Origin of the sequence: Enterovibrio norvegicus DSM 15893, from assembly GCF_900115495.1 — a bacterium.
Taxonomy (GTDB): Bacteria; Pseudomonadota; Gammaproteobacteria; order Enterobacterales; family Vibrionaceae; genus Enterovibrio; species Enterovibrio norvegicus.
Window position 1 is genome coordinate 1 of record NZ_FOWR01000030.1, and the last position, 57,671, is coordinate 57,671.

Here is a 57,671-nt window from a genome sequence, read left to right on the forward strand (position 1 = left end):
AAAGCGAGGGCATCTATCAGGAGTTGTGGGGGATCCTGACGTCTTACAATATCGTCCGTTTAGAAATGGCAGCGATGGCGAAAGAGCACAAAGTTGAGCCGCTTAGGATAAGCTTCCTCAATGCGCTATATCTCATCCAAGATGAGTTTATCTGGGCGAGTGGCAGAAGTCCTGGTGCAGTCCCAAATGCACTAAAAATGCTTAGAGAAAATGGCAAACGGCTGATATTACCTAACAAGAGAAAGAGGAAAGCGTACCCTCGGGCAGTGTTGAAAAGACCCGCAAAATATCCAACCAGAACCAGAGAGAAAAAAGCCACTCGCTCTTAAGCGAGCGGCCTTAAGTCGATACTGCCCTTTTTTCGTTCTTATTCTTGTCAGACCAATCAGCTTTGTTGAGGCTTTAAAATCAACACGTTGACTTTAGATTGCTCAAGTACCTTGGTGGCAACAGAGCCGATAAGTAGCTTGTTGGCACGAGAGCGCTTGTGGCTTGGCATGACAATCAAATCACAGCCAAGACGCTCTGCTGACTTCACGATAACTTTATAAGGCTTGCCTTCTGATACAGAGTAATCGTAGGCAATGCCTTCAGGGATCATACGCTTGGCAAATGCTTTAAGGCTGGATTGAACATCTTGCTTCATTTTGAGCGCAGCATCTTCGGGGAAGTATGATGCGACCATGGAGTTATGAATACCGGGTAATGCGGTCAGTAAGTGCAAGGTTGCTCCTGTTTGTCCTGCTAACCAAACGGCATGTTCAACGGCTTTGTCACCAAAGTGTTCATCATTCAAATCAACCGGGACCAGAATGTGCTTATACATGGATTACACTCTCTTCGTTAAAGTAATCCGGCGGGGCGCAAGGCCCCGACCGTTGTTATGCCGTTTGCTTCAGGCGGCGACGTTGATTCCACGCCAAACCAGCCAGTAGCAATAAGGTTGGTACAAATACCCATTCTTTCATCGGACGTTCAGCCGGTGTGCTGACTTGAACCACTTCCCAATCAAAATCGATACCTGCTTTCTCTGCAGGGCTACCGAATTGAATCATATCGATGTACTTGCCGCCGTCCTCGTCACGTAGCTCTAGACCCGTAGACAAGACGCGCGCCAAGCCTTCTGCTTGTGCGGTATCAACAGGTAGGTGCACGTGTTTAGTGACGATGTTGCCGTCGATATTCTCACCCTTCACTTGAATGTTCAGGGTTTGGCCATCAGGCAGTGTTTCCGCCACTTTTATGATTTCTGTGCCCGCGTAATCATTGGTTGGCGCGTACAGTTCATCCCAGAAGAACCCAGGACGGAACAGTGCGAACGTGATCAACAGCATCAACACCGTTTCATACCATTTGTTCTTCGTCAGCCACCAACCTTGTGTGGCGGCAGAGAACACCAACATGGCGACGACCGCCGAGAATATGGTAAGGAACAAGTGCAACGGCCCATCAAGATCCATCAACAACAGCTGTGTATTGAAGATGAACATGAACGGCAAAATCGCGGTTCGAATATCGTAGGTAAAGCCTTGGATACCCGTCTTTATGGGGTCTGATTTCGCGATCGCTGCGGCGGCGAATGCGGCCAAACCAACAGGTGGCGTGTCATCCGCGAGGATACCGAAGTAGAACACAAACAAGTGGACAGCAATCAATGGAATGATCAGGCCTTCTTGTGCGCCTAGCGTTACGATAACGGGTGCCATCAGGGTCGATACGACGATGTAGTTTGCTGTGGTTGGCAAACCCATGCCCAGAATCAGACTGATAACGGCAGTGAACAGCAGCATCAGAATAATGTTACCGCCAGAGATGAACTCAACGAAGTCGGTCATGACCAAGCCGATACCTGTTAGCGTGACTACGCCGACAACGATACCTGCTGCAGCCGTTGCTACACCGATACCGATCATGTTGCGCGCACCTGCGACAAAACCTTCTGCTAAGTCGACAAAGCCTGCTTTTATCGCTGCGGCAAATTCACCTTCTTTGCGGAAGAAAGCCATCAATGGGCGCTGGGTAACAACAATGAACATCATGAACAAGGTTGCCCAGAATGCAGACAGACCTGGTGAGAAGCGCTCTACCATCAAGCACCACACTAACACGACAATCGGTAGCAGATAGTAAAGACCTGAACGAACCGTCGGGCCTGGATCGGGCACTTCTGAAAGGTCTGTGGCGGCAGGATCTTCAACCGCTTCTTTTTTGAATTGTGAAGAGTAGCGTACGAGTGCGACGTAAGCGGCAAATATCAACACGCCAATGATTGGACTTGCTGCTGCACCGAATACATCTTTCGTCCAACCGATACCGTAGTAAACCGCGAAGCTCAGTACGCAGATACCGATAACGATAACCACGATGTTCTGAAGGGTTTGTAGGAATGTCGACGTATGGCGACGTGGCAAACCTGTCATGCCCGCCTTACACGCTTCAAGGTGAACGATATAAATCAGTGCGATGTAAGAAATGATGGCTGGCAAGATCGCCGCTTTAATGACTTCGATATACGGAATACCCACGTATTCCACCATCAAAAACGCCGCTGCACCCATGATAGGTGGCGTAAGCTGACCGTTCGTTGACGCCGCAACCTCGACTGCACCTGCTTTCGTGCCAGGGAAGCCAACACGTTTCATCAACGGAATGGTAAAGGTACCTGTGGTTACAACGTTGGCGATAGAAGAGCCTGAAATCAGGCCTGATAGACCCGATGCAACAACCGCTGCTTTTGCTGGGCCGCCACGCATGTGGCCAAGCAAAGAGAACGCGACTTTGATGAAGTAGCCACCCGCGCCTGCACGATCAAGTAATGCGCCGAACAAAACAAACAGGAATACAAACGAGGTCGACACGCCAAGGGCAACACCAAAGACACCTTCGGTTGTTAGCCACATGTGTGACATGGTTTTGTTGAGGCTTGCACCTTTGTGCGCGATCACATCTGGCATGTGTGGACCCGCAAAGGTGTATACCAAGAAGACAGCAGCAACCACCATCAACGGTGGTCCAAGTGCTCGGCGTGTGGCTTCTAGGAGCAGAACCATACCTGTGACGGCAACAACGATATCCGTCGATGTTGGTGCGCCTGCGCGCGTAGCGAGATCGGAGTAGAAAAGGAAAAGATACGCGGCTGAAAAACTGCCTGCGAGAGCAAAGATCCAATCTTGGAGTGGGATGCGATCTCGTGGCGAACTTCTTAGTGCAGGGTAAGCGGTAAATGCGAGAAAAATAGCAAACGCAAGGTGGATAGAGCGCGCTTCTGTATCGTTTAGCGCAACAGTAAAGGGTGATGCGTACCAGAGCTGGAATATAGACCAGCACAATGGAACGAACCACAGGATACGTCCTGGGATCCCTGAAGGTGATCGGGCACCAGTGTCCGCTTGCGCGACGATGTCCTGTGCGTCGAGCGGTGTCTCGGTCGTCTTCGTCATGCCATTGTCCCTTATCGGCAAATGAAAGTGTAAAATTTACTGACACAAGATGAGGAGAACCCGCCAATTTGGCGGGTCGACTCTACAACGTGTTCACACAAATTTGTTATGGCTTCCCTTGTCACGACTGGTGGCAAGGATTCCGGCTAACACTCAGTTTATTTTGCTCTATTCGAGTTTCATAGTTGGGAATGATAACAAACTTGTATCCAAAATTTAAAACTAGGGAAATATTTTGTCATGGCATTTCACAATGATTTGTGGGCTAACCGTAGATAAATGCATCACATACTCAATAATGAGACACTTAATGATAGTGCAGGGAAGGGGAGGAAGGAGAATTAGGCAGAAAATGTAGGTGTTATTTTCTGCCTAACAGATGTGTTTAAAAAACAAGGGCTGTTTTTTTAGCGAGAGTAATCGAATAAATCACACACTGCTTCAAACAAAGCAACGGTGGTTGTTGCTCTGGTTGGAGTAATGAAGATGGTGTCGTCACCCGCGACCACACCAAGGATGCCTTCCGCTTTCCCCAGTGAATCTAAAAGACGCGCAATTAATTGTGCTGCGCCAGGGCCTGTGTGAATCACAACCAATGCATCGTTGTAATCAATGTCCATCACCAGTTCTTTGAGCGGACTGCTGGTGGTTGGCACGCCGAGTTCTACTGGCAGGCAGTAAACCATTTCCATTTTTGCATTTCGCGTACGGACGGCACCAAACTTAGTCAGCATGCGAGACACTTTAGACTGGTTGATGTTCTCAAAGCCTTGCGCTTTTAACGCATCAACAATTTCGCCCTGGGAGCTGAATTTTTCCTCTTTTAGGATCGCTTTAAACGCTTTCACTAATAAGTCTTGTTTATCTGAATTACGCATTTTTTTTTCTTTCCCAGTGTCAGAATGGCGCATTTTTGCATAGTGATTCAGTCATGGGCAATAAAATCCGCAGTAAAGTGACGCACTAATCACCTTTCAACAGACTCTGGTCATTGCTTTTCGCCTGTAAAAAAGAAAATTGAGAAGCGGGGCTTATCCTCACAGTCGTAGGCTTGTCGCTGAAGGTAATAGGCACGTATGATGCTTGTGAATTCATTTTTTGTGTCATTTCCTGTGAGTATCGTGCCGCTGTCGGCATCGCAATGGAATGCCACCAAAGGTCTGAAATATAAAAATCGTAAATAAGGAGAACGAGATGAAAGTTGCTGTGATTGGCGCCGCTGGCGGCATTGGTCAGGCGTTAGCCCTGCTTCTGAAAAACAACCTGCCTGCGGGTTCAGATCTGGCACTGTATGACATTGCCCCTGTAACACCAGGTGTTGCGGTTGACCTAAGCCACATCCCTACACCCGTTTCAATTAAAGGTTTCTGCGGTGAAGATCCAACACCCGCGCTTGAAGGTGCAGATGTCGTTTTGATTTCTGCAGGTGTTGCTCGTAAACCTGGTATGGATCGTTCTGACCTGTTCAACGTGAACGCTGGCATTGTGCGTTCTCTAAGTGAAAAAATTGCTGACGTATGTCCAAAAGCACTTATCGGTATTATCACTAACCCGGTAAACACCACTGTTGCGATTGCTGCAGAAGTGCTTAAAGCGAAGGGTGTTTACGACAAGAAACGTCTCTTCGGTATCACTACGCTGGATATCATCCGTTCTGAAACGTTTGTTGCTGAACTGAAAGGTAAAAACCCAACAGAAGTGAGTGTGCCGGTTATCGGTGGTCACTCTGGTGTGACGATCCTTCCTTTGCTTTCACAAGTTGAAGGTGTTGAGTTCACTGAAGAAGAAGTGGCAGCATTGACACCTCGTATCCAGAACGCGGGTACTGAAGTGGTTGAAGCCAAAGCAGGCGGTGGCTCTGCAACGCTATCTATGGGCCAAGCAGCTTGCCGTTTTGGTTTGGCATTGGTTCGCGCTGCACAAGGTGAGAAAGACGTTATTGAATGTGCATACGTTGAGGGTGACGGTAAGTACGCTCGCTTCTTCGCACAACCAGTACGTTTGGGTAAAGATGGCGTAGAAGAAATTCTTGACCACGGCCCACTGAGTGCATTTGAGCAAAATGCGCTTGATAGCATGCTAGATACGCTACGTGGTGATATCACCATGGGCGAAGAGTTTGTAAAATAAACTTCGCCATGAACGAAAAAAGCGGCTGACTAGCCGCTTTTTTTATGCCTGTTATATTCGGAAGTGCTTGGCGTTTATCTTGTGTTCAAAGTGACAGATAAATGAAAAAGCCCACAACCTAGCGCGTCTGATCAAACTGACCGACCAAGGTTTGGCCTAAACGATCCACCCACCAGTTAATGGCATCTTTTGCGTCATCCAGAGAATCGATCATCGTTGATAGATCTTTGTTTCCGGTCTCGCGATCAATGGCTGCAAAGAGAGGCTTGTCAGTGTTTGCATCACTGGCAAGCAATTCGATGGTCGCACTGCCAACATTGGTGTGCTGACCTGTGGTGATCTTAGAGATGGTTGAAATTCCTAAGCCTACGGGTAATAGGCTGCTTGTTACTGCGAGGATAGGGTTTGGCGTCTCTACATTACTGATCGCGATGCTAAGACGCAGGCTGTTCGCTGTAGGGGTATCCACGACAGGTTTGTACTGCGTAATTTTTTTCTTTAGACGATCAGCTAAATAAACCGTTAATTCCGTAATCTGTTCGTCACTCAGTGCGTTGTCTTCATTTGTGAGTACATAGATTCGATCAATCACCACTGCGTCGTATTGCGCAATCTTCCGCTTTAGTCTTTTAGCATCTCGTAACCCTATTCGTGTCCAGACGAGATCCACGCCTCCTTCAGGCCCCGCTTTAAAATCTTCATAGCTTGTAAAGCTGGTGGCGGCAGGACGGTAACTCGATGTACAGCCAAACAGAAAAAGGCTCAGTGTCAGAAATAAGGTGGTTCTCGCAATGAGGGACGTCAAAACAGGCTCCTTGTTATGAAGATCGATTTAGGTGGGGATATGAATGAATAAGATAAGATAAGGCAGAAATAAAAACGCACTTCTATGAAGTGCGTTTTTGGTATTACTTTTTGCGGTTCACTGCAAGGTGGGCAAGTGCTTTGAGTGCTTCCTTATAGGGCGACTCAGGAATCGGCGACAGTGCCTGAATGGCTTTCTCCGCTTCTTCTTCTGCGCGTTGCTGCGTGTATTCCAGTGAGCCGTGTTGCTTCATGCAGGCAAGGATCTGTTCGAGCTTCTCAAGGCCATTGGCTTTCTCGATCGCTTCGCGGATCATTGCAATTTGATCTTGATCTCCGTGCGCCATGGCGTGAAGTAATGGCAGGGTTGGTTTACCCTCGGCAAGATCATCGCCCGTATTTTTACCCATCTCGTCGCCTTGAGAGGTGTAATCCATGACATCATCGATCAATTGGAATGCCGTTCCAAGGTAGCGCCCGTAATCTTGCATCGCTTTTTCGATGTCTTCTGGCGCATCAGCCAAAATGGCACCGATTTGCGTCGCGGCTTCAAACAAACGTGCAGTTTTTGAGTAGATAACCTGCATGTAGCTTTCTTCGGTGGTATCAGGATCGTTGCAGTTCATTAGCTGCAAAACTTCACCTTCAGCGATCACATTGGTTGCATGACTCATTAGATCGAGGATCTTCAAGGATCGAAGTTCCGTCATCATTTGGAAAGAGCGCGTATAAATGTAATCACCAACCAACACGCTGGCAGCATTACCAAACATGGCGTTGGCTGTGGCTTTGCCTCGACGAAGGTCTGATTCATCGACAACATCATCGTGAAGCAAAGTGGCGGTGTGAATGAACTCAATGAAAGCGGCTGCCGTGCAGTGACCCTCTCCTTGATAGTCCAGCGCGCGGGCAGAAAGAACAGCCAGCATTGGGCGCAAGCGTTTCCCGCCACCGCTGACGATATAAAAACCAAGTTGGTTAATCAGTGCGACATCAGAATTCAGTTGCGCGAGTATTTTTTTATCCACTTTTGCCATGTCATCGGCAGTAAGTGCTTGGATGGTGTTAAAATCCATTGATGCGTCCGGTCCAAGGTATAATGCAGTACGCTGCTGTCATTTTTGCGATGATATTACACTAAATTTAGCCCCTCGACACAGGGTCTGTTGCGATAAAGAACAAAGGAATAATCACTGAGCAGGTTTTCACCAATTTTCTTTCATTCCCCCCTTGCCAGTTAGCGAATCTTGCCGTAGAATTCGCGCCCTATTGATGAATTAAATGCACCCCTCGCTGCACAATTTTTAAACGCAGTAGGCTGTGCGGAAATGCGGAGAAAACCATGTACGCAGTTTTCCAAAGTGGTGGTAAACAACACCGTGTAAGTGAAGGTCAAACCCTTCGCTTGGAAAAGCTAGACATCGAGACTGGCTCAACTGTTGAATTTGACACTGTTCTGCTGGTAGCTAATGGCGAAGAAATCGCTGTTGGTGCACCATTCGTAGCAGGCGGTAAAGTAACTGCTGAAGTAGTTACTCACGGTCGTGGCGACAAAGTTAAAATCGTTAAGTTCCGTCGTCGTAAGCATTCTCGTAAGCAAATGGGCCACCGTCAGTGGTTCACTGAAGTCAAAATCACTGGCATCAGCGCTTAATTTAGGAGAAGAGATAAATGGCACATAAGAAAGCTGGCGGTTCTACTCGTAACGGCCGTGACTCAGAAAGTAAACGCCTTGGTGTTAAGCGCTTTGGTGGCGAATCTGTACTAGCAGGTAACATCATCGTTCGTCAACGTGGTACTAAGTTCCACGCAGGCACTAACGTTGGTTGCGGTAAAGACCACACTCTTTTTGCTCTGTCTGATGGCAAAGTAAAATTTGAAGTTAAAGGTCCTAAGAACCGTAAATTCGTTAGCATCGAAGCTGAATAATAGCACTCGATTCTAATTTAGAAGCCCTGCCTTTAGGCGGGGCTTTTTGTTGTGTACCCAAGTGACTTTAACCTGCTGAATTTTGAGCTTAAAGTCACTTGGGTATATCGCCCTTAAAGGCGATAGCGCAGCTGTTTTCGTGAAAAACGTAAGCATGTTTACGTGAGGAATAACCGTCACGTATGCGTCAGTAATGGCACGACTGTTTAAGTCTGTGAACTATTCATGGCGTAAAAGATCGCTTAACGGTTTTTGATCCTAAGATCAAAAGGATCATTAACCCAAAGTTGCTCTATCAGGGTTGCTGCTATATCGCCAACGTTAACCCTTGAGGCGTGTTTGACCTGAGCATGTCTGGGTGACGTAGGGTATGGAGAATTAAGATGAAATTTGTAGATGAAGCGGTGATCCGCGTAGAAGCAGGAGACGGTGGTAACGGTACCATCAGTTTCCGTCGCGAAAAGTACGTGCCAAAAGGCGGTCCTGACGGTGGCGATGGTGGTGACGGCGGTGATGTATATTTGCTGGCTGATGAAAACCTGAACACCCTGATTGACTATCGCTTTGAGCGTTTTCATGCCGCTGTTCGTGGCGAAAACGGCCGAGGTGGTAACTGTACAGGTAAGCGTGGTGACGACTTGGTACTAAGCGTGCCTGTTGGTACACGTGCTGTAGACGAAGACACTGGCGAAGTGATTGCCGACCTGACCCAACATGGTATGAAGATCATGGTGGCAAAAGGCGGTTGGCATGGATTGGGTAACACCCGATTCAAGTCTTCTGTAAACCGCGCGCCTCGTCAAAAGTCTATGGGTACAAAAGGCGAATTGCGCCACTTACGTCTTGAGCTTTTGCTTCTTGCTGATGTGGGTATGCTTGGTTTGCCGAATGCCGGTAAATCGACCTTCATTCGTGCGGTATCTGCTGCAAAACCAAAAGTGGCGGATTACCCGTTCACAACATTGGTGCCAAGCCTAGGTGTGGTGCGTGTTGCTGATAACAAAAGCTTTGTTGTTGCTGACATTCCTGGCCTTATTGAAGGTGCTGCGGAAGGTGCGGGTCTCGGTATTCGATTCTTGAAGCACCTTGAGCGTTGTCGTGTGCTGTTGCACATGATCGACCTGATGCCGGTTGACGAATCAGATCCTGTCGACAATGCGTTTACTATTATTGAAGAACTTCAACGCTATAGCGAGAAGCTCGCTGATAAGCCTCGTTGGATTGTCTTTAATAAAATGGACCTGATGTCTGAAGAAGACGCGCAAGCTCAGGTAGAACGTGTGCTGGAAGCATTAGGTTGGGATGAACCTTACTATATGATTTCAGCGATCAATCGTAACAATACACAGCAACTTACCTTTGACTTGATGGAGCTTATCGATTCAATGCCATCTCAGTTGGTTGAAGAAACCCAAGAGGAAGGTAAGGTTGAGTTCAAGTGGGACGATTACCACGAAGAGCAGCTTAAAAAGCAAAATGCTGAGTCTAGTGACGACGATGATGACGATTGGGATGATTGGAACGAAGATGATTACGACGTAGAAATCATCTACCGCCCATAATTATACCCCGATAAGAAACCGCCCTAAGAGGCGGTTTTTTTTCGCCCAAATCAAAGTAAACCGAACAGAATTCACGTAAAACCGAAGTTCATCACATTGTGGTTAATATCGACGAGGGAGTGAACATGTCGCAGGGAGTCTGTGAAATGGATGAAGAGGCGCAGCGGAACGTTTCTCGCTTAGTGAGTCAAGCGGGGCAAATGTTACTTCAACACGGTGCAGAAAGCCGTTTGGTGAGCGACATTTGTTGCCGATTGGGTGAAGCCCTTGGCCTAGACAGCGTAGAGATATCGTTATCGGCGAGTTCAATGGTGATCACCACGATACACGATGATCACTGTATTACGACGGCACGCCGTTGCCCTGATCGTGGGATCAACATGCGGGTGATCACGGAGATCCAGCGTATTTTGATCATGACGGAAAAACACCTTCTTGATAAAGATGGTGTAAAGACGCGCTTAAATCGTATTTCCCCTCAGCGTTATAACCGCTGGCTTGTGGCCGTTGTCATCGGCTTTTCATGTGCGAGTTTCAGCCGCTTATCTGGCGGTGATTGGTCGGTGTTTTCCCTAACATTTGTTGCTTCGTTCATCGGCATGGTTGTGCGTCAGGAAATTGGTCATCGTCAATTCAACCCTTTGCTAAATTTTGGTGTCACGGCGTTTGTGACAACACTCATATCGAGCATTGGCGCCATGATGAGCATCGGTAATCAGCCTTACCTTGCCATGGCATCGTCAGTACTGATGTTGGTGCCCGGCTTCCCACTGATTAACGCGGTGTCTGACATGGTAAAAGGGTACGTCAATATGGGCATAGCCCGTTGGGTGATGGCGAGTTTGTTAACCCTCGCAACAAGCCTTGGCATTGTTGGTGCGATGAATGTGACAGGCATTTGGGGGTGGTTATGACACTGCTACTTGGTCTCCTTCATGACATGTTGTTTGCAGCGGTTCCCGCTGTTGGATTTGCCTTGGTGTTTAATGTGCCTGTGAAGGCCCTGAAATATTGTGCGGTTGGTGGGGCGCTTGGGCACGGTGGTCGATACCTTTTGATGCACTACGGCGTACCGATTGAATGGGCGACATTATGTGCTGCAACCCTAGTGGGTATGGTAGGAGTGTATTGGTCTCAACGCTTTATGGCGCACCCTAAAGTGTTTACGGTTGCTGCCATTATCCCGATGGTACCGGGGGTGTTTGCGTTCAAAGCCATGATTGCATTAGTGGAAATTAATAGCTTGGGGTTCAGTGATGCACTCTGGGCGAGCATGATGAATAATGGTATCAAGGCATTGTTTATTATCGCGGCGTTGGCGATCGGTCTAGCAATGCCAGGACTCTTGTTTTACCGCAGAAAATCCGTGGTGTAGCATAGCGATCTCTGAATAAAATACGACGCTCAATGACAAAGGAAATCCGTTCACGATGAAAATCAGCATGATCGCAGCGATGGCAAAAAATAGAATCATTGGTAAAGACAACACGATGCCATGGCACCTGCCTGCCGACTTTGGGTGGTTTAAACGCAACACCTTGGGAAAGCCTGTGATCATGGGGCGAAAAACGTATGAATCTATCGGTAGACCGCTACCAGGACGTCGGAATATCATCATTAGCCGTAACAGTGAATGGATGGCGGAAGGCGTTGAAAGCGTGACCAGCATCGAGCAAGCACTGACCTTGGTTGAAGGTGTGGAAGAGGCAGTGATCATTGGTGGTGGGACGATTTATGAAGCGTCACTTCCTAAAGCGGATCGTCTGTATTTAACGTTTATCGATGCAGAGATTGACGGAGACACCTGTTTTCCTGCTTGGGGGGAAGGATGGAATACAAGTCACTCTGAGCATTACGCTGCGGATGAGAAGAACAAATACAACATGGAGTTTGTTGTACTCGATCGATAAGTCGAAATGTGTGTATAGACGTTAGTCAGCGTGTATTGGGCAAGGAAGAGAAAATCTTTGCCCATCTTCCCAACGTACCATGGTCAATGCACCGCCCCAAACACACCCTGTATCTAGCCCCAGAACTTGCTCGTGAAAGACGCCATTCAGTGCTGCCCAGTGACCAAACACCAAGGTCTCTTTCATTGGCTTATGACGTTGAACGTCAAACCAAGGCACGAGTGAGTTGTCATGTATTTTGTCGGGAGGGAGCTTGCAGGCCATGTCCAGACCACCTTCTGACGTAAGAAAGCGCATACGGGTAAATGCATTAATGGTGTAGCGAAGACGCTCGATACCTTCTAAGGATTTAGACCATACAGACGGCTCGTTGGCATACATGTTCTGTAAAAGCCATACGTAGCGGTCGCTGCGCAATACGGTTTCAACCTCAAGGGCGTGTTTTTTTGCTTTGGCAAGATCCCAAACGGGCGGCACGCCAGCGTGTGTCATAACAAAGCCTGGTGCAGTGCCATTATCCGACGCTTTGTGGATGAGCAGAGGTTGCTGACGTAGCCATGTAAGCAGTACGTTGCTATCAGGCGCGTCGAGTATGGGCCGAGTTTTGTCTTTCGCTTTGACCTTCATGATCCCTTCTGAAACCGCAAGAAGGTGTAGATCGTGGTTCCCTAGAACGGCATGTCCGTGTTCGCCTAGATCCCGCACAAAGCGAAGTACGGCTAGTGAATCAGGGCCTCGCGCGACAAGATCGCCGGCGATGTAAAGATGATCGATGTTGGGATCAAATTTGGCGATATCAAGCAAGTTGCGAAGATCGGAATAGCAACCTTGAATATCGCCAACAAGATAGGTAGCCAAGAAAACTCCTAGTGAAGGATATTTGGCAGAGCAAGACGGAAAGGAGCAATGTCGATGGTGAACGGTGTCTCATCATCGTCAAACTGCATGGAGTAATGACCTTGCATAACACCAACAGGAGTTTCAATGACAGTGCCGCTGGTATAAGTGTATTGATCACCCGCGACAATCACAGGTTGCTCGCCGACTACACCTTCCCCTTCAATCACCAACTTCTTCTCATTCGCGTCTGTGACTAACCATTTACGACGTAAAAGCTGCGCATCACGGCCACCATTGTTTTCAATCGTGACCGTGTATGAGAACACATAACGTTTATTATCCGGTTCAGATTGCTCTTCAACATAATGCGTGAGTACGCGAACCGTGAAATTGTTATTTACCATCCCTGTAATGTGTCCTTTTTATTATTGTTGGTGGTTTGCGTCCAGCCAGTTTGCCATGGCAACAAACTGAGCCAGAGTGAGGTTCTCTGGGCGCGTTGTTGGGTCAATGCCTAATGCAACGAGCGTATCGACGTCCATCAAAGCCTTGAAGCAGTTACGAACTGTTTTACGGCGTTGGTTGAAGCCTTCACGACATACTCGTTCTAACCATTTTAAATTGGTTGCTGGATGTGGAAGTTCTTTATGCGGCATCAGTCGAACGACGGCTGAATCCACTTTAGGGGCAGGGGTAAATGCCTCTGGTGGAACTTCTAACACCGGAACAACTTTGCAGTAGTATTGCGCCATGACCGTTAAACGACCATATGCTTTACTACCTGGACCCGCCGCCAGACGGTTAACCACTTCTTTTTGCAGCATAAAGTGCATGTCTTTCACAGCGCCTGCGAAAGTGAAAAGGTGGAACATCAATGGCGTTGATACGTTGTATGGCAGGTTGCCGAAAATACGCAGTGGGTTTTCTGGTGAAGATAGCGCTGTGAAGTCGAACTTCATGGCATCACCTTCATAAATCGTCAGTTTCTTTGACAACACAGGGTGGTGGCGCAGACGCTCGGCCAGATCGCGATCAAGCTCAACCACGCTGAGTTTGTCGACTTCATTCGCAACAGGCTCAGTCAGTGCACCGAGGCCGGGACCGATTTCTACCAAGTTTTCACCTGGCTGAGGGTTGATGGCTGATACGATGCCGTCAATGATGTACGGATCGTTTAGGAAGTTCTGGCCGAAGCGCTTACGGGCGCGGTGACCTAAGTGGACGTTATCGCTCATGCTTTCTTATCTACTAATTCAAGGGCGTGGGAGAGCGCTGTCCGCAGGCTTCCAGTATCCGCCGTTCCGGTACCCGCTAAATCCAATGCGGTACCATGATCTACAGAAGTTCGGATAAAAGGCAGTCCAAGCGTAATGTTGACTGACTTACCAAATCCTTTAAATTTTAACACAGGCAGGCCCTGATCGTGATACATCGCTAACACGGCATCTGCTTCTTTCAGGTACTTGTCTTGGAAAAGGGTATCCGCGGGCAATGGACCTACCAGATTCATCCCTTGTTCACGCAACTTTTCAAGTGCAGGTTCAATCACTTCGATCTCTTCTCTGCCCAAACAACCGTCTTCACCAGCGTGTGGATTTAAACCACACACATAGATTTTCGGCTCTGCAATACCGAACTTAGATTTCAAATCATCATGCAATATGTGGATGACTTGAAAAAGGCGCTCTTCGGTAATGGCTTTTGACACATAAGCGAGCGGGATATGCGTTGTTACCAGCGCAACACGCAATCCTTCTGTGGCCAGCATCATAACAACTTGTTGCACATTGGCTTGGTGTTGGAAAAACTCGGTGTGTCCGCTGAAGGAAACGCCAGAGCGGTTAATCACGCCTTTGTGGACAGGGCCAGTCACCACGGCGGCAAACTCGCCTTGCATATTGCCTTCAGCCGCACGGCTTAATGTGTTTAACACATACTTGCCGTTCGCTTCATTGAGTTGGCCTGCAATAACCTCTGCATCCAAAGGTTCGTTGCAAACAACAAGTGTGCCCGGTGTGTGCGCTTTCGGTGCAGCGTCTGGGTTGTAGTCCACCAAGGTGACATCGAGACCCAATAGCTTGGCACGCTGTGCCAGCATTTCTTTGTTTCCGCAAATGACTAACTCATGCGCCCATTTGTCATGTGCAAGTGCCAACACCAAATCAGGGCCAATACCTGAAGGTTCGCCTGGCGTAATGGCAATGCGTTGCGGATTAGCTGTTGTCATTTTCATCACCCACCTGTTCAACATAAGCACCAGCGCGAAGCTCTTGGAGCCATGCTTGTGCTTCTTCATTGAACTTACGATTTAGGAGCATACGGTATGCGCGGTTTTGCATTGCAGCATCTGTTCGATCGGCTTGGCGACGGTCAAGAACTTCAACAATGTGCCAACCATGAACGGTTTTAAACGGTTCGCTGATGACGCCTTCAGAGAGCGTATCAACGGTATCTTTAAACTCAGGGACATAAATCTCAGTGGTTTGCCAACCTAAGTCGCCACCTTTTACTGCTGAGCCTGAATCTGCGCTGTATTGCTCTGCAAGTTCTTCGAACGTTTTGTCACCGTCATTGATCTGCTGGGTGAGCAGTTTCAATTGGCGCTGTGCACCTTCATCACTCAATACAATCGATGGTTTAATCAGAATATGACGCGCTTTTACTTCAGTAACAGCCACTGACTCTAGGCCTTTTACATCCGTAATTTTGAGGATGTGGTAACCCGCACCGCTTCGGAAAGGACCTATGATGGCCCCTTTGCCATTGTTACCTATGTGGTCAGCAAAAATGGTGGGCATTTCTTCCAAGCGCATCCATCCCCAATCACCACCGTCTAGGGCTTTAGGGCCTTTTGAGTTGGCAAGGGCAAGGGCGGCAAAGTCACGGCCTGTTTTTAGCTCTGTCACGATCTCATCAGCGTTGTCAGAGACGCTATCGCGTTCTGCTTTATCTGCGTCCTCATCGAGACGAAGTTGGATATGACTGAGGCGGTACTCGACTTTCTCAAGGTTCTTGGCGTTGAGTTGCGTCGCCAACGATTCCACCTCTTGCGGCAAGATGCTGATGCGACGACGAACCTGTGCATTTCGCGCTTCGCTGATGGTCATCTCACGACGAATTTGGTCGCGATACTGCGCCCAAGAAATGCCGTTGGCTTTTAATTCGCTACGAAGCTGTTTTACCGAGGTGTTTTTGTCTTTTGCAATGCCATCAATGGCTTGCTCTAAACGCGAATCATCAATGCGAATACCAAGGCGTTTTGCTTCTTGGAGCTGTAATTCTTCAAGAATTAGTTGGTCGAGGATCTGTTGTTCGAGCACATCTTCTGGCGGCAAATTTTCCGCCTTAGCGTTCAGTGATACCGTTTTCTTTAGTGCATCAATATCGCTAGAAAGAATTACCCCTTCGTTGACCACGGTAATGACGCGATCAAGTTCTGCCGGAGCTGCCGACACTGATAACGAACTGGCAGAGATAGCAACGGCCAGTAAAGCTTTCGTCCATTTTTTCATTTGCTTTTCCAAAGATGTCGTCATTAATTTTTTAATCCGAATGGGCTGCGATACCCCAATGCATTGCCGCTTGCGGTGCTGTAGCCAAATCCTGCACCATCACCTAAACCAAGGAGACTAAATGACAAAGAAACACTGTTGTCATATCTCGCATCGTTGTTGATATTACTGCGTGACAGCAGGTATTCGTTGTAGCTCAGGCCTATCACCCAACAATCGGAGCGGTAAGTAAAACCAAATTGGTTTTCCAGCATGATATTTTGCGTCAGGTCTTGGAAGTATTGACCTCTAAAGCTCACCCCTTTTCCGAGGGGGAAGCCAGTCACAATGCCGGCTTGAGAAATACCGTCTTCTGTAATCGAGTCTAAATTTTCAGAGCCAATGGTGCTGGAAATGTAATCCTTCGATACGTAGCGATAGCTGGTTTGCGCAAAAAAGCCGCCAGCGCGATATTCCACTGTTGTATTTGCGAATTGAAGGCTTTCTAAATTGCTGTCATATTCGGCTGAGCCACGAACAAACCATTGATCATTGATGTTCAACTCCGTTTCTACAGCCCATGCCGAGTAGTTGATAGAATTATCGTTTTCGCTGTTTTTTCTATCAAGATAGTAAATTTGGCCAAAGGCAATGTTGAAACGCTCTTTGTATCCATCATCAAAGAAGCGGGAGGCAGCACCAATAGTAAATTGGTTCGCAGGGTTGATGTAATCCACACTGCTGAATTGGTTCGCGCGAAATAGACCATAGTAGTCCGTTTGCAATCGGGCCGTGTCATAGCCACCCCCCGAATAATTTACTGGGTTATAGATACCACTTTGATCAACGTCTTTGATGTAAAGGTATTGGACTTGAGGCTCCAACGTTTGGGTGTAATCACTTCCCCAAATCGAAGTATCACGTTCTAAGGTCACCACGCTGTGCAATCTTGCCATAGGCACCACACGAGACACCGTTGATTCCAGCGTTTCACCATTTAGCCCTTGTACACCATCAATGTTGGTTTGATCGTAATAGGTATAAAACACCTTACCTTCGGCGGTTGCTGTTAGCCATGGCAAGGTGTAAGGCAGAGTCAGTGTTGGCTCTACGTTAATACGCGTCGAATCAGGCTTGCTGTCATCGTCTGTAGCAAACTTGCTGATTTGGCTGGGCATAGAAAAATCTAAACCATAACCCATCTCAGGACGGTAGTAGTTAAAGGCAAGCTGGGGCAGCAGGCGGTATACCGAGGCATTGTCACTCAGCGCCTGGAAGTTTCGAACATTTAGCGTGCTGTTCCAGTTCTCTTCACGGTAAGACACACTGCCGGTTTGTAGCAAGGTGTTATCTTCACGGTTACCAACACGAGAATCGGTATGGCGCGTAAAATAGTTGATGTCGCTGACCTTGCTGTAATCGACGTCATACTTCCAATGGTCTTGAACACCCGCATGTTGCCAGTTAAATCCCCAGCTTTTTGAGTATTCGGTGTATAGGTCATCTTGACCCATGTATTCAATGACCATTGAACCGCTACCCGCTTTTGTCAGGTAACGAGGTTCAACCGTTAAGAATGTACCACGGTTGGACATGTATTTTGGTGTGATCAGCATGTCCGTTTGAGGATGGATATTCCAATAGAATGGCGTTGAAATTTCGACCCCATCATTGTCATTCCAGCTGATCGATGGATAGAGAAAGCCGGTGAGTCGGCCATCTTCCACCGGTACGCGAAGGTACGGAAGATAGAAAATAGGCGTATCGAGCACTTCGAAGCGTGCATGGTAGAGGTCGGCAAAGATATCACCGTCTTCTTTTTCTATTTTGCCCGCACTGAAACGCCAACTGTCATCGTTATCAGGGCACGTGGTGTAGGTGCCGTCTTCGAGTTCATAAAACGTGGTGCCATTTTTAAAAACGCGTTTCGCTTGCCCGCGTCCCGGCTCACACATCATTTGGTATTCAGCATCGAGCAGTGTGGTGTCTTCGGTATCTAAGTTACTTTGCAGCGATTTACCAGAGACTGCCATTTCGCCATCATGAAAATAGACATTGCCTTCGGCTGTCACGATATTTTCAGGTTGGCGCAAGGTGGCTGTGTCAGACTTCATGGTGCGATGACCTTGAGTTACGACAACATCCCCGCTATAAATCGCCTTGTCATTTTTTTTCGCTTCTGCGCGATCGGCAACAATGGTGACAGGTTCGTTGTTAACGTCTTCGACTTGCTCTTTTTTATTAAGGCATCGGTATTCTGGCGCGAGACAGGTATCCGTAGGGATTACCAGTGGTGCTTGGCCGTCCTGTGCGGCAGGATTCTCTTCCGCCATGGCTTGTCCATAGAGGGCAAAGCAAATCATGGTGGACAAAAAACTTCTTGCTGTCAGTGACATTAAAAACTCAATCCTGTTGTTGGCGTACAGCACTGGTATACTCTTGCGCTGCGTCCTAGCAATTTTTGCTGAAAAATGTGGGTCATGATAATGCAAATTGCGTCTAACAGCACCTGCTAGGTTCCAGATGTCTGGCGCAAATAAGATAAATCAACCAATAGAGAAAGATTGATGATGGTTTGGGGGAAAGTGCTGGGGGCATTCTTTGGCTTCCTGCTGGGGAACATTCCGGGCTTATTGTTAGGCCTCTTCTTAGGTCATAAGTTCGATAAAGCGAAACAAAATGTCGCCTTTGGTGGTGGATTTCGTGGGGCGAGTCAACAGCAGCGCCAGCAAGCGTATTTTCATGGCGCCTTCGCTGTCATGGGGCATGTGGCTAAAGCCAAAGGACAGGTCACTGAAAATGAGATCCGTTTAGCGTCAGAAATCATGGATCGCATGGGGCTGCAAGGCGAATCCCGTCGACAAGCACAAGATGCGTTTCGTGAGGGGAAAGACAGCGGCTTTCCGTTGGATGAGGTGCTGGATGACGTTCGCCGTAACTGCGGAGGGCGTTTTGATCTCCTTCAATTTTTCCTCGAATTGCAAATTCAGGCAGCCTACGCCGATGGGTCGATGCACCCGAGTGAGCGACAGATTCTGTTTACTGTTGCGTCAGCACTGGGTTTTTCCCGCCAGCAGTTGGAGCAGCGTCTTGCCATGCAAGAAGCATCGTTTAAGTTTTATCGTCAAGGCGGTGGCAGCCAGCAACATTGGCAACCTGAGCATGCAGCCAACCGGTTGCAAGACGCGTATAAAATCCTCGGTGTGGATGAAAACTCCACCGGACAAGACATTAAACGTGCTCACCGCAAGCTGATGAATGAACATCACCCAGACAAGCTGGTGGCGAAGGGCTTACCCCCTGAAATGATGGAGATGGCGAAACAAAAAGCCCAAGAAATCCAAGCGGCTTACGATCTCATCAAAAAGGAAAAGGGCTTCAAATAAGCCCTTACTCACCTTTCAAAAGACGCTCAGAAGGTTATCGCCCTGAGCGTTTTTTCTTCACACGTCACCCTGAACGCGCTGCATCAAACCAGGTTTTGAGGTGCTCCTGCGATAAACGCATCGAGGTTCTCAATCAATATGTTGGCCAGTGTTTGGAGACTGGAATCTGAACCCCAAGCGACATGGGGGGTTAAAATCAGATTGGGCATACCCGCATGGGCAAGTAATGGATTGCTGAACGATGCGGGTTCTTGTGTGAACACGTCTACTCCCGCACCTGCAATGTCGCCTTTTTTCAATGCTTCAACGAGTGCGAGTTCGTCGACTAGCCCGCCACGTCCGGTATTGATCAATATGGCTGAAGGTTTCATGCGTTCAAGCTCTTCTCGACCAATGAGGTTGGATGTCGAGGTATCGAGAGGGCAATGCAAAGTGACGATGTCTGCGTGCTCTAACAGGGTATTAAACGAGACATAGCCGTCACGGATGGCGGTGGCACCTTTGCGTTCTGCTTTGAGGACCGTCATGCCAACGGCGTTTGCTAACGCTTCAACCCCTTGTCCTAAATTGCCTGATCCCACAATACCAATCGTTGAGCCTGCAATGTCACCGATCGGGTGCGTGAAAAAGCAAAACTGGTTTTTTTGTTGCCAAACGCCGTCTTCAATATCGCGATGATACGCCGTGAGGTTGCGGCGAAGGGCAAAGCATAATGCCATCACATGTTCGGGAACAGAACGCGTCGCATAGCCGCGTATGTTGCACACAGGCAGCTTGTGCTCGTGACACCACGTCAGATCAATATTGTTGTAACCCGTCGCTGAAACAGCAATGAGCTTAAGGTGAGGGAGTTGACTTAGCGTATTTGCATCTAAAACGACTTTGTTGACGATCACCATGGTGGCATCAGTAAGACGTTCAATAACCTGATGGGGGGCTGTTTCTTGGTAGCTTATCCATTGATGATCAAACGACGGTGTCGGGATGTGGATATGAGCAGGGATAGTGGCACTGTCGAGAAAGACGATCTTTTCCATGGCGGACTTCCTTTTTCCGCCACTGTAAAAGGTCGTCACCGTTATTTCAATAAGCTCGGGTCAGCTTCGATACCGCGTGTGACCAAAGTATCGCTTGGTGCATTTTTGTAAAATTCACAAGGCGCAGACAGATGCATGGGTTCGCCAGAGCCTGGGTGCAAAAATGCGAGTTCAGCGGCATGAAGTTGAAGTCTTGGCGAATACCTCAGTACGTGAGGGGGCGCATAAAAATCATCGCCCGCAATCGGGTGATCGAGAGAAAGCATGTGTACGCGAAGTTGGTGTGATCGGCCAGTGATCGGCAGCAAACGCAACAAGGTGGTTTTTTTCTCACGTTTAATCACTTCGTAGTCGGTCACAGACGGTTTGCCGTGTTCGAAGCAGACCTTTTGTAACGGACGGTTTGGCCAATCGCAGATTAATGGCAGATCGATACGATCCGCATCTTGCTCAACCACACCCCAAACACGTGCGTAGTAAAGTTTGTGTGTCACGCGCTCACGAAATTGGGCTTTTAGGTGGCGTTCAGCATCTTTGTGTTTGCCAAACACGATCAAGCCTGACGTCGACATATCGAGACGATGCACTAGTTCGGCATCTGGGTATTCCGCTTTAATGCGAGACCAAGCACTGTCGTAATGCGCAGGATCGCGGCCAGGATTCGTCAGCAAACCGCTTGGTTTGTTGATGGCAATGATGTCGTCATCCTGATAAATAACATCTAGCCAAGGCTCCGTTGGCGGATTGTAGATAAAATCGCTCATGTTTTCGCTCGATATTTGGACGGCCGGAAGTGTAGCACGACAGGCTTGAAAGAGAAGAGAGACAAAGGGACACAGAGAAAAAAGAAGGCACAGCCGAAGCCGTACCTTTTGAGTTTACGGGTTACACGTTAGCGCTGATTATTGATGGCTAACCACAATCACACGCAGCGCATCGAGGCGAACTTGTGCTTGGTTGATGTAGCCACGCAAATCGCCCATTTGTGATTCCAAACTTTCCAACTCATCGTCACGAATGTTTGGGTTCACCGCTTTTAGGGCTTGAAGGCGATCAAGCTCTGCACGCAATTTCTGCGTCATTTCCACTTCCGCATTCTCTTTCACGGTCGCGAGCTGCTTTTGCGCCATTGGGTCGGCCAGTTCAATCAAACCATGGATTTGGGTTTGAATGGATGACACCAGTTTGCTCGCCAAATGACGATTAACAGGGCTTAGCTGACGGTGGAAGCCTTCAAATTCCACTTTCTCCGCCAAATTGTTGCCGCTTGCATCCAATAGAACGCGAATCGGCGTTGCGGGTAGGAATTGATGGATACCTGAACTTTTCGGTGCTTGCGCATCGGCAACAAACAGCATTTCCAAAAACAGTGTACCTACCGGTAGCGCTTTGTTTTTCAACAATGAAACCGCGGTTGTCCCTACATCCTCTGACAGTATCAAGTCGATACCGCCTTGGATCATTGGGTGTTCCCAGCTCATGAAGCGCATGTCTTCGCGAGACAGTGCCGTTTCACGATCGAAGGTAATGGTGCAGCCTTCGTCTGACAGTCCCGGGTAGCTAGAAACCAGCATGTGCTCAGAGGGGGTCACCACAATGGCGTTCTCGCCTTTGTCGTCTTGGTTCAAACCTACAGTGTCGAACAGACCCAATGCGAACGTCACTAAGTTTGTATCGCCATCAAAAGAGGCAATCTTCTCAGCCAATGCTTTCGCTTCATCGCCGCCGTTAGAGTGCATTTCCAATAAACGGTCACGGCCTTTCTCTAGTGAGGCTTTCAAGCGGTGGTGCATGTCGGCACTGGTTTCAATTAACGTGTCCAGTGATTCATCAATGCTGCCTTTGGCTAGCAGTGTCAAAAGGTCACTTTGAACATGTTCAAACACGGCGCGACCCGTCGGACAGGTTTCTTCAAACGCATTCAGGCCTTCGTTGTACCAACGCGCCAACAAGGCTTGCGATGTGCCCTCCATGAAAGGCACGTGAATTTCGATATCACGTTGCTGACCAATACGGTCAAGACGGCCGATACGTTGTTCCAACAAGTCAGGGTTCATTGGTAAATCGAACATGACCAATTGGTTTGCGAATTGGAAGTTACGACCTTCTGAGCCGATTTCAGAACAGATCAGTACTTGCGCACCGCTCTCTTCTTGCGCAAAGTACGCCGCTGCTTTGTCGCGTTCAAGGATCGACATGCCTTCGTGGAATACCGTGCCACGTATGCCTTCACGCTCACGCAACGCTTGTTCAAGAGACAGCGCCGTTTGCGCACGAGAACAAATCACCAGTACTTTTTCGTTGCGGTTCGATTTAAGTAAATCTAGTAACCAATCGATACGCGGGTCGAAGCCCCACCAGCTAGCATTTTCGCCTTCGAATTGTTGGTAGATATCTTCTGGGTACAACCACTGCACCGCTTTTTGCTCAATGCTTTGGCTGCCGCCCATCATGCCTGCTACGCGCATTGCAGTTTGGTATTGGCTTGGTAATGCCAATGGGTACACGTTCAAATGGCGTTCAGGGAAACCTTGGATCGCTGCACGGGTGTTACGGAACAAAACGCGTCCGGTACCGTGACGGTCCATGAGGTTGTCAATCAATTCGTTACGGGCATCACGGCGTTGTTGGTCTTCTACATCGCCGGCTTCAATGATGCGCAGCAAGGGTTCAACATCTTGCTCAGACAGCAACTCAGTGATGCTGTTTTTGGCCTCATTGCTCAAGACATCGCTGGACAGCAATTGGCTTACTGCATCTGCAACAGGCGCATATTGGCGCTCCTCGTCGACAAACGCTTGGTATTCGTAGAAGCGATCAGGATCTAGAAGACGAAGACGCGCAAAGTGGCTTTCATGGCCCAACTGTTCTGGTGTCGCAGTAAGCAGTAATACGCCAGGTGTGTTTTCGGCGATACCTTCAATCACTTGGTATTCACGGCTTGGTTTTGCTTCGCTCCACTCAAGGTGATGCGCTTCATCAACCACCAACAGATCCCATTCACCTTCTGCGGCTTGTTCAGCGCGTTTACGGCTCTTGCGAAGGAAATCTAATGAACACAGCACCAATTGCGCGGTATCAAATGGGTTGTCAGCGTCGGCAAAGGCTTCAATACAGCGCTCTTCGTCAAACACAGAAAAGTGCAGGTTGAAGCGACGAAGCATTTCAACCAACCATTGGTGCTGCAATGTTTCAGGCACAACAACCAGAATACGAGAAGCACGACCTGACAACACTTGCTGGTGGATGATCATGCCCGCTTCGATGGTTTTACCTAGGCCTACTTCATCGGCAAGTAAAACGCGCGGTGCGTGACGACGACCCACTTCATGTGCAATGAAAAGCTGGTGCGGGATTAAGCCTGCACGCATACCACAAAGGCCACGCATTGGGCTCTTGTGTTGCTCATATTGATTTTTTAGCGCGCGATAGCGAAGTGCAAAGCGATCCATCCGGTCTATTTGACCAGCGAACAGTTTATCTTGAGGTTTATTAAATCGGATGTGGTGATTGAGCAGAATTTCGCGCAGTTGCACGTTTTCTTCACCGGTGTCAGTACGGGTACCGATATACGTAAGTACACCTTGTTGCTCAGTGACCTGTTCAACGTTTAGCGACCAACCTTCGTGGCTTTCAATGGCGTCACCCACATTGAACATCACACGAGTAATGGGTGCATCACTGCTGGCGTATAAGCGGTTTTCTTCGCTGGCCGGAAACATGAGGGTCACGGTGCGTGCGTCAATGGCGACGACAGTACCTAGACCAAGATCACTTTCAGTATCGCTGATCCAACGTTGTCCGATGGCGTATGACATAGGGAGAGAAACCTCTGGTTAAAACTGACTTAATTCGAAACTACAGGCCCCAGATGAGAACTACAGTGTAGGCCATGATTCGCATGGCGAAAATGGCCGACAATGGTACTTGAAGTTGTGAGCATGGTCACGGTCAAAGTAGGAATTTCGGGCTGAGTAACAGATAAGTAACATTTTAATGAAAATGTGCAGTAGTCGACGTGTAATACGCCGAATTTGTCTTACGATTAAGATAATACCCAATTGACCTACGCTACACGGTAAAAACGGGTAGTGGTGAGTTGGGGAAGATGTGGGGTAACCCACGTGCCTGTACTACCAAGGAGGTGCCTATGGGCGATGCCGATCGGAAATTCTTTGTGCTAGATACTAATATCTTGCTTCATGAACCTTTCGCCATCTATTCGTTCCAAGAACACGATGTGGTCATTCCGATGACCGTCCTAGAAGAACTCGACCGAATCAAAGACAGTAAACGTGACATCGCCCGCGATGCACGTGTTGCGATTCGAGCGCTCGAAGACATCTTCAAGGATGCAACGCCCGATCAGATTACCGAAGGTATTGTGGTCGGTAAGGAAGGCGGTACGGGTACTGTCTCCATTGTTGCAGACTTTGAAATCAAAGAAACGGTACAAGCCTTCGCGGACAAAGCGGGTGATAACCGAATCCTGAACGCGGTCTTATTCATCCAAGCCAAACGTGCTCCCCGAAAAGTGGTCCTCGTCACCAAAGACATCAACATGCGACTGCGCGCCAAAGGGGCGGGTGTGCTGTATGTGGAGGATTACCGTACCGACCAATTGATTGATGATGTGAAGTTACTGACCAAAGGTTTCCAAATCGTTGAAGGTAGCTTCTGGGACAAAGTGGGTCAGGTTGAAACGCAAAACAGCGGCCGAACCACGTTGCATACTGTGCCTCGTGAGTTGGTTGAAAATACCTATGTAAACCAGTATCTACTGGATGAAAGTGAAGACTTTGCAGGACGTGTGGTTGCGCTTAGCGACCAAGAAATGCAATTGAAAGACATCAGCCGTGAACGCTTAATGCACCGAGAGGCATGGGGTGTGCGGCCGAAAAACATTTATCAGGGAATGGCGGTAGACGCCTTGCTCGACCCTCATGTTGACCTTGTTATTCTCACCGGCCCTGCTGGGTGTGGTAAAACCATTCTTGCGATGGCTGCAGCGCTTGAGCAAGTGGTTGAGAAGGGCATGTACGACAAAATTATCGTGACGCGAAATACACCTGAAATTGCGGAATCGATAGGCTTCTTGCCGGGTACGGAAGAAGAAAAAATGATGCCTTGGTTGGGGGCGGTGACCGATACGCTTGAAGCGCTGCACAAAAACGACGAGTGCACTGAAGGCTCAATGCGTTACATCATGGATAAAGCAAATCTTCAATTTAAGTCGATTAACTTTATGCGTGGGCGCTCGATTCAAAACGCATTTGTCATCCTAGATGAGTGTCAGAACCTGACAGCATCACAGCTTAAAACCATCATCACGCGCTGCGGTGAGGGCACAAAAATTGTCTGTTCCGGTAACTTGGCGCAGATTGATAGCCCTTACCTCACCCCAGTAACATCGGGGCTCACTTACATTGTAGAGCGCTTCAAAAACTTTGAAGGCAGTGCATGCGTCTATCTCAACGGTGTTGTGCGTAGTCGCTTGGCAGAGTTTGCAGAAGAGAATTTGTAATCCTGATTTAGGACAGGCCAAATGTAAGAAAAAAGCTGCCAATCGGCAGCTTTTTTATATTTGGTTATAGGTGAAGCCTTCTCGACACTACGCCCAGTGGCGTTTCAGCCCCGATTCTCTCACGTCGCTTTCACTATCAGAGGCAAAACCATAATTCGGTTTATTGGCGCGCATACGTGACGTCGCGATACGCACGAGTGACTCACCGTCTTCACTGTCATAAGGGTAACAAGCAACACCGGCACTGACTTTCACCGGAACAACAAGTTGGTCGATGTGCAAAGGACTCAATTGCAGCGCATTTTGTAGCTGCTGAATCTTTCGTGTGGCTTGGCTGTTATCACTCAAATCAAACAAGACCGCAAACTGCCCTCCACCAAGGCGTGCATACAAAGCGCGGCTCGACATTTGAAGGCGAAGATGCATCGACAGGTGCTTGAGTGCCATGTCGCCGATGTCTTGTCCGTAACTTTCATTGATATGCTTGAGCATGTCGATATCGACCACTGCCACCACGTAAGGGGTCGGAGAAAAGCGTTTATCCGCCAACTGCGTGAAGAACTGATGCCGTGTTTTCGCGCCTGTTAGCATGTCATTCTGTACTGCGTTTTCAAGACGCTCATTGGAATCTTTGAGCGCTTCGACCATGGCTCTTAGCTGTTCTGTGCGATTATTCAGTAGCCTACGATAGAAAATCAAACCCGTAATCAGCAACAGCATGGCAGAAGCAAAAATGAGGTGTTGAGAGTGTTTGTCCAGCCATGGCAATGCAAGATGCATTTTATTCGGGGGCATCCACTTGTCATAGATTTTCTGCACATCTTGCTCATCAATGCGGTGCAAACCATGCTCGATGATGGCAATGTTTTCTTGCGCGCTTTTACTCACGGCAAAGTGCAACGGGAAGGAATATAATTTACCGCGTGGCGTGAACAATCCCATGTTCCCTGTATGTCGCATGTCGTATAAGGCGGTATTTAAATCATCAATAAATACATCGATTTCACCACGGTATGCAGCTTCATTGAGTGCTCCGAAGGTGGAAAAAATTTTGATATTTTTTTCGGGGATGCGAGCGCTTAAGAACGCATGTTTTGCGCTTTGGCTGACGGAGCCGACAATAACAGAGTCCAACACCTTCAGATCGTCAAAAGGAAGATCTTTCTGAACAAAAAGATTGACGTTATAACGTTGTAAAGGAAGTTCGCGTGAAAAAGCGAGTACCTTCGCTCGCTCGCCAGTGTACCCCAGCCCACCGTGAACCACGCCTGGATGCGTTGCTGCGTAGGTGAGAGATTCACTCCAAGGTAACAATTTAAACGTAATATCCACGTCATTGATTGCGCCATACAGTCGCCAATAGTCGATCATAATGCCGTCAGGTTTGCCTTCTCGGTTAATGTAAGAGAAAGGCTGCCACGTGGATGAGCCTGTAATGGTCAGTTGTTTCGGCGAAGCCAAAGAAAGTGGAGACGCGAACAAAAAGAGCAATGTCAGTGAAATAGCTACAAACTGGCGAATGCCGGACATAAAAACCAACTCTAAAAACAACCCTGTCTAGATTCCCTGACGCTGATTATACGCAACTACACACGGGGATGAAATGGCTAAATTGAACTATTGTCAATCCTTCACTGCTGTTTAAATTGCAATCAACTTCTCAAAAAGAAACCGCCAATAGAGGCGGCTTCTTCAAATATGCGTGACTGAACCTAGAAAAGTTCGACGTCGTCTTCAGGGACCAGCGATTTTAGCTCTCCACTTGCAATCAAATCTTCGTAAAACGCGACCTGGTTGCGTCCATTTTGTTTGGCTTTGTAGAGTGATTGGTCTGCGAAACCCAACACAGTGATCGCGTTGAGCTCTTGGTCGTTAATTGAGGCGGCCCCCATAGAAATCGACACGTTTTTGGCTTGTCCATAATCTCGATTATTGACGGCATCGAAGAAATTTCTGACCGTTGCCTCCATGTCCTCGCGAGATTGAGGGTGCATGATGGCAACAAATTCATCGCCGCCATAACGGAACAAGATGTCCTCATCATCAAAGTTTTGCTTCATCATTGCCGTAATGAGCAAGATAACTTCATCGCCAAACACATGACCGAGTGTGTCATTGATCTGTTTAAAATGGTCGATGTCGAAAATACAGACCCAATGATGATGCGTTGGATCATCCGTAATGCTAGAACCTTGAATAAGAAAACGATCGAGGAGAAGGTCGATTTTCGTCGTCAGTACTTTTCGATTATAGAGACCCGTTAATCCGTCGCGCTCGCTGGCAGAAATGATCTTTTGATAGTTTTCATAGATCTTTGCTAGCCCTTCGATGAGCTGTACTTCATCGCCTTTCACCTGATCACACTTGCAGAAAACCACTGCGTGAATGTCGTCTTTTTCACCAAAGCGAATCGGCACGGCGAGCAAAGATTGGTTATCTGTTTTGCTGTACTCGACAACGTTATCGCCAATGGCGACGCAGCTGCGAAGGACACGTTCAATGGCGTCTTTTTCTTCTTCAAAGAGAAAGATATCCGAGCATGCGACGACCATGAAGTCAGGGTTTGTGTCAGGATTGTAGTCGAGAACCAAAACCTGATTGGCTGGCGTTAACTGCAAGATGGTCGTGATGAGGCTTTCGGAAATGGTATCTGACTCTGTCTGTGCTGTGATATCAACCACCGAGTCCAGCACATCAATACTGGTAACAGTCACAATCGCATCTCTCTTATGGGTTAAGTGTCTTAAAAATAAGTATAGATGCGGTTGTTTGATGCGCAATGTTTGTCAGGCAACCTCGTAAGATTATCAGTAAATATAGGTTTTTATCTGGTCGGTAGGGTTGTCAAGTTCAGCAATATCAACGTGATAAGCGACAGTGCCTTGATCTATAAACAACACGTTATCCGCTATCGTTTTTGCATCTTCAGGATGATGCGTCACCATCAAAATTGTTGTGCCAAATTGCTTTGCCAGCACCTTCACTTGTTCGAGCATGTCACGTCGCAAAGACGGGTCTAATGCCGAGAATGGTTCATCCAAAAGCAGTAAAGGTCGATTGCGAACTAGGCATCGCGCTAACGCTATTCGTTGTTTTTGACCGCCGGACAATTGCCCCGGAAGACGCTCAAGGTAGCTTTCCAATCCGACGTTGCAGGCAGCCTGTTGAACGTGCTGTTTTTGTTCAGGACTCAGGTTTAAGCGCGGATCGATGCCTAAAGCGATGTTGTCGAATGCACTTAAATGCCCGAACAAATTGTGTTCCTGAAACAAGATCGACAATGGCCGTTCGTGGGCGGGCAGTTGCGTAAAGTTGAGATCATTAAACGCAACGTTCCCTCCACTTGGCGGCAGAAGGCCACAAAGCAAAGAAAGTAACGTACTTTTTCCTGCGCCGCTTGGGCCTAAAATCGCGGTAATAGAGCCAGGCTCAAGATCAAACGTAAACGACAACGATTCTGCCTGATAGTGATAAGACAGTGCGTTAACCTTGAGCATGGGCGTTCCTCGTGATGACTTTTTCAATGAGCGCGTAACTGCCAAGACTCACTGCAAATAAAATAAGTGATGCTGCTGCCGCTGCATCCATTTGATAGCTGCCCATCAAACGAAAGAGATATAAAGGTAAGGTCTCGAACCCTTGTCCACCCACCAACGCGACCGCACCAAGATCACCTGTCGATAAAACAAAGCTGATCGCCAGGGCCCGTGCAATAGGTGCTTTCAACGCTCGCCATTCAATCAAGCGCAAGCGGTTGATGCCTTTGATGCCGAGACTGCTGCACAAACCATGGTATTGCTGTGCAAGTTGGTAAGCAGGTTGGCTGAGCACTTTGACTACGTAGGGCAGTGCCATCAAGGTGTTCACCGCCAACACAAGCCAATACGCAGAACTGAACACATCGACATGTTCTCTGAGCATTAAAAAAAGCCCCGTGCTGAGTACAACGCTTGGTACAACGAGCACCAAAGAGGCTGTCATTTCAATGCCGTCCGCTTGAGAGCGCTTCCCGAAGAGTCGCCAATATCGGCTCGTCAACACGATGGTGGCACCGAGTGCAAAGGCACTGAGGGCTGAACTGCTGGCCAATAACAGGGAGTTTGCGGTGGCATGCCAAATCGCGGATTCCGTCAATATGGCAAGGGCGCTGGGATTTAACCCACTCAAGATAACCATTAACAACGGCGGGATAACGAGTAACACGGCGGCGCAAATCCACACGCCATCCCATACTTTCTCCGCGATGCTGTCTAAACGAGGAGGAAGAGAGATGTTGCTGTCTTTACCTTGTTGCGCGATAGGCTTCGTGAGTCTTTGAATGAGGATGTGGAAGAAACCACAAAGCAAAAGCTGCCACAGCGCCAATAACGCGCCTGTTTGTAAATCAAAATCAAAACGAATGGCCTGATAGATCGCCAGTTCAATCGTGGTTGCGCTTGGACCGCCACCTAACGCCATGACAGTCGCGAAGCTGGTGAAACACAGCATAAACACCAAGCCAATAGCGTGGGGGAGTTGCTGGCGCAAGTATGGCCATTCAAGCAAGGTGAATTGAGACCATCCACGCATTCCCAATTGCTGGGCAAGACGACGCTGATCGCTGGGAATTTGATCGAGTGCTTGAACCAGAAGTTGAACGGAAAAAGGCAGGTTGAAAAAAACGTGTGCCAGCAAAATGCCGGACAAACCGTAAATGTTGATGTCCCACGTCATGCCGATTGCAGGGAGTGCGTTGGCAAGCCATCCACTTTTCCCATAAATTGCAAGAATGCCAAACACGCCGACCAGCACGGGTAACACCAGTGTCATGGAGAACAGCTTTAACAGCAGCGTTTTACCAACGAAAGTGCGTCTCGATAACGCATGTGCGATGGGGATGGCGAGACCGACCGACAGCAAGGTAGAGAAGAATGCCTGCTTGAGACTAAACACGGTGACATGTTGCAAATACGGATCTTGCCACAGCGAGGCGATATTTAAGCTCGGTGCTTGAGACAGCAAAGAAAACAACGCGGCGCTAATGAGCACCGCGATTAACGATGCCGAGACAAGGCCCGGCCACGTTCTTGAAGGGGTTAGCACAGAATTACTTCACCAATGCGGATTGCCATTCACGGATCCAAGTGCGGCGGTTATCCGCGACGTTCTCTGGCGTGAATTGCAGATTCTTTTGAGGAACAGACAGTGTATCGAAACCGTCTGGTAGGGCAACATTGGTCACTGGGTACATCCAGTTGCCAGTAGGGATGGTGTTTTGGAAGCCATCACTTAAGACAAACTGCATGAACTCATCGGCGAGTGCTTGGTTTTCAGAGGCTTTTACTTTTGCCGCCACTTCAACCTGCATGTAGTGGCCTTCTTCAAAATTTGCGCTCGTAAAGTTTGGGTTTTCTTCCGCAATCAGGTGATAAGCCGGGGAGGTGGTGTATGAAAGCACCATGTCAGACTCGCCTTTCAGGAACATGTTGTACGCTTCTGACCAACCTTTGGTGACAGTCACTGTTTTCGTTGCCAGTTGCTGCCATGCATTGGAAACATCATCGCCATACACAGTTTTCATCCAAAACATCAAACCTTGTCCTGGCGTTGATGTGCGCGGATCTTGGTAAATCACAGAGATGTCATCGCGTGATTCCACCAATTCTTTTAGGCTCTTAGGCGGGTTCTTCAGCTTGGTTTTATCGTAAACAAAGGCGAAGTAGCCATAATCATAAGGAATAAAGGTGCTGTTGCTCCAGCCATCTGGTAATGATATCGCTTTGGTGTCAACGCTGTGAGGAGCCAGTAATTCGGTTTTCTCAGCTTCTGTCATCAAGTTAGTGTCTAACCCGAGTACAACATCGGCTTTGCTGTTTTTCCCTTCTAAACGCAAGCGGTTAAGAATGGTCACGCCATCATCCAATGCCACGAGATTCAAGGTGCAATCACATTGCGCTTCAAACGCTTTTTTGACGGAAGGACCAGGGCCCCAATCCGCAGCAAAAGAGTCGTAGGTGTATACGGTTAGGGTATCAGAAGGGTCTGCTAACACAGGACCTGCCATGGCCATAGTTAACATCATTGCAGAAACGCGAATTTTCATGGTTGCCTCACTTCATGTTCGGCGAGGCTTGAGGTGGGTTGATCCGAGTTCGGATCATCTCAATTCCTACGCCAGCATTATCTGGATCAGGTCTATGGGTTTAGCTTTCGCAATCTCAGCCAGTGCGAATTGCACATGCTCCCCACGAGATGTCAGACATTGTAAACCATGAAGATAACGAGAGATACCCGCACCCGTCTAAGGTGCGGGATCTGTGGTTGATCATTGTGTTTCAACACATGAACAATCTAAAACCTAAGGCTGATTGAGAGACCAATCGTATTCGTATTTGATTTTTCCTGACCAACCTTCCAGCTTCTTACCGTCTCGGTACTTGTCAATCTCACGCAAGATCGCTTGCTCATCATCGCCAAAATCTGAGCCGTACCAATCGTAGATAGAAGAGAGTGTGAGTGTCGAACCTTCGATGCGTGCACCTTTTTCACTGTTAGTAAACTGCAAGGCGGCATTTTCGAGTAGGTTTTCTGTATTTGCAGCAGTGAAAGCGTCAGTGGCTAAGTTTGGACAGCTTAAACTTGCACAATTCACTGCATAATGAATACGTGAATCATTCCAAATTGGGCGAAGGATGCGATGCTCTATATCATTGAGTGTCAGCGATTTTCCTGCGACAGTTGCGACATTGTCATCCCAAGGGCCAAAACTTAGAAAACCGCCAAGCTTGCTAATGGACTTAACGGGGTACTCATCAAGGATTAATTGAACGGTTAGGGCGTTGTAAAGGTTCACCCAATATGCGAACTGCTCATCCAATGAATAGCTGCGGGGATCTTTTGATGTGATAGTTTCAATGTATTGATCAAGCGCCTCTCTATCTGCTGTCGATACTGCACTGTAGTTGAACAGATTGTGCTGCCCTTTTTCCACAAGGTAAGTATCGAGAGTTTGTTGCCATGCTTTGTGTTCAAAGGCACCACCATTGCTTTCATCACTCTTGTCCCAGAAAGACCAAAGATCACTTTTTGGTGCTGCTACCGCCGGGCTTGTGGCTAAAAGTAACGCCAAAAAAATGGGCGCTTTGATTGGCAGTGGTTTATTCATGTTATTCCCCAAAAATGCATATATTCATTAAGACCTCGTTTGATCGGCTTTTATTTCTCTTTAGAATAGGAATGTATAATTCGAGACCAATTCCGCCGTTTTGACTCGTATTCCTCAACGCAAAACAGATCTCTGTTCATATCACGTAATTCATCGTTGAGGAGATCTGCGTATTTCTCTGGATTGCTGCCGTAAATGAGACAAAGTGAAGCTGCGTATCGTTGAGCATCAAGGCTGTGCTCACCCCAGAAATGGCTTTCAGTGAAAGCATCTGTATCTAGGTCTTCTAGAGCAAATAAGTCAGCTGCAACAAAGGCAGCATGATCATTATCGAATTCATCGAGCAGAATAATCGTTGCGAAGTTATCTACAGCATCTTCCTCTTTTCCAACAATGGGAATGTCCCAGCTGAAAATGTAGGCATGGCCATATTCATGCAGCAAGGTATGAAGTAAAGCGAATTGTGTTGCTTCATCAGCAGAGACATCCTCTAAAACGGGTTCTGCATTGCTATATCTTTGATGGATTTCTTCTAGAAAGAAGTAGGGAATCTGGATAGTGAGTGTTTGAGGGTCAAACAGTGGTCCATCATTACCTCCAAGTTGAAGCGTTAACTCATCATTGATCGGCAATGAGGTATTCGCAAAATCAACCAATTCTTTGGCCACCTCTTTTGATAGCGCTTGCCAATACTCGTCACCGGGCTCCTGTGGTGCGAGTACCTCGATTTCTGTGCGTGCCGAAAGGTTCTGAGACGTAAATAATATCAAGATAAAGATAAATAAGCGCATAGTTGGCCTTTAAGGAAATTGATGGGACAACGAGATAAGAATAGAAAAAAACCGGCGATGAGCGCCGGTTTTGAATTTGTTTCTGTTGATACGAGAGCGACTGTCGCGCTTACGCCAAGAAAGAAGGAATCTTCGCTTCGTATTCGGCGATCTTATCGCTGTGTTGTAGCGTCAGGCCAATGCTGTCCAAGCCCTCTAGCAAGCAATGGCGGCGGAATGCATCGATTTCAAACGAATACGATTTGTCGCCAGCAGTGACTGTTTGTGCTTCAAGATCGAGTGAGATCTCCGCGCCTTCGTTGTTTGCGACAAACGCGAACAGCTCATCCACTTCCGCTTCTGTTAGCTGAACAGGCACCATCTGGTTGTTGATGGAGTTACCGTAAAAGATGTCAGCAAAGCTCGGTGCGATCATCACTTGGAAACCAAAGTCTGCCAATGCCCACGGTGCGTGTTCACGGGAAGAGCCACAGCCAAAGTTTTCGCGAGCAAGTAGCACGCTTGCGCCTTTGTAGCGTGGTTGGTTTAGCACGAACTCAGGGTTATCCTGCTGTCCTGCTTCGTCCAGAAAACGCCAATCGTGGAAAAGGTGCTTACCAAATCCGGTACGATTTACTTTCTGCAAAAATTGCTTCGGGATGATGGCATCAGTATCGACGTTTGCTGCGTCCAGCGGTGCCACCAAACCGGTATGTTGTTTAATTCCTGACATGGTGATTCCTTATAAGCTGTTAACGTCAACAAAGTGGCCAGCAACGGCGGCTGCCGCAGCCATTGCAGGGCTCACCAAGTGCGTACGACCTTCACGGCCCTGACGGCCTTCGAAGTTACGGTTACTGGTTGATGCGCAGCGTTCTTTTGGACCTAAGCGGTCGTTGTTCATTGCTAAGCACATAGAACAACCCGGCAGACGCCATTCAAAACCCGCGTCAACGAAGATCTTATCCAGACCTTCTGCTTCTGCTTGTGCTTTTACTTGCTCAGAGCCCGGTACGACCAAGGCTTGAACGCCAGCCGCCACTTTACGGCCTTTCGCAATGGCCGCCGCAGCACGCATGTCTTCGATGCGTGAGTTGGTGCAAGAACCAATAAAGACTTTGTCGATGTTGATGTCAGTGATTTTCTGACCCGCTTCAATGCCCATGTATTTCAGCGCGCGTTCAGCAGAGTGACGCTCAATCGGATCGCTGAAGCTTTCAGGGGCTGGAACTACACCGTTAATGCCAACAACCTGACCTGGGTTTGTGCCCCAAGTGACTTGGTTGCTGATGTCAGCCGCTTCTAGCGTCACGATGGCATCAAACTGTGCGTCGTCATCGGTTTTCAGTGTTTTCCAATAGGCAACGGCTGCGTCCCAATCTGCGCCTGTTGGCGAGAATTTGCGGCCTTGCAGGTAATCGAAGGTGGTTTGGTCAGGTGCAACCAAGCCCGCTTTCGCGCCCAATTCGATAGCCATGTTACACACCGTCATGCGGCCTTCCATGGTCAAATCTTCAATCGCTTGACCGCAGAATTCCACCACATAGCCCGTACCGCCTGCGTGACCCACTTTACCAATGATGGCAAGCACGATGTCTTTTGCTGTCACGCCTTCCGCGACGTTGCCTTTGACCTCGATTTTCATGGTCTTGGCAGTGCCTTGCTTCAGGGTTTGCGTCGCAAGAACGTGCTCAACTTCAGACGTACCAATGCCGAACGCCAATGCACCAAATGCGCCGTGAGTGGCGGTGTGTGAATCACCACAAACAATCGTGTTACCTGGCAAGGTAATGCCCAGTTCAGGGCCCATGACGTGAACGATACCTTGGTATGGGTGGTTCAAATCGTAAAGGGTGACGCCAAACTCTTCACAGTTTTTCGCCAGCGTTTCCATTTGGATTTTCGCCATCTCGCCAGACGCGTTGATGTCTTTGGTTTGTGTGGAAACGTTGTGATCCATGGTCGCGAAGGTTTTCGATACCTGACGTACAGGACGCCCTTTTTCGCGTAAGCCATCAAAGGCTTGAGGGGAGGTCACTTCGTGCACCAAGTGGCGATCGATATACAGCAAAGGCGTTTCGCCTTCTGCTGCTACCACCACATGGGCGTCGTAAACTTTTTCGTATAATGTTTTTGCCGACATTGCTCAATCCTTTTTCTCATTGTTATCGAATTCACAGGGCGTTAGCTCGCTTAGGATCTACCTGTGAATCCGATGACGTAGAGCTATCATGATCCGTATAATTTTTTATGCTTCGCTGACATAGGCGGCGATCTTATCACCCATTTCTGACGTGGTCAGTGGGGTGCTGTCACCTGCAAGGTCTGCGGTTAGCTCGCCTGCTTCGAGTGCTTTGCTTACTGCATCTTCGATAGCACGCGCCGCATCTTCTTCGCCCAAGCTATAACGAAGCATCAGTGCAGCAGATAAAATCTGCGCCACTGGGTTGGCAATGTTTTTGCCTGCGATATCTGGTGCTGAACCACCTGCTGGTTCGTACATGCCGAACTTGCTGTCGTTCAGGCTAGCAGAAGGCAGCATGCCCATGGAGCCTGTGATCATCGCGCACTCATCAGAAATGATGTCGCCAAAGATGTTTGAACACAGCATCACGTCGAACTGCGAAGGGTCTTTGATCAGCTGCATGGTCGCGTTGTCGATGTAGATGTGTGAAAGCTCAACATCTGGGTAATCTTTGGCAATCTCTTCAACCACTTCACGCCATAGGATAGAGCTTTGCAGAACGTTCGCTTTATCAACAGACATCACTTTCTTGCGGCGAAGGCGCGCTGATTCAAACGCGATGCGAGCAATACGTTCGATTTCGTAACGGTGGTACACCTCAGTATCAAACGCTTTCTCTTCAGGGCCAGAGCCTTCACGGCCTTTTGGTTGCCCGAAGTAAATGCCACCCGTCAGTTCGCGTACAACGACGATGTCGAACCCGCGCTCAGAAATGTCAGCACGCAGTGGCGAGAACGCTTCAAGACCTGCATGAATTTGCGCTGGGCGAAGGTTACAGAAAAGCTGAAAGTGCTTACGCAAAGGCAGCAATGCGCCGCGCTCTGGTTGCTCGTTTGGTGGCAGGTGCTCCCATTTCGGGCCGCCTACTGAACCAAACAGAACCGCGTCAGAATCTTCACAACCTTTTAGGGTTGCGTCTGGCAGTGGTGAGCCATGGTTATCAATGGCAATGCCGCCCACATCGAACTCTTGCTTTTCGAATTGGATATCGAATTTTTTAGAAACCGCATCCAGCACCTTGTGCGCTTGTTGCATGACTTCAGGGCCAATTCCGTCGCCCGGTAGAACGGCAATTTTGTACGTACCTGCCATGGTTACACTGTCTCCGTTTTTAACGTTGCTTGTTCTTTTATTTGAGCGATGCGGTTAGCGCGATAAATGCTGTTGATGACGTGTAGCAACGCTTGTCCCGACGCTTCAATGATATCTGTCGACACGCCTGTACCGTGGTACTTGCGGCCTTTGTAGTTTGCGATGATGTCCGCCTGACCCAGGCCATCTTCGCCTTCGCCTTTCGCGGTCAGGTCGAATTTGTCCAGCACGATATCATACCCAGTAATGCGGTAAATCGCCTGATACAACGAATCGACAGGGCCGTTACCAATGGCGGCATCACTGACTTCTTCATCACCACACTGCAAGCTGATGGTGGCGGTGGCTTTCACGCTGCCGCTTTGTACGCTTAGGTACTTCAACTTATAGAAGTCATCTTCTTCTTGCAGGTTATTGAAGAACATCAAGGCTTCCAAGTCATAATCGAAAACTTGGCCTTTTCGGTCGGCCAACTTCAAAAATGATTGGTACAAGCTGTCCAAATCATAATCTGTGTCGCTGTAGCCCATGGTGTCCATGTGGTTCTTCACCGCAGCACGGCCAGAGCGGCTTGTTAGGTTCAAGGCTTTTTGACCAAGACCTATCGACTGGGGTGTCATGATTTCATAGGTGTTCTTGTTTTTGATCATGCCGTCTTGGTGAATACCAGAGCTGTGGCTGAATGCATTCGTGCCCACAATCGCTTTGTTCGATTGAATTGGCATGTTGCAAAGCTGGCTGACCATTTTGCTGGTGCGGCTGATTTCGGAATGATTAATGCCAGTATCCACACCCAGCAATTCGCTGCGGGTTTTGATGATCATGGCAATTTCTTCCAACGCACAGTTACCTGCACGCTCACCAATACCGTTAATGGTGCCTTCGATTTGACGCGCCCCAGCTTGCACGGCTGCAATGGAGTTAGCCACTGACATACCTAAGTCATCGTGACAGTGAACAGAAATCACGGCTTTATCGATGTTAGGAACACGGTTGAACAGGGTTTCGATGATGCCGCCAAACTCACCCGGTACGGTGTAGCCTACAGTGTCAGGGATATTCACCGTGGTTGCGCCCGCTTTAATGGCTTCTTCAACCATGCGGCACAAGTTATCGATGGGCGTTCGGCCAGCATCTTCACACGAGAATTCCACGTCATCGGTATAACGACGCGCACGCTTCACTGCGTTGACGCCCATTTCAACCACTTGGTCGTAGCTGCGGCGCAATTTGTCTTGAACGTGAATGGTCGATGTCGACAGGAAGGTATGGATACGGAAAGCTTCTGCCACCTTCAATGACTCAGCGGCAACATCAATGTCTTTATTGACGGCGCGAGACAAACCACAAATGCGGCTGTTCTTGACGGTTTTCGCGATGGTTTGAACAGATTCAAAATCACCTGGGCTTGAAACCGGAAAACCCGCTTCAATCACGTCCACACCCAAACGCTCGAGTGCGAGTGCAATCTGCAGCTTCTCTTTCACAGTTAGGCTGGCAGACAGCGCTTGTTCGCCGTCACGTAAGGTGGTGTCAAATATGATGACTCGGTCTTTCATGGTCGTTCCCTCTTTTGCCCGTTTTTGGGTTAATACTCCGCACCGCTGCAGGCCAAACGAAAAAACCCGCGCTCTCGGCGCGGGTTTCGTAAGTCTTGGTGAATGCTATTTTCAGTCCATGACTACCCGCGCGAAAAATTCACGAGAAGGAGTAGATCTAGGAGGAAAATGCGTTTCATCATTTTTACAGTTCTCTAAAAGGCTCTGCACAAACAAATACCAAACTGTTTACTATTACGTCAATATTAAATTAGAAAATAACAAGAAAGCGTTATTCATTGTGTTAACTGTGGTGTAAAACACTGCTTTTTGCATTGAGAGTTGGTTTTATTCACTAACTAGAGTTTTGGGCGAATGTTGCACTTTCTCAGCACTGAAAGCTGATTATCGGTATGTGGCTGCTATGACTAACAAAGAAGTGAACGTGATGTCATGAAGTATCAAGAGCATTCTTCAGTTCGGCTTGTCACAATTTGATTATCTAGGAATGCAATGTTTTGTAAATTGAGAGAAAAGGTGGATGTTCCAACGTAGTATTTGTCATTGAATACACTCTTCGTGCCTAAAGCATGAACGGTTATGCGTTCAACGGCATAAAACACCTTGTTAGATTTGGAGGTCTCCCACGATGACACTGCGCCGAAAGCTGCTTTTCTTCCCTGTTCTTGCGATTGGCATTCTGGTGTTGGTGGTGGCGATTAAAACCCGCCCAGACATTCCTGTGAAACCCGCGCAATCAAAAGCGCGACCGGTTGACGTTCTCACCTTGTCGCAGCAAACCATTTCTCCTGTGGTGACCGGGTTTGGGCGGGTGACGCCAAAACTCACCTGGCAAGCCATTGCGGAAGTGAATGGCAAGGTGATTTATCGAAACCCTGCACTAGAAAAAGGCAGCATTTTACCTGCGGGCACCGAGTTGCTTCGCATCGATCCGACAGATTATCAACTCGCCGTTGCCCAAGCGCAGGCCGATGTCAGTGCCAAGCAAGCGCGATTAGCCAAGTTAGATTTGGACAGTAGCAACCTAAAAACCACGCTGAACATTGAAAAACGTCGTTTAGCCTTGAGCAAAGACGAGTTAACACGAAAGAAAAATCTGCGCCAAAAAGGCCTTACATCGCAATCGGATTTAGACACCGAACAGCAAGCGTACCTGTCGCAACAAACCCGCGTGCAAGATTTAGAAAGCCAACTGAAAGTGCTGCCCGACGAGCGCCTGATTACCGAAGCAGAGTTGGATGCAAGCCAATTGGCACTCACGCAAGCGGAGCGCGATCTGGAAAAAACCCACGTTGTGTTGCCTGTAAACAGCCGCATAGCTGAAGTGAACATCGAAAAAGATCAATTCGTTACACCCCAACAAGTCATGGTGGTTGCACACGGATTGGAAGCGGTAGAAGTCGATGCGCAGGTCTCGATTCACGACATGCAAACCCTGTTTGATTCTCTTTATGCTGCTTCAAGCCCAAGCCCAAGCCCAAGCCCAAGCCCAAGCCCAAGCCCAAGCCCAAGCCCAAGCCCAAACGACACGCAATCCCCAGCGAATGGGCACTTGGCGAGATTGACCGCCAATGTTGCGCTGTCCAGTGGTAGCTTCAATCAAACATGGTCAGCCAACGTGGCACGATTGAGCGACACGGTGAACTTGAATCAGGCAACGGTCGGCGTGATCCTCGAAATTCCTCTCAACCTTTCATCGTCACAATCTGATGTTGCAACACAAAACCCATTGGCCGCATTGCCCTCGTTAGTCAATGGCATGTTTGTTCAAGCCACGATCGAAGGGCAGTCGGTGGCGCATTGGGTGATCCCAGAGCAAGCGCTGCGTGGCGACAAGGTGTATTTGATGGAAGAGGGTGTGCTGGCTGTTGAGCCTGTTGAGGTATTGTTCCGACATGGCGATCGGGTTGCGATTGCTGGCGATCTCAAAGACGGTCAGCAATTGGTAGTGAACGATCTGCTGCCTGCTGTGCCGGGCATGGCTTTGCGCGCCCTTACGCTTGATGGGGAGCGCGTGGTCGCTGACGATGATCAAGCTGCCAATGACAGTGCCGAAAGCGACAACGCAGCGAATGAGGATGCATCATGATCCGCTATTTCGCGCGGCATCCCACCGCGGCCAATTTGCTGATGCTTGCGTTGATCTTAATTGGCTTAACCTCATTACCTAAGCTCAAGCGGGAAACCTTCCCCGAGTTTGCTCCTCCCTTTATTCTCGCCAATGTCGTTTATCCCGGCGCGAGCCCTGAGCAAGTAGAACAAAACATTTGCTTGCTGATGGAAGAAGCCGTTGATGGGTTGTCGAACATCGAAGAAACACGCTGTGAAGCGTTAGAAGGTTCAGCTTCTTTGGTGGTGAAGCTCGATAAAACTGCCGATATCTCTCGCATGTTGGTGGATATTCAAACGCAGATCAATACGGTGAACAATTTCCCGAGCGACATTGAACCGCCTGTTGTCCGTGAGCTTGATTGGAATGAACCTGTCGTAGATGTCGCGATTGCTGCAGACACCGATTGGGTCGGGTTAAAAGCCTATGCAGAGTCACTCAAACAAACCTTAAAGCAAGACTATGACGTGCCCTTGGTCAGCGTCGCGGGCTTTTCTGATCGTCAAATCCGCGTAGAAGTAAAAGAAAGTGCCGTGCGTCAGCTTGGTTTGAGCGTGTCAGACATTGCTGAGCAAATCAGTGCCCAAAACATCAACTTGCCGAGTGGTAACGTTGAACTTGCTGACAAAAGCTTGCTGATTCGCTTTGATGAAAGGCGCATTACCGCGAGCACCTTGGGGCGCGTGGTGGTGGCGGCAGATAGCCAAGGTGGTGTGATCCGATTGCAGGACATCGCCACGCTGACTGAACGCTTTGAGTTAGAGGAGCAACAAGTTTGGTTTGATGGAAAACCGTCTGCGCTGCTCAAAATCAGCAAAAACAAAGCCGACGATGCCCTGCGGATCAAAGCGCGGGTCGAGCAGTTTGTTAACGATCAGCAAGCCATTGCACCAAACGGCGTCACGTTAAACCTCACCAATGATTTTTCGTCACTGCTTTGGGATCGCCTCACCATGATGGTACGCAATGCCTGGCAGGGTATGCTCTTGGTGTTCGGTGTCATGTGGATGTTCTTCTCATTCAGATACTCCTTCTGGGTTGCAGCAGGTTTGCCCGTGGCTTTCTTGGGCGGTTTCTTCTTGATGGCTCAATTGGGCTTATCGATAAACATCATGTCGCTGGTGGGGCTGTTGATGGCCATCGGTATCATGATGGATGATGCCATTGTGATATCGGAATCCATCGCCGCACACATCGATCGGGGACAGAAGCTTGAAGATGCCGTGGTCAATGGCGTAAAGAAAGTGATGCCCGGCGTGGTTTCTTCCTATCTCACCACCGTATGTATATTTGGGAGCCTGATATTCCTTCAAGGGGAAATGGGGGCCGTGCTTCGCGTCGTGCCCATGGTGCTGATTTTGGTGCTGACCTTGAGCTTGGTAGAAGCCTTCCTGATATTGCCGCATCACCTTCAGCATTCGTTATCAAAAGTGGGGGATCCCAAACCCGACTTGGCGTTTAAGCGTCGCTTCTTGGCGGCATTTGAACGATTTCGAGCAGGCACGCTCGCTACCTTAGTAACACGTGTTGTTGAATGGCGGTATGCCTTCGTTGGCGGCGTGATGGCGATGTTGTTGATCTCGTTTGCGCTTCTTGCGTCAGGTTCTGTCCGGTTTGTGGGTTTCCCTGAGCTGGATGGCGACATCGTGGAAGCGCGCATCATTTTGCCGCCGGGCTCGTCACTGTCGCAAACCGAAAAGGTGGTCGACACCTTAGTGGCCTCCGCGGTGCGCGTTGGGGATAGTATGAGTGAAGACAACGGCGAGAGTGAGCCTTTGATTTCGCACATTACTCAGCAATTTAACGCCAATGCCGATGCGGACGAAAGTGGGCCGCATATCGCGACCGTGCGGTTGGATTTGCTGAGTGCTGAAATTCGAAACACCTTGATTGATGACTTTGCCATTGCGTGGGAACAAGACATTGGTGTGTTGACCGAGCCGATTTCCTTGGTGATCAAGCAGCCAGCCATGGGGCCGGGTGGGCGAGATTTTGATATCCGATTGCAGCACGATAACTTGGATGAGCTGAAGCAAGCGTCTGTCGACATTCAGCAATTCATCGCGCAGTTTGAAGGTGTGTCCGGCGTGCTTGATGACATGCGTCCCGGCAAAGAAGAAGTCAAAATCACATTGCGTCCAGGGTCCGAAGCCTTTGGTATCAATGGTCAAATGATTGCGCGTCAGCTTCGATCGGCATATTTCGGACAAACCGCGGATGAAATTCAGGTCGGCCCTGAAAGCATCGAAATTGATGTCAGGCTCGCCAAAGGGGATGCGAGCAGTTTACAAGGGTTGGCGAATTTTCCAATCGTGTTGGGCGATGGTAGCCAAGTGCCACTGTCGACCGTGGCTGAACTGAACTATCAACGTAACTATGTGCGCATTCAACGCATTGATGGCCTGCGCACATTGAGTGTGTATGGCGATGTCATACAAAGTCAGGTCAGCATTGGCGATGTACTTGCACAGCTAAAAGTGGATGTAGTGCCTGAACTTGAAAAGCAGTACCCAGGGCTGAGAGTGCTGTTTGAAGGGCAAAGCCAAGACACGGCAGAAACGCAGCAATCGATGGCAGTAGGGTTTGCGATGGGGCTGTTCGGGATCTTCGTGATTTTGAGCTACCAATTCCGTAGCTACTTAGAGCCATTTGTTGTTTTGCTGGCGATCCCACTGGCGCTAATCGGCGTGATCTGGGGGCATTGGATCCTTGGTCACCCATTGAGTATGCCAAGCATGCTCGGATTTGTGTCGCTGGCAGGCGTGGTGGTCAATGACTCCATCTTGTTGGTGCAATACATTCGTCACCATCTTGATGAAGGTGAAGACATCTACGATGCTGTTGTACGCGCCAGTCAGGAACGTTTCCGCGCCGTGTTCTTAACCTCGCTGACCACCGCTGCGGGTCTGTTACCGCTGATGTTGGAAACCAGCCTCCAAGCCCAAGTGGTTAAACCGTTGGTGATTTCCATCGTGTTCGGTATTTTCGCCTCTACCATGCTCGTGCTGTTTATGATCCCTGCCGCTTACGCGATCTTGGCGGATTTCGGCAAAGTGAAACGACACGCGCGCTTGGTTTAGAAAGCCTGGGTGAGGTTAGAGGGGCGAGAGGCGAGATTTGAGTCTCGAGTTTCGAGAAAAGAGAATAGAGATAAGAGCTAGGCTTTTTTCTCTTTTCTCTTTTCTCTTTTCTCTATTCTCGCACCTCGTCTCTCGTCTCTCGATCTTAAATTTCATCAAGACGTCTGCAAAGCGTCACAGGACTGTCATTCCTCCCTTCTACGCTGACTTTGTAACATCAATAAATGTGGAGTTGATGCATGCGAAGTCTTGGCACGATTCAACGGGTTGATCAGGCAGTATCAACCCTATGTTTAAGTCACCGATTCAGCCCATCAGTGGCCCGCGTATCGCGTTGGGTCTCAAAGAGTGGGGATGGACATTTCTATCTCGCGATTGGTCTATTGCTCGCCTGTAGTGGCGGCGAGAACGGCCTTACCTTTTTACTCTGTGGGTTGTTGGCGTTTGCCTTCGAGTTACCCATCTATATCTCTTTGAAGCGTTGTTTTCGCCGAGCGAGACCCACGCACCTGCCTGCCTTTGTTACCCCTTCTGATCTCTACAGCATGCCCTCTGGGCACACCGCGGCAGCCTTTCTTATGGCGATGTTGCTGAGCCATTTTTACCCTGAGATGGAAACACTTTATTGGAGTTGGGCGGCAGCGATCGGTTTGTCGCGTGTGTTATTAGGTGTGCACTTCATTACTGATGTATTGGCTGGCGCAGCACTTGGCATTGGGGTGGCGAGTTACGCGCTGACCTTTTCGTTTCCACTTTGAATGCAACAAAAGAGAGTGAACAAATGAAGATCCTTTATGGTGTTCAAGGCACAGGTAACGGACATATATCTCGTGCGCGTGCGATGGCAGCAGCGTTTGTAAAAATCCCCAATGTGAAGGTGCAGTATTTGTTTTCAGGTCGGCCTGAAGCGAATTACTTCGACATGGCGGCGTTTGGTGATTACCTCGTCAGGCGCGGGTTAACCTTTGTAAGCCATGAGGGCAAAGTGGATTTGCTCAAAACGGCGCAGAGCAACAACGTCTGGCAGTTTTTGCTCGATGTGCGCCAACTTGATGTGTCGGCCTACGATCTTGTTATTTCTGATTTTGAGCCGGTTTCCGCTCACGCTGCAAAACGCCAAGGCGTGCCGTCTTTGTCGATCAGTCATCAGTCTGCATTTACCTACGATGTGCCAATCTACGGGCAAGGTCTGTTCGATAAGTTTGTCATGCGCCATTTCGCGCCAACAGAGCGTAAAATCGGTTTGCACTGGTATCACTTCAATCAGCCGATCCTGCCGCCGATCATTGACTTACCTGATGTCGAATCGTCCCGTTCAGGCCCGATTTTGACGTATTTACCGTTTGAAAAATTAGAGGACGTGGTTGCTACGCTGCAACATTTCTCCCATTCCTTTATCTGTTTCCACCCTGAGTGTAAATCGGCAAACCGACAAGGTAACGTGGATGTTCGGCCATTGAGTAAGCACGAATTTCATGAGGCATTGATGCAGTGCGATGGTGTGATTGCTAATGGTGGGTTTGAGCTGCCGTCAGAAGTGTTGTCACTGGGTAAAAAGTTATTACTCAAGCCGCTAAGCGGGCAGTTCGAGCAGCAAAGTAACGTTGCCACCTTGGATATGCTTGGCTTAGCCAGTGCGATGAATACCTTGGATATTGATGTGATTCGCCGATGGCTAACGAAAACGGACAGCAGTAAAGTCGTGTATCCCGATGTGGCGAGCGCGTTAGCAAAATGGCTTGCTGAAGGTGATATGGAAACATTGCCTGCACTTAGAGAACACCTTTGGTCTCAAGTCATCTTTCCTGAACATGTCACCGATTTATTGTCAGATTTTTGGCCAAGTCAGCAACGAAAACGCGCCATGTTCAGTCTGCAACTGTCTGCGATTGCAAATAAAAAAGCACGGCAATATTGATTAGACGAATAGATGTGCAACATGTCATTATGGCTCATTTTTTAGATCTAACCATTTGTTATTGAATGTTTTTGTGTGGATGTTTTTAGGTTTTTCAGTGGGTCATATACACAAGGTTTTATAACGATTTACTGGGGTCGTATCATCAACGTATGTTACTAAATTGGAGTCTTGGTCAACTGTTGTTCAGTTTGCGAATTTATACTGCACGTTCATCAAGGTAACGAGTGATTGACGTTTATTTGAAGCACTGTCTTGCCGCGACATTGAACACAACTTCTTCGGCAAGAAGTTGCACGCAAACGAACGGATAGAACGTTTTACACTTTGCTACTCCTCAAGGTTTAGATATGACACAAAAAGAGTTGGTAAACACTTCGGACAACCGTACAGATACAACACTGCGTAGTGTGGATCTGAATCTCATCACTGTGTTTGACGCTGTGATGCAAGAGCAAAACATTACTCGCGCAGCACAAAATTTAGGTATGTCACAACCAGCGGTAAGTAACGCGGTATCACGTCTTAAAGTGATGTTTAACGATGAACTTTTCGTGCGAAATGGCCGTGGTATCAAACCAACACAACGTGCACGCCAACTGTTCGGTCCTATTCGCCAAGCGATTCAATTGATCAAAAACGAATTGCCGACGTCCGTTTTTTTACCTGAGACAAGTGTACGCACCTTCAAGCTGGCCATTTGCAGTCCGTCAGACATGCGTTTTGCGCCACAAATCTTGAACACCATCAGCGCCATTGCGCCGAACGTACAAGTGCAAGTTGAAACCGAGTTTGATCGTGATGTGGCGCGTAAGCTGCGTTATCAAGAAATCGACTTCGTGATTGATTACATGCACTTTGGCGAAGCGGGCTTCAGCAGTACTGAAATGTTCAATGATGAGTTGGTGGTGGTGGCAAACCAATCCCACCCTCGCTTGGGCGGTACGATTACCTCGAAAGAGCTGCAAAGTGAATCTCACGCTGTGTTGAAGCGTAACGGTGAGATGCAAGGGTATGCCGAAGCGTTATATCGCGACGGTCGCTACCGCGAAGCTTACCAAGGCGTAAGCTTGAGCAACATTCTTTACGTTGTGAGCCAATCAGAATTGATTGCGGTCGCACCACGTTGGATGATCGAAACCGGTCACCATCGCGATAACCTCAAAATGTTGCCGCTGCCACAAGACAATAATCGCATCAGCGGTTACTTGAGCTGGCATGCATCTGCTGAAAAAGACAAAGGCCACCTCTGGATGCGTGACCAATTGTTGTCGATTTGTGGCAACTCTTTAGCGTAACGTTTACGCATGTATTAAAAAGCCAGCACACGCTGGCTTTTTTTGTATCTGGCGCTTTTTACAGATATAGATTGTTACACTTTTCCATGATTTGAGAGAACAGGTGTACTCTCAAATGAACGCTGTTCAGCAGAACAATCGTTCGATTTTTAGGCATTATTAAGCGGCTTTTGCTTGTATTTACGAGGTGAAGCATTACACTGCCTGAAAGTTTGAGCTAACACTTGTAAGCTCATTTTAAGCGAGCCCCCACTTTGCATTCTTGGGGCGATTGATGTGCTGAGAGAGAATTGAATGGCGCTGAAGTTTCATATCGTGAACCGTATCCGTGAGCAAGTTATCGCTCAAGGTGAAAAGACCGCACTCCGTTTCCAGACCGAAAAGGGCTGGGGCGACATTAGCTGGCGTCAGTTTGGCGTAGATATTGATGCGATCTCCCGTGCTCTGCTTGTATCAGGGCTAGCGGTTCAGGACAGAGTGGGTATCTTTGCGAACAACTGTGCAGAGTGGACCATTGCAGATATGGGGGCACTACAAATCCGTTGTGTGCCTGTGCCTATTTACCCGACAAACACCCCAGACCAAACCGCTTACATCCTAAAAGATGCAGGCGCGCGTATCTTATTTGTGGGTGACCAAACTCATGCCGACGCGGCAATGTCGATTTCAGAACAGTGCCCTGCGCTTGAGCACATCGTTAGCTTCAACGAGAACGTTGATTTTGCAGGTCACCCAATGGGAATGAACTGGAAAGCGTTCATCGCCTTGGGCAATGACAATGTTGAGCAGGAAATGCAGACACGCATTGCTGATGCGTCAATGGATGATCTAACGACCCTGATTTACACCTCTGGCACCACGGGCGAGCCAAAGGGCGTAATGTTGGATTACGCAAACTTTGCCGCGCAGCTTGAAAGTCATGATCAAGTGCTTTCTATTAGCGAAAACGAAGTATCGTTGGCGTTTTTGCCACTGTCACACGTGTTTGAACGCTGCTGGACGCTGTTTGTACTGCACAACGGTGCGACCAACTGTTACTTATCGAACACCCATGCGGTGCGTGACGCGCTGCAAGAAGTGAAGCCTACCGTCATGTGTGCGGTTCCACGCTTCTACGAGAAAATTTACAGCGCCGTACACGAGAAAGTGGCGTCGGCGAGCCCTGTGAAAAAATGCATGTTCCGCGCCGCAGTGGCGATCGGCAACAAAATGTCTGAAACCTTACAGCAAGGCAAAAAGCCATCAGCGATGCTTCAAGCAAGCTACAAAATGGCGGACAAACTGGTATTGAGCAAACTGCGTCAATTACTGGGTTGTCAGATTAAAATGATGCCGTGTGGCGGCGCGAAACTTGAGCCAGCGATTGGCCGTTTCTTCCATGCCATCGGTATTAACGTCAAACTGGGTTACGGCATGACCGAAACCACCGCGACCGTATCGTGCTGGGACAGCGCTACGTTCGACCCAGATTCAATCGGTCTTGCGATGCCAAGTGCACAGGTAAAGATTGGTCAAAATAACGAAATTCTTGTGCGTGGCCCAATGGTTATGCGCGGCTATTTCAACAAGCCAAAAGAAACGGAAGAAACCTTCACCGAAGATGGCTTCCTAAAAACTGGCGATGCGGGACACATTGATGCAGCAGGTAACCTGTTCATTACCGACCGTATTAAAGAACTGATGAAAACCTCTGGCGGTAAATACATCGCACCACAGGTTATCGAAGGTAAGCTAGGTAAAGATCACTTCATTGAGCAAATTGCCGTGGTCGCAGATGCACGCCACTTCGTGTCTGCCTTGGTAGTGCCTTGCTTCGAATCGTTGGAAGGTTGGGCGAAAGAGCTAAACATCAAATATCACGACCGTATGGAATTGATAAAACACAGTGACGTGGTCGAGATGTTTGAAGCGCGCATTGCCGAGCTACAAAAAGAGTTAGCGAAATTTGAACAAGTGAAAAAATTCACCTTGTTGCCGAGCGAGTTCTCCATGGCGCACGGCGAGCTAACGCCAACGCTGAAATTACGCCGTAAAGTGATTCTGGAACGCTATAAAAAGCAAATTGAATCAATGTATAAGAAGCATTCTTAACCGGTATTACGACGCAGATTTCAGCAACATACACAAAAGAACGCAGAGGTTTCTACCTCTGCGTTCTTTTATGTTTTGGGTTTGATGAAATATAAATTAACGCGTGGCATGAAGTGATATCAGCAGGCTGTTTGTGAGGTTTCTTATGTGTCTCAAAAATGATATCTAAATCTAGAAATTTCACTTTCCTCCCAATCTAGCCAGATTTTCGTCCCAACGCAGCAAAAAAAGCCCTTTCAGTACGCTGTATTTTCACTTCTGATAAACAGTAAATCTCGTTTAGATTTTATTTTGTAGTTTTTGATTCTGCACTGGCGAGGCTTTGTAGAGTCTTTGGTGATGAAAACGTAATCAGATAGAGTTTTCATGTAAATATTGGTTATCCAATAGACAGATTTGCTAACAAAGCGTTAAAGTTGGGGTTGCTTGGATGGCCTCAAAACACCGCTGTTTGGCGTGTTTTATCAGAGGATTCAAGCAGTGCTGTTTTGATTCTTGTTACGACCGGAATCAAAGGCATAGCTGGCATGGATGGCAGCAGTTAAGACGTCACGTTGGCATCCATCACTAGGCTACAAATAAGTCCTAATACTATGCATACATGGAGGCATATAGTGGAAATGTTATCAGGAGCCGACATGGTCGTTCGTTCAATGATCGATCAGGGCGTAAAACATATATTTGGGTATCCGGGCGGTTCAGTGTTGGATATCTATGATGCACTGCATGAGAAAAGCGATATTGAGCACGTGCTCGTTCGTCATGAGCAAGCAGCGGTTCACATGGCAGATGGTTATGCCCGTGCGACCGGCGAAGTGGGCGTGGTACTGGTGACATCAGGGCCAGGCGCAACCAACGCCATTACAGGTATTGCTACCGCGTATTACGATTCCGTTCCTATGGTGGTGCTGTCTGGTCAGGTGATGAGTAACCTGATTGGTAACGATGCATTCCAAGAATGTGACATGGTGGGTGTTTCACGTCCTATCGTCAAACACAGCTATTTAGTGAAAAATGCGGAAGACATTCCGAAAATCATCAAAAAAGCCTTTTATCTCGCATCGACAGGCCGTCCAGGTCCTGTGGTTGTTGACCTGCCAAAAGACATGCTGAATCCAGCCAATCTTTTCCCGTATGAGTACCCAGATAGCATATCTATGCGTTCTTACAACCCAACAACCACGGGTCACAAAGGACAAATCAAGCGTGGCTTGAAAGCCCTGCTTGAGGCGAAGAAACCGGTACTTTATGTGGGTGGTGGGGCCATCATCTCTGAGTGTGGCGAGCAAATTAAAACGCTGGCAGACACCTTAAATATTCCTGTTATCAGTACATTGATGGGCTTGGGCGCTTATCCGAGTACGGGTGACAAATCGCTGGGTATGCTTGGCATGCACGGCACCTATGAAGCCAACATGACGATGCACAATTCCGACCTGATCTTTGGTATCGGTGTGCGTTTTGATGACCGAACCACCAATAACGTCGAGAAATACTGTCCGAATGCCAAGATCATGCATATCGACATCGATCCATCCAGTATTTCGAAAACCGTCTCGGTAGACATCCCGATTGTTGGTTCTGCAGATGCAGTACTGAACACCATGCTTAAGATCCTTGTTGAGCAGGGTGGCACGAACGATGCTGCCGCGCTTGAGGCATGGTGGAGCAACATCAACGTTTGGCGTGATCGCAAGTGCCTGTCGTACGAAACCAATAACGAGCGTATTAAACCGCAGCAAGCGGTTGAAGCCGTCTATAGGCTGACAAACGGTGATGCCTACGTGGCATCCGATGTGGGTCAGCACCAGATGTTTGCAGCGCTGTATTACCCGTTTGATAAGCCACGTCGCTGGATCAACTCTGGTGGCCTCGGCACAATGGGCTTTGGCCTACCAGCAGCCATGGGTGTGAAGTTTGCCCTCCCAGATGCTGAAGTGATTTGTGTCACCGGTGATGGGAGTATCCAGATGAACATTCAGGAGCTGTCGACCGCATTGCAATACGACATTCCCGTTAAAATTATCAACCTCAACAACCGTTTCCTCGGTATGGTGAAGCAGTGGCAAGACATGATTTATCAAGGTCGTCACTCACAATCGTACATGGATTCAGTGCCTGATTTCGCTGCGATTGCAGAAGCCTATGGTCACGTGGGCATTCGCATCAATGACCCTGCAGAGCTTGAAAGTGAGCTGGCACGTGGTTTGGCGATGAAAGACAAATTGGTCTTCTTTGATATCAGCGTTGATGAAACCGAGCATGTATATCCAATGCTGGTTCGAGGTGGTGCGATGAACGAAATGTGGTTGAGTAAGACGGAGAGAACATAATGCGCAGTATTTTATCGGTTTTAATGGAGAACGAGCCAGGCGCATTGTCCCGTGTTGTCGGTTTGTTTTCTCAGCGCGGTTATAATATCGAATCGCTGACGGTATCGCCGACAGATGATCCAACGCTGTCTCGCCTTAATATCACCACGACCGTGGTAAGAGATTCTGAGCGTGAGCAAATTGAAAAGCACCTTCATAAGCTGATCGACGTATTGAAAGTCAGCAATGTGTCGGAGTCAGACCACATTGAACGTGAGCTGGCGATGGTCAAAGTGAAGGCGTCTGGTTTTGCACGTGCAGAAGTGAAGCGTACTGCTGATATCTTCCGTGGACAGATCGTCGATGTCACTAACTCGCTGTATACCGTTCAGTTAGCGGGCACGAGTGAAAAGATTGATGCCTTCATCTCTGCGATGAAAGACGTCACAGACATCATTGAAGTCGCACGAAGCGGTGTTGTGGGTATTGCTCGTGGTGAACGTGCCTTACGTCAGTAAGCGTATTGTCACTGCTTGATACGACAAGCAGCTTGAACAAGAGAAACCGATGGCGGAGACGCTGTCGGTTTTTTTTAGGGGAGCAGAAAAGCAGTAAGAGCAGTTTCGAGGGGCGAGAACGAGAAGAGCAGAGAGGGAAAGCAGAAAGAGCTGTTTCGAGGTATGAGAGCGAGAAAGGGCTGGTTTTGTTTAAGGAGAGACAAATTTAAAAACGTACTTGCCTCTCAGGTGAAGAGGACCAGAATCTTCCTGCACTTCCTGCACTTCCTGCACTTCCTGCACTTCCTGCTCTCTTCACTTTTCCCCAGACATAAAAAAAGGAGCCAATCGGCTCCTTTTTTCTGCTTCAGTAAACGTCTATTACAGAACGTGTACAGAAGACGTGTTAGTCGTGCCTGACGTTACAAGTGCGCCAGAAACCATAACAACGATGTCGCCTTTAGCACCAAGACCAGACTCTAGCGCGATTTCTTTACCGCGACGGTAGAATTCGTCAGTGCTTGAGAATTGGTCAACAACAACTGTCGTTACGCCTTTAGATAGGCATAGTTGCGCTGCAGTTTTCTCGTTAGTGGTGACTGCGATGATGTTTGCAGTTGGGAAGTATTTACGTACAGAACGTGCAGACTTACCCGCTTCAGTAGCAACAACGATCAGTGGAGCACCTAGCTTCTCAGCAGTGTCTACTGCACCTTTACATACCGCTTCGGTAATGCGTAGGCGGTTGCTGTCTAGACGTGAACCCATTTCAGCTTTCATTGCGCCGTCAGTACGGTTAGCAATTTGCGCCATGATGGTTACTGCTTCAACTGGGTATTTACCCTTCGCAGTTTCACCAGAAAGCATGACTGCATCGGTGCCATCCATGATTGCGTTCGCAACGTCACCCGCTTCTGCGCGCGTTGGACGTGGGTTCTTGATCATTGAATCCAGCATTTGAGTTGCAGTGATAACAACTTTACGTGCACGGTTACATTTCTCGATCATCATCTTCTGCGCGAAGATAACTTCTTCTGCAGGGATTTCAACACCTAGGTCACCACGAGCAACCATGATGCCGTCAGACAGCTCAAGGATCTCGTCGAAGTTATCTACACCTTCTTGGTTTTCGATCTTCGAGATGATTTGGATGTTTTCGCCGCCGTTCGCCGCTAGGATCTCACGGATTTCTTTAACGTCAGATGCTTTACGGATGAAAGAGGCTGCAACGAAATCAACGCGTTGCTCACAACCGAATACGAGGTCGTTTTTGTCTTTTTCAGACAATGCAGGAAGGTTTACAGAAACGCCAGGAAGGTTGACACCTTTGTTTTCGCCTAGGTCACCGTTGTTTAGAACCTTACAGATAACGTCAGTTGCTGTGGTTTCTACAACTTCCATTTCAATCAGACCATCGTCAACAAGGATGATGTTGCCTGCTTTAAGATCTTCTGCAAGACCTGGGTAAGTCACCGCTACACGCTCAACGTTACCAACAACAGTCACGTCAGTGGTGAAAGTGAAGGTTTGACCTGCAACCAGAGAAACGTCGTTGCCGCCTTCTAGTTTGATAGTGCGGATTTCAGGACCTTTGGTATCCAGAAGGATAGCAAGTTGCTTACCGGTGTTGTCCATTACTTGACGCAGGTTCGCGATACGCGTGCCGTGCTCAGCAAAGTCACCGTGTGAGAAGTTCAGACGCATAACGTTCATGCCTGCATCAGCAAGCTTGGTCAGCATCTCAACGGATTCAGTTTTTGGTCCAATCGTACAAACGATCTTGGTCTTTTTCATGTAGGGTTCTCTCCGGTCGAACGTTACCCAAGGGATAAAATGTCGCTGTAATGACAGTTTTCATCTGCTTGATGTTTGTAATAAAACAACAAGCGAAACATGTTGAGCGGCAGGATTGCACAGAGCTCTTACAGCGTTAATACAGGTTCATGACAATTTAATTGCGTTGTCCAAACGAGCGAAAACCGCTAATTCGCTTGGACAACACAACTCATCCATGAAGGCGGGCACAAGTATACATGCTTTATGTGGCGGAAATTTGATCGCAGGCAATGGAAAAAAAGATATTCCCATCTTCATTTCATTTTCCACCTAAACGATACGACATCGTGCCTCGGTTCAGGGGCTGTAAATTTACCACATAAGTTTAGGTAGATCACTAATTGGCAACGATTAAGCAAAGAGTCGGGAACAGAGGGGATTTCCCCACAAGAACGGCGAGGTTAACGGTGATTAGACGGTTGTTATCACTGGATTATTGACGATTTGAATAGTGATTATCTCGAGTGACATCCAACACCTTGTGTAAAGAATGTAACCCAAAAAGTGATTAACTCTTCATCGATTTGAGTCAATCACTGCAAGCGTAGAGAAGATTAAGAGCGTGGCACTTTTGTTTTGGTGTCGTTGTCGATCACTAAGTTTCTTCCGGCTTTTTTCGCCATGTACAGCGCTTCATCAGCGCGAAGGCTTGCGGAGAGAAAATCTTCATTCGCCAGTAACGCCGTAGTACCAATGGATACCGTGCTGCGAATCGACAACGGCTGACGGTTTGAGTGGCTGACGCGCACCACCAATTCCTCGATGCTATTACGTAGAAACTCTAAGCGCGCGTGTGCTTCGTCTCGATCTTTCACCCACAAAAGCAAAGCAAATTCTTCACCGCCCATTCGCGAGGCGCATTCACCGGTTTCGCTAAATTCGGTAATAAGGCGAGCAAGCTGACGCAACACCTGATCGCCAACAGGGTGTCCCCAGGTGTCATTAATGCGCTTGAAGTGGTCGATATCCACAATGGCAAGGTATTGGATGCGATCGGGGATCGTCAAACGTCGACCAAACTGATCCACCAAATAACGACGGTTATACAGGTTAGTAAGATCGTCACGGTTCGCCATGTCACGCAGTGTGCGTTCACGATGAATTTGGTCTGTCACCACGCTGATAAAGGTGCACATGGCTTTTTGGCCATGCCAATCAATTACTTGGTCGGTGATTTCAGCAATCATTGGATTGCCTTTGAGATCAGTGTGGTTGATCACTTGCGGCGGGGTGGGAATGCCCGTACGGATAGCATTCTCATAGCGGCGCTGAGCTTCAGGCCAATGAGATTCCTCGAACAACACGCGAATGCTTTCGAGATCGAGAACATCTTTCGCACACGCCATACCACTAAATTTCGCAAACGCATTGTTCGCGTATTGCGGCACGAAATTTATGTGTATGACACAAGGGTTAGGATGTAGATCGAGTATCGCCTTAAAATCGGGCATTGCGCTTACATTCATGAGAGAAAGTCTGTGAAATTTATCATCTCGCAGTGATTAAACTGCGATTGGTTTCAAATATATGTGAACGGAGTAGTACATTTATGTATGTCAGCGCAAAAATTTTACCACTTTTTAGGTATTGTCTTGCTTTTTTATGCGCCATTCACTTATGTCCTTCTTTTTGAGTGTACAAGAAAACATTGTCTAATATGTCAAACTTATCAGTAAGTATGTGAGAGTAAGGTCATGTCCTCTTATTGCTTGAAATAATTTTGATCAATCCCTCGAAATAAACAAAAACCGCCATCAACTGATTGCTGATAGCGGTTGAAAATCAATGAGATTTTCGTTTATTTGTGCGCGCTCATATCTCACCGTTCACGATAAAGTGCCCTCACTAAAGTTGCACACGCACGGTTTGGACGGCGTTTGCAGGGATAGTGATGGCTGAGTGCTGCGCACCGATGACCAAGTCATAGGCGATGGGTTGTTTCGTGGTATTCAGCAATTGAACACTCAACAGATTGTCGCTGTTGATCGATGCGCTGGCGTGCAGGGCATCGCTATCCAATCCATCCAAAAGCGTATCGGCTTGTACCGCTTTATCGCCAGGACGAATGGTTTTACTGAATTGTGCGAGCACGTCGTAAATAGGGGTGTAATACACATCGCCGCTCTCAACGTCGATCATGATGGGTGCGCCACAGAAATTCCCGGCATGGTTAGGGCCCCCATTGCTATCAAGCACGGCGTTCCAATCAACCCAGCCTGCCATCCAGTGATTCAAACTGACAATGATGTCACGCGCGTAGCGGTGAACCGGCGTATAAATCGGATGGTTTTCAGGGTTGGGTGCCCACGTTGCTGTGTATGCCCAATCCGTTGCGTTCTCATTCCACCAGAATTCGTCATTGTTAAACCAACCTGATTCTTGAAACTTCACCGGATCTAAAATCCCGTTTGGCGCAGGCTTACCAAGATCATCGATGGTGCCTTCAGTGTGAATGATCGCAAAATCAGGGAATGTATTGTGCACGCGATCCATAACGTCTTCATACACATCAACGGTGCTGGAATACCAGTGAACCGCCGATCCATATACATAAGGTGCAGTGTCAGGATCGCCCAAGATCACGTCAGTCCAATGTTCCAAGTGATCGCGGTTTTGATCGTAGATCAGCACGCGAGTGTCAGCGAACGCGCTCTCTTTTAATTTCGGGCCAAGAAACTCTTTGATGAACGTATTCTGGGTTTCTGCTGTGAAATGCATACTTTCCCAGTTGCCACTGTTGCCGTGCGGTTCATTGACAGGGGTTAGACCCCAAATATCAACGCCTGCTTCTTTGTAATGCTCAAGGTATTTCACCAAGTAATCAGCATAGGTCGAGACATATTCCGGCTTGAGCTTTCCGCCGGTGCCTTCCCAGTTGTTTTCTTTTGTTCCTTTGATGAACCAAGTATCGATGTCTTTCATCCACGGCGGCGCAGTCCAAGCTGAAGCAATGATGTTCAAGGTGCCATCGTCTTGTTTCGCTTTGATCGCCATGGCTTCGTGGATCATGGGCAGCACATCAAACGATTCATCCTGAATCCCTGCGTATTTCGCCTTTGAAAATCCGTCGCTGTCAGGGGCGATAGTGAAGTGTTTAAGCGCGCTATCACCTTCCACTTCGGCGTAGCCCAGCTTTCCTTCAACGGAAAAGTCAGTGGAGCCAATCGGCGTGCGCGTCAAAGAAAAGTTCGCGCCCGTGTCGGCGTATAGTTTATTCATCACTTCATGGCGCTTTTCAACTGGAAGGTGCGCCAGAACAAACGCCGAGGATTCCGTGAACGAGGTACCAATGCCCGAAATGGTTTGTTTAACCACATCAGGTTGGATCACGATCTGCGTGCCGCTTGCAGCCTCACTGATAAAGGTGTGGTTTGCCATTACTGACATTTTGTCGCCAGCTTCGCTGGTCAGTAGAATTTCCGATGTTGACGATAACCCGAAATTTTTGCTGTTTGCCTGAATCAATGGTTTCTCCCTGTCATATTCAGGTGTGCAGGACAGCATCATCGTTGAAGACAATGCGATAAAAGCCGCTGAGAGTGTTTTCACTTCCATGTTGCTACTCCTATTACGGACAAGATGCCGACAGTGACAGTCAGCCATGTGCTTTTTGAAAGCGCTTTCTTTGTTGTTCGTGCGGCGCTCTTTTTCTGACTCATTTACCCC

Annotated in this window: 45 protein-coding genes, 1 pseudogene and 1 riboswitch; of the genes and pseudogenes, 18 read left to right on the forward strand and 28 right to left on the reverse strand. The window is 48.3% G+C overall.

Annotated elements, in window-relative coordinates:
• Window positions 1-329: pseudogene (locus BM082_RS17480) on the forward strand (IS4 family transposase); the annotation flags it as partial.
• A 56-nt stretch (window positions 330-385) separates the two neighbouring features.
• Here the strand turns inward: BM082_RS17480 and BM082_RS17485 are convergent.
• The 3 genes from BM082_RS17485 to argR form a co-directional block, all read right to left on the reverse strand.
• Window positions 386-826, reverse strand: coding sequence for a universal stress protein (locus BM082_RS17485; RefSeq protein WP_017013373.1), 441 nt, complete (start codon window positions 824-826; stop codon window positions 386-388).
• A gap of 55 nt (window positions 827-881) precedes the next feature.
• Window positions 882-3,440 (reverse strand): TRAP transporter permease, encoded by a 2,559-nt coding sequence (locus tag BM082_RS17490; protein WP_017012169.1) that lies wholly within the window; start codon window positions 3,438-3,440, stop codon window positions 882-884.
• 407 nt (window positions 3,441-3,847) lie between these two features.
• Window positions 3,848-4,318, reverse strand: a complete 471-nt coding sequence (gene argR, locus BM082_RS17495; RefSeq protein WP_017012168.1) for a transcriptional regulator ArgR — start codon at window positions 4,316-4,318, stop codon at window positions 3,848-3,850.
• Window positions 4,319-4,634: 316 nt separating this feature from the next.
• Here argR and mdh point away from each other — a divergent pair, with 316 nt between their 5' ends.
• Window positions 4,635-5,570, forward strand: a complete 936-nt coding sequence (gene mdh / locus BM082_RS17500) for a malate dehydrogenase (protein WP_017012166.1) — start codon at window positions 4,635-4,637, stop codon at window positions 5,568-5,570.
• A 118-nt stretch (window positions 5,571-5,688) separates the two neighbouring features.
• Here the strand turns inward: mdh and BM082_RS17505 are convergent, their stop codons facing one another.
• Both BM082_RS17505 and ispB read right to left on the reverse strand, forming a co-directional pair.
• The gene (locus BM082_RS17505) at window positions 5,689-6,375 is read right to left on the reverse strand and encodes a DUF3313 domain-containing protein (protein WP_017013371.1); all 687 of its coding nucleotides are present in this window, start codon (window positions 6,373-6,375) and stop codon (window positions 5,689-5,691) included.
• Between the two features lie 103 nt (window positions 6,376-6,478).
• The gene (ispB, locus tag BM082_RS17510) at window positions 6,479-7,450 is read right to left on the reverse strand and encodes an octaprenyl diphosphate synthase (RefSeq protein WP_017013370.1); all 972 of its coding nucleotides are present in this window, start codon (window positions 7,448-7,450) and stop codon (window positions 6,479-6,481) included.
• Window positions 7,451-7,716: 266 nt separating this feature from the next.
• Between ispB and rplU the strand changes: the two genes are divergently transcribed.
• From rplU to folA, 6 genes are all read left to right on the forward strand, one after another.
• Entirely contained in the window at window positions 7,717-8,028 is a 312-nt protein-coding gene (gene rplU / locus BM082_RS17515; RefSeq protein ID WP_017012163.1) for a 50S ribosomal protein L21, read from the forward strand.
• 17 nt (window positions 8,029-8,045) lie between these two features.
• Entirely contained in the window at window positions 8,046-8,303 is a 258-nt protein-coding gene (gene rpmA, locus BM082_RS17520) for a 50S ribosomal protein L27 (RefSeq protein WP_002536479.1), read from the forward strand.
• Between the two features lie 383 nt (window positions 8,304-8,686).
• Window positions 8,687-9,865 (forward strand): Obg family GTPase CgtA, encoded by a 1,179-nt coding sequence (gene cgtA / locus BM082_RS17525; RefSeq protein ID WP_017012162.1) that lies wholly within the window; start codon window positions 8,687-8,689, stop codon window positions 9,863-9,865.
• 146 nt (window positions 9,866-10,011) lie between these two features.
• Window positions 10,012-10,779 carry a threonine/serine exporter family protein gene (locus tag BM082_RS17530; RefSeq protein WP_017013369.1) on the forward strand — a complete coding sequence of 256 codons (768 nt, stop codon included), beginning with the start codon at window positions 10,012-10,014 and terminating at the stop codon, window positions 10,777-10,779.
• The gene (locus BM082_RS17535; protein ID WP_074927965.1) at window positions 10,776-11,240 is read left to right on the forward strand and encodes a threonine/serine exporter family protein; all 465 of its coding nucleotides are present in this window, start codon (window positions 10,776-10,778) and stop codon (window positions 11,238-11,240) included. The genes BM082_RS17530 and BM082_RS17535 overlap by 4 nt, the downstream gene beginning before the upstream one ends.
• A 55-nt stretch (window positions 11,241-11,295) precedes the next feature.
• Window positions 11,296-11,775 (forward strand): type 3 dihydrofolate reductase, encoded by a 480-nt coding sequence (folA, locus tag BM082_RS17540; RefSeq protein ID WP_017012159.1) that lies wholly within the window; start codon window positions 11,296-11,298, stop codon window positions 11,773-11,775.
• A gap of 21 nt (window positions 11,776-11,796) precedes the next feature.
• Here folA and BM082_RS17545 read toward each other — a convergent pair whose 3' ends face one another.
• From BM082_RS17545 to lptD, 6 genes are read right to left on the reverse strand one after another with little or no spacing between them, the layout of a single operon-like run.
• Window positions 11,797-12,633, reverse strand: coding sequence for a symmetrical bis(5'-nucleosyl)-tetraphosphatase (locus tag BM082_RS17545; protein ID WP_074927967.1), 837 nt, complete (start codon window positions 12,631-12,633; stop codon window positions 11,797-11,799).
• Window positions 12,634-12,641: 8 nt separating this feature from the next.
• Entirely contained in the window at window positions 12,642-13,019 is a 378-nt protein-coding gene (apaG, locus tag BM082_RS17550) for a Co2+/Mg2+ efflux protein ApaG (protein WP_017012157.1), read from the reverse strand.
• Window positions 13,020-13,040: 21 nt separating this feature from the next.
• Window positions 13,041-13,850: a 16S rRNA (adenine(1518)-N(6)/adenine(1519)-N(6))-dimethyltransferase RsmA gene (gene rsmA / locus BM082_RS17555; RefSeq protein WP_017012156.1), complete on the reverse strand. Its 810-nt coding sequence runs from the start codon at window positions 13,848-13,850 to the stop codon at window positions 13,041-13,043.
• On the reverse strand, window positions 13,847-14,848 hold the full coding sequence (gene pdxA / locus BM082_RS17560; RefSeq protein ID WP_074927969.1) for a 4-hydroxythreonine-4-phosphate dehydrogenase PdxA: 1,002 nt from the start codon (window positions 14,846-14,848) through the stop codon (window positions 13,847-13,849). Before pdxA ends, rsmA begins: the two co-directional genes overlap by 4 nt.
• The gene (surA, locus tag BM082_RS17565; RefSeq protein ID WP_219846342.1) at window positions 14,829-16,127 is read right to left on the reverse strand and encodes a peptidylprolyl isomerase SurA; all 1,299 of its coding nucleotides are present in this window, start codon (window positions 16,125-16,127) and stop codon (window positions 14,829-14,831) included. Before surA ends, pdxA begins: the two co-directional genes overlap by 20 nt.
• Window positions 16,128-16,150: 23 nt before the next feature.
• Window positions 16,151-18,502, reverse strand: a complete 2,352-nt coding sequence (gene lptD, locus BM082_RS17570; protein WP_074927973.1) for an LPS assembly protein LptD — start codon at window positions 18,500-18,502, stop codon at window positions 16,151-16,153.
• Window positions 18,503-18,673: 171 nt separating this feature from the next.
• On the opposite strand from lptD, the gene djlA reads away from it, so the two are divergent.
• A complete protein-coding gene (djlA, locus tag BM082_RS17575) occupies window positions 18,674-19,492 on the forward strand; it encodes a co-chaperone DjlA (protein ID WP_017013365.1) in 819 nt (272 codons plus the stop codon).
• 83 nt (window positions 19,493-19,575) lie between these two features.
• Here the strand turns inward: djlA and BM082_RS17580 are convergent, their stop codons facing one another.
• The 3 genes from BM082_RS17580 to rapA all read right to left on the reverse strand — a co-directional run bounded on the left by BM082_RS17580 (window position 19,576) and on the right by rapA (window position 24,347).
• A complete protein-coding gene (locus BM082_RS17580; RefSeq protein ID WP_017013364.1) occupies window positions 19,576-20,529 on the reverse strand; it encodes a D-2-hydroxyacid dehydrogenase in 954 nt (317 codons plus the stop codon).
• A gap of 41 nt (window positions 20,530-20,570) precedes the next feature.
• Window positions 20,571-21,293 (reverse strand): bifunctional tRNA pseudouridine(32) synthase/23S rRNA pseudouridine(746) synthase RluA, encoded by a 723-nt coding sequence (rluA, locus tag BM082_RS17585; RefSeq protein ID WP_074927975.1) that lies wholly within the window; start codon window positions 21,291-21,293, stop codon window positions 20,571-20,573.
• Between the two features lie 138 nt (window positions 21,294-21,431).
• Entirely contained in the window at window positions 21,432-24,347 is a 2,916-nt protein-coding gene (gene rapA, locus BM082_RS17590; protein WP_017013362.1) for an RNA polymerase-associated protein RapA, read from the reverse strand.
• Window positions 24,348-24,679: 332 nt separating this feature from the next.
• On the opposite strand from rapA, the gene BM082_RS17595 reads away from it, so the two are divergent.
• Window positions 24,680-26,053, forward strand: a complete 1,374-nt coding sequence (locus BM082_RS17595) for a PhoH family protein (protein WP_017012148.1) — start codon at window positions 24,680-24,682, stop codon at window positions 26,051-26,053.
• An 87-nt stretch (window positions 26,054-26,140) separates the two neighbouring features.
• Here BM082_RS17595 and BM082_RS17600 read toward each other — a convergent pair whose 3' ends face one another.
• From BM082_RS17600 to leuA, 11 genes are all read right to left on the reverse strand, one after another.
• Window positions 26,141-27,583 (reverse strand): transporter substrate-binding domain-containing diguanylate cyclase, encoded by a 1,443-nt coding sequence (locus BM082_RS17600; protein ID WP_017013361.1) that lies wholly within the window; start codon window positions 27,581-27,583, stop codon window positions 26,141-26,143.
• 182 nt (window positions 27,584-27,765) lie between these two features.
• Window positions 27,766-28,767, reverse strand: a complete 1,002-nt coding sequence (locus tag BM082_RS17605; RefSeq protein WP_017013360.1) for a GGDEF domain-containing protein — start codon at window positions 28,765-28,767, stop codon at window positions 27,766-27,768.
• A gap of 93 nt (window positions 28,768-28,860) precedes the next feature.
• Window positions 28,861-29,550 (reverse strand): thiamine ABC transporter ATP-binding protein, encoded by a 690-nt coding sequence (gene thiQ / locus BM082_RS17610; protein ID WP_017013359.1) that lies wholly within the window; start codon window positions 29,548-29,550, stop codon window positions 28,861-28,863.
• The gene (thiP, locus tag BM082_RS17615) at window positions 29,537-31,135 is read right to left on the reverse strand and encodes a thiamine/thiamine pyrophosphate ABC transporter permease (protein ID WP_017017733.1); all 1,599 of its coding nucleotides are present in this window, start codon (window positions 31,133-31,135) and stop codon (window positions 29,537-29,539) included. The genes thiQ and thiP overlap by 14 nt, the downstream gene beginning before the upstream one ends.
• A 4-nt stretch (window positions 31,136-31,139) precedes the next feature.
• Window positions 31,140-32,114, reverse strand: coding sequence for a thiamine ABC transporter substrate binding subunit (gene thiB, locus BM082_RS17620; protein ID WP_241810473.1), 975 nt, complete (start codon window positions 32,112-32,114; stop codon window positions 31,140-31,142).
• 66 nt (window positions 32,115-32,180) lie between these two features.
• A riboswitch (TPP riboswitch) is annotated at window positions 32,181-32,290 on the reverse strand.
• A gap of 100 nt (window positions 32,291-32,390) precedes the next feature.
• Window positions 32,391-33,197, reverse strand: coding sequence for a DUF547 domain-containing protein (locus BM082_RS17625; RefSeq protein ID WP_017013356.1), 807 nt, complete (start codon window positions 33,195-33,197; stop codon window positions 32,391-32,393).
• A 50-nt stretch (window positions 33,198-33,247) separates the two neighbouring features.
• Window positions 33,248-33,988, reverse strand: a complete 741-nt coding sequence (locus tag BM082_RS17630) for a DUF4344 domain-containing metallopeptidase (RefSeq protein ID WP_017012141.1) — start codon at window positions 33,986-33,988, stop codon at window positions 33,248-33,250.
• Between the two features lie 109 nt (window positions 33,989-34,097).
• Window positions 34,098-34,700, reverse strand: a complete 603-nt coding sequence (leuD, locus tag BM082_RS17635; RefSeq protein ID WP_017012140.1) for a 3-isopropylmalate dehydratase small subunit — start codon at window positions 34,698-34,700, stop codon at window positions 34,098-34,100.
• Between the two features lie 9 nt (window positions 34,701-34,709).
• A complete protein-coding gene (leuC, locus tag BM082_RS17640) occupies window positions 34,710-36,110 on the reverse strand; it encodes a 3-isopropylmalate dehydratase large subunit (RefSeq protein WP_074927977.1) in 1,401 nt (466 codons plus the stop codon).
• Window positions 36,111-36,215: 105 nt separating this feature from the next.
• Complete coding sequence (leuB, locus tag BM082_RS17645; protein WP_074927979.1) at window positions 36,216-37,304, reverse strand: 3-isopropylmalate dehydrogenase; 1,089 nt, start codon at window positions 37,302-37,304, stop codon at window positions 36,216-36,218.
• A gap of 2 nt (window positions 37,305-37,306) precedes the next feature.
• Window positions 37,307-38,863, reverse strand: a complete 1,557-nt coding sequence (leuA, locus tag BM082_RS17650) for a 2-isopropylmalate synthase (RefSeq protein WP_017010456.1) — start codon at window positions 38,861-38,863, stop codon at window positions 37,307-37,309.
• A gap of 628 nt (window positions 38,864-39,491) precedes the next feature.
• Between leuA and BM082_RS25355 the strand changes: the two genes are divergently transcribed.
• From BM082_RS25355 to ilvN, 8 genes are all read left to right on the forward strand, one after another.
• On the forward strand, window positions 39,492-40,952 hold the full coding sequence (locus BM082_RS25355; RefSeq protein WP_074927981.1) for an efflux RND transporter periplasmic adaptor subunit: 1,461 nt from the start codon (window positions 39,492-39,494) through the stop codon (window positions 40,950-40,952).
• Window positions 40,949-44,053: an efflux RND transporter permease subunit gene (locus BM082_RS17660; protein ID WP_074927983.1), complete on the forward strand. Its 3,105-nt coding sequence runs from the start codon at window positions 40,949-40,951 to the stop codon at window positions 44,051-44,053. The genes BM082_RS25355 and BM082_RS17660 overlap by 4 nt, the downstream gene beginning before the upstream one ends.
• A 239-nt stretch (window positions 44,054-44,292) precedes the next feature.
• Entirely contained in the window at window positions 44,293-44,811 is a 519-nt protein-coding gene (locus BM082_RS17665; protein ID WP_074927986.1) for a phosphatase PAP2 family protein, read from the forward strand.
• 23 nt (window positions 44,812-44,834) lie between these two features.
• Entirely contained in the window at window positions 44,835-45,971 is a 1,137-nt protein-coding gene (locus BM082_RS17670; RefSeq protein WP_017011287.1) for an MJ1255/VC2487 family glycosyltransferase, read from the forward strand.
• 350 nt (window positions 45,972-46,321) lie between these two features.
• Window positions 46,322-47,269 (forward strand): transcriptional regulator LeuO, encoded by a 948-nt coding sequence (leuO, locus tag BM082_RS17675; protein ID WP_017011286.1) that lies wholly within the window; start codon window positions 46,322-46,324, stop codon window positions 47,267-47,269.
• A gap of 294 nt (window positions 47,270-47,563) precedes the next feature.
• Window positions 47,564-49,360, forward strand: a complete 1,797-nt coding sequence (locus BM082_RS17680; protein WP_074927988.1) for an AMP-dependent synthetase/ligase — start codon at window positions 47,564-47,566, stop codon at window positions 49,358-49,360.
• 614 nt (window positions 49,361-49,974) lie between these two features.
• Window positions 49,975-51,693 (forward strand): acetolactate synthase 3 large subunit, encoded by a 1,719-nt coding sequence (locus tag BM082_RS17685; RefSeq protein ID WP_026024681.1) that lies wholly within the window; start codon window positions 49,975-49,977, stop codon window positions 51,691-51,693.
• A complete protein-coding gene (gene ilvN, locus BM082_RS17690; protein ID WP_017011283.1) occupies window positions 51,693-52,190 on the forward strand; it encodes an acetolactate synthase small subunit in 498 nt (165 codons plus the stop codon). Before BM082_RS17685 ends, ilvN begins: the two co-directional genes overlap by 1 nt.
• 360 nt (window positions 52,191-52,550) lie before the next feature.
• Here ilvN and pykF read toward each other — a convergent pair whose 3' ends face one another.
• The 3 genes from pykF to BM082_RS17705 all read right to left on the reverse strand — a co-directional run bounded on the left by pykF (window position 52,551) and on the right by BM082_RS17705 (window position 57,560).
• Window positions 52,551-53,963, reverse strand: a complete 1,413-nt coding sequence (gene pykF / locus BM082_RS17695; RefSeq protein WP_017011281.1) for a pyruvate kinase PykF — start codon at window positions 53,961-53,963, stop codon at window positions 52,551-52,553.
• Window positions 53,964-54,559: 596 nt separating this feature from the next.
• Window positions 54,560-55,456: a GGDEF domain-containing protein gene (locus BM082_RS17700; RefSeq protein WP_017014633.1), complete on the reverse strand. Its 897-nt coding sequence runs from the start codon at window positions 55,454-55,456 to the stop codon at window positions 54,560-54,562.
• Between the two features lie 394 nt (window positions 55,457-55,850).
• Window positions 55,851-57,560, reverse strand: coding sequence for a glycoside hydrolase family 30 protein (locus BM082_RS17705; RefSeq protein WP_074927990.1), 1,710 nt, complete (start codon window positions 57,558-57,560; stop codon window positions 55,851-55,853).
• Window positions 57,561-57,671: the final 111 nt, after the last annotated feature.

Coding starts and splice junctions, on each gene's coding strand:
- ilvN (WP_017011283.1), top strand. CDS start 51,693: ATGCGCAGTATTTTATCGGTTTTAATGGAGAACGAGCCAGGCGCATTG.
- BM082_RS17665 (WP_074927986.1), top strand. CDS start 44,293: ATGCGAAGTCTTGGCACGATTCAACGGGTTGATCAGGCAGTATCAACC.
- rpmA (WP_002536479.1), top strand. CDS start 8,046: ATGGCACATAAGAAAGCTGGCGGTTCTACTCGTAACGGCCGTGACTCA.
- rplU (WP_017012163.1), top strand. CDS start 7,717: ATGTACGCAGTTTTCCAAAGTGGTGGTAAACAACACCGTGTAAGTGAA.
- BM082_RS17530 (WP_017013369.1), top strand. CDS start 10,012: ATGGATGAAGAGGCGCAGCGGAACGTTTCTCGCTTAGTGAGTCAAGCG.
- lptD (WP_074927973.1), bottom strand. CDS start 18,502: ATGTCACTGACAGCAAGAAGTTTTTTGTCCACCATGATTTGCTTTGCC.
- BM082_RS17535 (WP_074927965.1), top strand. CDS start 10,776: ATGACACTGCTACTTGGTCTCCTTCATGACATGTTGTTTGCAGCGGTT.
- rluA (WP_074927975.1), bottom strand. CDS start 21,293: ATGAGCGATTTTATCTACAATCCGCCAACGGAGCCTTGGCTAGATGTT.
- argR (WP_017012168.1), bottom strand. CDS start 4,318: ATGCGTAATTCAGATAAACAAGACTTATTAGTGAAAGCGTTTAAAGCG.
- BM082_RS17700 (WP_017014633.1), bottom strand. CDS start 55,456: ATGCCCGATTTTAAGGCGATACTCGATCTACATCCTAACCCTTGTGTC.
- leuC (WP_074927977.1), bottom strand. CDS start 36,110: ATGTCGGCAAAAACATTATACGAAAAAGTTTACGACGCCCATGTGGTG.
- surA (WP_219846342.1), bottom strand. CDS start 16,127: ATGAAAAAATGGACGAAAGCTTTACTGGCCGTTGCTATCTCTGCCAGT.
- thiB (WP_241810473.1), bottom strand. CDS start 32,114: ATGATGTTAACTATGGCCATGGCAGGTCCTGTGTTAGCAGACCCTTCT.
- BM082_RS17490 (WP_017012169.1), bottom strand. CDS start 3,440: ATGACGAAGACGACCGAGACACCGCTCGACGCACAGGACATCGTCGCG.
- BM082_RS17485 (WP_017013373.1), bottom strand. CDS start 826: ATGTATAAGCACATTCTGGTCCCGGTTGATTTGAATGATGAACACTTT.
- djlA (WP_017013365.1), top strand. CDS start 18,674: ATGATGGTTTGGGGGAAAGTGCTGGGGGCATTCTTTGGCTTCCTGCTG.
- leuA (WP_017010456.1), bottom strand. CDS start 38,863: ATGAAAGACCGAGTCATCATATTTGACACCACCTTACGTGACGGCGAA.
- BM082_RS17600 (WP_017013361.1), bottom strand. CDS start 27,583: ATGTCCGGCATTCGCCAGTTTGTAGCTATTTCACTGACATTGCTCTTT.
- folA (WP_017012159.1), top strand. CDS start 11,296: ATGAAAATCAGCATGATCGCAGCGATGGCAAAAAATAGAATCATTGGT.
- ispB (WP_017013370.1), bottom strand. CDS start 7,450: ATGGATTTTAACACCATCCAAGCACTTACTGCCGATGACATGGCAAAA.
- BM082_RS17670 (WP_017011287.1), top strand. CDS start 44,835: ATGAAGATCCTTTATGGTGTTCAAGGCACAGGTAACGGACATATATCT.
- BM082_RS25355 (WP_074927981.1), top strand. CDS start 39,492: ATGACACTGCGCCGAAAGCTGCTTTTCTTCCCTGTTCTTGCGATTGGC.
- BM082_RS17680 (WP_074927988.1), top strand. CDS start 47,564: ATGGCGCTGAAGTTTCATATCGTGAACCGTATCCGTGAGCAAGTTATC.
- BM082_RS17580 (WP_017013364.1), bottom strand. CDS start 20,529: ATGGAAAAGATCGTCTTTCTCGACAGTGCCACTATCCCTGCTCATATC.
- rsmA (WP_017012156.1), bottom strand. CDS start 13,850: ATGAGCGATAACGTCCACTTAGGTCACCGCGCCCGTAAGCGCTTCGGC.
- leuD (WP_017012140.1), bottom strand. CDS start 34,700: ATGTCAGGAATTAAACAACATACCGGTTTGGTGGCACCGCTGGACGCA.
- BM082_RS17630 (WP_017012141.1), bottom strand. CDS start 33,988: ATGCGCTTATTTATCTTTATCTTGATATTATTTACGTCTCAGAACCTT.
- BM082_RS17595 (WP_017012148.1), top strand. CDS start 24,680: ATGGGCGATGCCGATCGGAAATTCTTTGTGCTAGATACTAATATCTTG.
- BM082_RS17660 (WP_074927983.1), top strand. CDS start 40,949: ATGATCCGCTATTTCGCGCGGCATCCCACCGCGGCCAATTTGCTGATG.
- cgtA (WP_017012162.1), top strand. CDS start 8,687: ATGAAATTTGTAGATGAAGCGGTGATCCGCGTAGAAGCAGGAGACGGT.
- mdh (WP_017012166.1), top strand. CDS start 4,635: ATGAAAGTTGCTGTGATTGGCGCCGCTGGCGGCATTGGTCAGGCGTTA.
- pykF (WP_017011281.1), bottom strand. CDS start 53,963: ATGAAAAAGACCAAGATCGTTTGTACGATTGGACCAAAAACTGAATCC.
- pdxA (WP_074927969.1), bottom strand. CDS start 14,848: ATGAAAATGACAACAGCTAATCCGCAACGCATTGCCATTACGCCAGGC.
- leuO (WP_017011286.1), top strand. CDS start 46,322: ATGACACAAAAAGAGTTGGTAAACACTTCGGACAACCGTACAGATACA.
- leuB (WP_074927979.1), bottom strand. CDS start 37,304: ATGGCAGGTACGTACAAAATTGCCGTTCTACCGGGCGACGGAATTGGC.
- apaG (WP_017012157.1), bottom strand. CDS start 13,019: ATGGTAAATAACAATTTCACGGTTCGCGTACTCACGCATTATGTTGAA.
- rapA (WP_017013362.1), bottom strand. CDS start 24,347: ATGTCATACGCCATCGGACAACGTTGGATCAGCGATACTGAAAGTGAT.
- BM082_RS17625 (WP_017013356.1), bottom strand. CDS start 33,197: ATGAATAAACCACTGCCAATCAAAGCGCCCATTTTTTTGGCGTTACTT.
- thiQ (WP_017013359.1), bottom strand. CDS start 29,550: ATGCTCAAGGTTAACGCACTGTCTTATCACTATCAGGCAGAATCGTTG.
- BM082_RS17705 (WP_074927990.1), bottom strand. CDS start 57,560: ATGGAAGTGAAAACACTCTCAGCGGCTTTTATCGCATTGTCTTCAACG.